This window comes from Nostoc sp. DSM 114161 (genome assembly GCF_052692665.1).
On the sequence record NZ_CP195141.1, the window covers coordinates 2,427,204 to 2,484,874 of the forward strand.

The window sequence follows — 57,671 nt, forward strand, 5'->3', positions numbered from 1 at the left end:
TATGTAGTATAAATGTAGTGAAGCGAAAGACAAGCTTCGCAAAGGTCAAAGTCATGTTCTACATACAACTCCAGGACAGGCGTTGGAATAAACCAAAGTCTCCAGATAACAAAGCTGCTGCTACTTGCAAACTATCGGAAGTAGAGGCAACAAACGAAAAAAGTTCTAACTTTGCACTCATTAAAACCACGGAATATATCAGGAATATACAACAGGTTTATAACCTAGAGTTTCCGTTGTTTTGCTAACAGTTTGTAACACAAAAAACTAATTTTTCTGAACCTTGAAAACTGAATAAGAAATGGGCAAGTTCACCAACAAAATATGTGCCTAAAAACCTAAAATTTTAGGCACAGATTCCCAAAAATCGGGGTGTAGCTCAATTGGCTAGAGCGTTCCGTTGTCTGCGGAAATGTTGCGGGTTCAAGTCCCGTCACCCTGGTTGAAGTCCCGTAGGCGAATAGTTGAAGCCGTCAGTATCTCAAACTGAAGATTGCGAGTGCAAATCTCGTCGGGACTCCCAAATGGCTGAGTAGCCAAGTGGTTGAAGGCATTGGTCTGCAAAACCGACATCGTGAGTTCAAATCTCACCTCAGCCTTATGGTGTCGCAGTGTAGCTTAACGGTAAAGCCCCCGGCTCATAACCGGGTTGATGCGGGTTCAAGTCCCGCCACTGCTACCAAATGCAGGGATGGTGTAACGGTAACACCTCGTGACTCCAAATCCGATGTTCTGGGTTCAAATCCTAGTCCCTGCGTGAGACAATTTTAGATTAAAAAATTTAATCCAAAATCTAAAATTCAGTAAATTATGCCCTCGTGGACGAATGGTTAAGTCAGTGCTCTTTCAAAGCACAGATGCGAGTTCAATTCTCGTCGAGGGAATCATCATGGGTCGATGGCCGAGTCTGGTTGAAGGCGACAGTCTGTAAAACTGTTCTATTTTGCGCGCAGGTTCAAATCCTGCTCGACCCACTGTGGAGAGGTGGCTGAGTGGTTAAAAGCGTCCTCCTGCTAAGAGGAAGCGGATAGTTAATATCCGTCGCAGGTTCAAATCCTGTCCTCTCCGCCTTGAGAGTGTGGTGTAACTGGATAACATCTCAGTCTACGAAACTGAAGACGTGAGGGTTCAAATCCCTCCACTCTCGTTACATAGGAGAGATGATGGAGTGGCTGATTCGAGTTGAATTAAACCAGTCCACTGGGTAATACCATCTCTCCTCCTTATCCCCCGGTAGCTCAGTTGGTAGTAGCGCCTGTCTGAAGAACAGGAGGTCGTCGGTTCGATTCCGACCTGGGGGGCTTCGTTGCCTCATAGCTCAATGGCAGAGCAAGCGGCTGTTAACCGCGCGGCTGTAGGTTCGAGTCCTACTGAGGCAGCCATTTCTCGAAGAAGAATTCAGAACTCAGGAGTCAGAATTCAGTATGAATTTCGTTGAAAACCAAACCAACCTTTCATAGGTAGAGTATTCACTAATTCTGAATTCAGAATTCTGACTCGTCTGTTATTTCCTTGCCGGGTGGACGAATTGGGAAGTCGCATCGCTCTGAACGATGAGGTTGCAGGTTCAAACCCTGCCCTGGCAATAAAGCCCTGTGGTGTAATTGGCAACATAGCGCCCTTTGAAGGCGAAGATTCCAGGTTCGAGTCCTGGTGGGGCTGCCAAACTTGCTCTTGTAGCCCAACTGGAAGAGGCTGCCGTCTCAAAAACGGTAAGTTGTGGGTTCGATTCCCACCAAGAGTACCAAAATTTGCTCCTGTAGCCCAATTGGAAGAGGTGGCAGACTTAAAATCTGTTTCGTTGTGGGTTCGACTCCCACCAGGAGTACCAACGGGGTGTAGCGCAGCTTGGTAGCGCGTCTGCTTTGGGAGCAGAATGTCGCAGGTACCCTTCGGGAAGCAAGCTACAAATCCTGTCACCCCGATATGCCCTTGTGACGGAACTGGCATACGTGCTGGAATCAGAGTCCAGATTTTACAGGTTCAAATCCTGTCAGGGGTACTAAGCTCTCGTGGCGGAACGGAAGACGCACTCGACCGAGGATCTAGTTTTTTGCAGGTTCAAATCCTGTCGAGAGTACCAAAATATCTGGGTGTGGCGCAGTTGGGAGCGCGGGAGTTTTGGGAACTCCAGGTCGTAGGTTCAATCCCTACCACTCAGACTTCGCCCTTGTAGCCCAACGGAAGAGGCGCTTCGCTTAGAACGAAGAGGTTGCTGGTTCAAATCCAGTCAAGGGTATTGACTTCTTGCAAAAACTCTTTTGCAAGAGGGGGAAAGGGAAAAGGTTTCTTATTACTCCTTTCCCCTTTGCCCCTTACCCTTTTCCCACTTCTGCAAGAAGTCTATTGGTCAATATGCGGGGATGGAGCAACGGTGGCTCATCAGGCTCATAACCTGAACATCGGCAGGTTCGACTCCTGCCCCCGTCACCAAATTTTAGATTTTAGATTTTAAATTTTGGATTGTTGATTCAAACCTGAAAATCTAAAAAGGTGTGAGAGCAAGTTTGCTTTATTTGTGGAACAGATCCTTTCATTCCAAATCTACAATTCTTTACTCAAACTCATATTTAAAGCTATGGTGTCAATCTAAAATCCAAAACTTGTACTGAGCGAAGTCGAAGTATCCAAAATCCAAAATTCTTAGTGCTGGTGTAGCTCAATTGGCAGAGCAACTGACTTGTAATCAGTAGGTTGCAGGTTCAACTCCTGTTACCAGCTTGATGCGGGTGTGATGTAACGGCAGCATGAGACGTTTCCACCGTCTTCGTGCGAGTTCAAATCTCGCCGTCCGCTCTGAACTTGCGGGTGTGATGTAATCGGTAGCATCTGAGTACGCCATACTCAGTGCGTGGGTTCAAGTCCCTCCACTCGCTTGCGTAGTCCTGTAGCTCAATTGGTAGAGTGTCTTCCTTACAAGAAGAACGTTGCGGGTTCAATTCCTGCCAGGACTACCAAATCTTGGGAGTGTAGCTCAATGGAATAGAGCATCGAGTTTCTACCTCGAAAGCTGTGGGTTCGAGTCCTACCACTCCCGCCTGACACAAGTCAAAAGTTAAAAGTCAAAAGAATGAATTTAATTATTCCTCTTTCTTTTTACTTATTACTTTTTTGATGGGGTCATAGCTCAGTTGGCTAGAGCGCCTGCCTTGCAAGCAGGAGGTCATGGGTTCAAGTCCCATTGATTCCACTTATGGTGTCTGAAGCCAAAGTGGTCGAGGCGCTGGTTTGTGGAACCAGTAACAGCGGGTTCGAGTCCCGTCAGACACCCCTGAATGGAAGATGCTGCTGAATGGACGGCAACCAAGCTTGAACCTTGGAGTACGGGCAACTGTAGGGGTTCGATTCCTCCATCTTCCTCTGTACGATAAAACATAAGGAGGCTATACTTGTTTGTTGATTCTCAGCACACAGTATTAGATACTGGGGAAACAACAATTAAGAAAAATTTAAGTGGACAACAAAACTTGGCTGGGTAGTTTGGGAGAAAGCAAGGTAGCAGCAGAGCTAAGTAGGCATCGCTTTCACGTTTTTACTCAAACAACAGGTAAGGCACCTTTTGATTTAGTAGCCTACAAAGATGGTTACTTGTACAGAGTTAATGTGAAAACTACCCAAAGACTAAGCAAGTGGGGATCGTGGGAAGTAAAGATTGCCAGTGTACGCTCTAATCGCACAGGAAATCGCATAGTTCCTTTTGATTTTGCATCTTGTGATGTTCTTGCTGTATATGTAGAGCCTCTTGACAAAGTATGCTTTCTACATTCTTCTGAAGTTGCTGGGAAAAATTATATTGCTTTGAGAGAAAAAACAGTACATCAATCTAAACTTCTTTCTATATCAGAGTTAACTAACCCACAACGCATCTGCCACTCTAACAAGGACATAGCTAAGGACTTAATAGAGGCTAATGAATTAACCGTAGAATTTAGTAATTCGGTTGAGGATACATCAACGAAAGTGTTACTCAATAGGCAGCGAACTGATAAAGATTCTGGTGCGACTTTAATAGGAAAAGACAGAGTTTTCCTTAAATCTAGAAAAGTTGAGCGTCCCTCTAAGGAAGACCTACAAAAGATGATTTGGGAAACTTCTGTTCTTGAGGTGAGTCAGAAGTTTGGAGTATCTGATGTTGCAATTGCTAAGTGGTGCAAAAAATACGGTATTCCTAGACCTCCAAGGGGTTACTGGGCTAAAAAAAATCAATCTAAAAATTTCACAGTCTAGATTCAGCAATCTTTTCCACCTGAAGCCGAAAAGCGAGGCGCTGTGCTGATAACACAGAAATAGGAGGGGCAGTACCTCCCTGGTGGATTTATATCTAAGTTTAGTGTTACAAGGTTTGCGATGTAATACGATCCCACTTGCTCATTTCTTGATTCAAATTAACTAGGGTGGTTGGCATACCGGCTGTGCAGCGGGCTTTTAACCCGCAGAAATAGGTTCGACCCCTATACCACCCATTTATGAATAGCAACTTGCGATCGCCAGTTGAGCATGTTGCAATAGTACATCTTTATCCAAAGCCTGCACGGGATATTGCGGTGTTACTGCTAGTAGTTTCTCAATTCTTTCTCTAGCTGCTTCCACAACTGATTCATGTAAGCTACCGTTACTTAAAGAATCGCCAAAATCTTCAGCAATTCGATAAGTTCTTTCAATAGATGACGAATTAATATTCCGCGAAACAATAAACAGGTCGCAGCCTGCATTAAATGACCGCGCCACAGTACCAGCTTGAGTAAACATATCTGAAATTGCTTTCATATCTAAGTCGTCAGAAACAACGACTCCCTTAAAGCCAAGTTCTTTCCTAAGTATGTTTTTGAGAATAGGGTGAGAAAGCGTTCCTGGTACATGCGGATCTATCTTGGGAAATAAGATATGGACAGTCATAACTAAAGGAATCTGTACTTCTATGAGAGTTTTGAAAGGTATAAGTTCTCGAAGTCGCAGGTCTTCTAAGGTTAAATCGAGTGTTGGCAGTTCGATGTGAGAATCTTGGCTAGTATCTCCATGTCCGGGGAAATGCTTGGCGCATCCGATAATTCCTGAATCTCGGAGTCCAAGGTAGTAGTCACGGGCACCTTGAGCAGCAGTTTCAGGAGTGCGACCAAAGGCACGAGACCCAATTACAGGATTATTGGGATGGGAGAAAATATCTGCTACAGGGGCCCAAGATAAATTTATGCCAAGAGATTTTAGCTCAATAGCTGTTGCTTTTGCTACTTCGTAGGCGTGCGATCGCAACAACAATGCGTGAGGAAATCGCGTAATCGGTAATGGCGTGCGAATAACACGACCTCCTTCATGATCCAAAGTGACAAACATTGAATTACGTTCAGTATATTCTCGTATTTGTTTGTTCAGATCCTTGAATTTTTCTAGCCACACCTCATACGGAGTGCCATCCAGAAAATTTTTAGCAAAAAATATCACCCCAATAGGCTTTAATTCACTGAGTGCGCGTTTATCTTCATCACTTAACGTAGTGCCAGAAATACCTAGAATCAGGTGGTGCCCAAAGCAATTTAGCTCCTGCGATCGTGCCATAATCCTTTACCTATAGTTGTGTAGCAAACAATATAAACCCTAATCCTATACTTTTATCGAAGTGGGGAACGCCAAAGGAGACAAGAGGTAAGGAGAATAACTTCTTACTCCTCAGCCAACGGCCAACACCGCCTAAACGCCCCGAAGAAAGCTAACAGCACTCGAAATGCCCAATTCCCAATTTTCTTTAAACTTTCAGCAACTCTTGTAAAAAACGTGACTTTAAGAAACAGTTAAATATATTCTTAAGTAAATATATTTATTGAATTTTAATAATTAAGATACCAATTACATGGTATTACTTACGTAGTTCTAAAAGAGTTTTTCAGCAAAAGCATTTTTGTGTAGACCCAAGAGTGCTTGCTACAGGCATTGCATACTGTTGTCTTCATATCGGGAGATTTATGTCAATAAGTCTATTTAATAACTGTCTCGATAGAATTACTTCCAAAATTTATAATATTTGTTACGAAAATTACAAAGGATTGACTAAAAATCCTAGATGGCTTTTGATGCGTAAGATTGCTAGATTTAAAATTGGACGAGCTATTATGATTTATTTCTTAAAACGCTCAGCTAAATTATATTTTCATGAAAGCAATTCTTGTTTTCCAGATGTAAATGTAGATGACGTTGTTAAACATCTAAAAGCTGAAGGCATATATTCGGGAATTCAACTGCCTGAAAATATTGTTCAAGAAATAGTGGAATTTGCCTATTCAACACCTTGCTATGGTAACCGAAAAACAGATATGGGTTTCTTTTACCATAACAAGGAACAAGCGCAAACTAAGTCAGAAAAAAACTTTATAATTGGCAGTTATTTTAATACGGGTTTGCTTTGCCCTGCTATAAGAAAGCTCCAAAACGATCCAAAATTATTGGCAATAGCGGCTGCGTTTTTAGATGCTAAACCTATACATCAAGGGAATTTGATGTGGTGGAGTTTTTCAGGCAACGCAACATATCTCGAACAAAGTCAAGCTGCTCAGTTGTTTCACTACGACCTTGACGATTATCGTTTTCTGAAGTTTTTCTTTTATTTAACTGATGTAGACGATCGCAGCGGGCCTCATGTTTGTGTTCGTGGTAGCCATAAGAATAAAAAATGGTCGCACCTCTGGCTACGCAAACGAGAAACAGATGAAGATATCATCAATTATTATGGTTCTGAATCTTTAGTAAAAATTTGTGGCAAAGCTGGTTTTGGATTTGTGGAAGATCCGCTTTGTTTCCATAAAGGAATTACTCCTACTCATCAAGATCGTTTGATATTACAACTAGAATTTGCCAGAACTGACTATGGGATGCAGCACGATTTAAGAGCAGTTGCTCTACTCAAATGTATTTGATTTTGATTGTGCGATCGCAACTAACCTCTAATTTCAGGTGCTAATACTTTTTCATTTAATTTCAAATTACATACATGCAAGTCAATTAAAACAGTTAAAATACTTAATTAAAAACAAAAAGAGTATTTATTATTACATTATTGCAATATTTAGCGATGGGCCAAATATTTATTGACAAGGGTTCCACCAGTACTGCGTTTGCCCTGATGAATGAATGAAACACTTTCTTTCCCCACTCCCTACTCACCACTCCCCACGTTTCTTAAGAAGAAGTACACGAATTATCTAAAGAAATCAACTGCTTAGAGACAACAGTTAATAACTAGTTTTTTTAGTCATAGGTAATGACTTTTGTTTCTCGACATCTGGTAGTCTAAATCTAGATAAAATCAAGGCAGCAAAGCCATTGTCAACAATGGTTGCCTAGATGCGTGTGTATCAGGCAAAATTCCCCTTTAAACAAGTTTTTTGGGAAAGCGATCTCACAACGGCTACTAAATGTAACGGATTGCAACGTATAATGAAAACGGCAAAACCATTAAGAAATATTGAAGGGCAGTAGGGTTAAATGCGAGTAGCGATCGCGGGTGCTGGTCTAGCAGGACTTTCCTGCGCGAAATATCTAAAAGACGCAGGTCATACTCCCGTTGTCTTGGAAAGCCGGGACGTACTGGGTGGTCTTGTTGCGGCTTGGAAAGACTCTGATGGCGACTGGTATGAAACCGGGTTACACGCCTTCTTTGGGGCATATCCGAATATGCTCCAATTGCTCAAGGAGTTGGGCATCGAAGACAGACTCCAGTGGAAAGAGCATACACTGATTTTCAATCAACCAGATAAGCCTGGGACATTCTCGCGTTTTGATGTTCCAGATATTCCCTCTCCATTCAACGTGATTGCGTCGATTCTTCGCAACAAAGACATGTTGACATGGGAGCAGAAAATCCGATTTGCGGTTGGCCTACTTCCAGCAGTGGTTCGGGGTCAAAAGTATGTCGAAGACATGGACAAATACAGTTTCCTAGAGTGGTTGGAAAGGCAAGGTGTTGATGAGCGAGTAACCAGTGACGTTTTTATCGCTGCATGTAAAGCCCTCACCTTTATCAACCCCGATGAAGTTTCTGCAACGATTCTCTTAACTGCGCTCAATCGCTTTCTGCAAGAACGATATGGCTCCAAGATTGCATTTTTAGATGGTTCCCCCACAGAACGTCTATGCAACCCTATCGTGGATTACATCACAGAAGGTGGCGGTCAAGTACGGTTAAATGCTCCATTGAAAGAGATTTTACTCAACCCCGATAACACAGTCAAAGGATTTTTGATTCGGGGGTTAAATGGGGCAGAAGATGAAATTATCACGGCTGATGCTTACGTATCTGCCATCTCAGTAGACCCCTTGAAAGCGATCTTGCCTGGCCCTTGGAAGCAAATACAGTTTTTCCAGAAGCTAGAAGGCTTAGAAGGAGTGCCAGTGATCAACTTACATCTGTGGTTTGACCGGAAACTTACACAAATCGATCACTTGCTCTTTTCGCGATCGCCACTCCTAAGCGTTTATGCTGATATGAGCAATACCTGCCGTGAATACGCCAACCCTGACCGCTCAATGCTGGAATTAGTTCTAGCACCGGCAAAAGATTGGATAGCCAAATCCGATGAGGAGATTGTGGCCGCCACAATTGCCGAGTTAGAAAAACTCTTCCCCGACCACTTTGGGGGAGACAACCCAGCAAAACTGCTCAAATCTCATGTGGTGAAAACGCCGCGTTCAGTTTACAAAGCGACCCCCGGTCGCCAACAGTACCGTCCTGCACAAGTCACGCCGATTGCTAACTTCTATCTCGCCGGAAGTTACACCATGCAACGCTACTTAGGCAGTATGGAAGGTGCCGTACTTTCTGGTAAGCTGACAGCACAGGCGATTTCTGAGGCCTTCCCGGTAGCAAAATCCTCAAACCTGCAAACGCTCACTCGACCGCCTGCAACGAATGCTGCAACTGCCTGAATCCAAAGCCCGCATGAAAACGCTGGTCTCTGTGGACGAGTCCTACGAACTTTGTCGTCATCTCATAGCCAAATACTCCACGACTTTTTACCTCAGTACTTTGCTTCTGAGCAAGGAAAAGCGTCCTGCTATTTGGGCTATCTATGCTTGGTGCCGCCGTTTAGATGAACTGGTCGATGGCCCTGCATCTGCCATTACCACGCCAGAAACCCTAGACCTATGGGAGCAGCAGCTAGAATCGATATTTGCTGGACACCCATTGGATAATTTCGACGTAGCTTTGGTAGATACAGTCGAACGGTTCCCGATGGATATCGAGCCTTTTCGGGATATGATTGCCGGTCAACGTATGGACTTATACCGAAGTCGCTATGAAACCTTCGAGGAGTTATATCTTTACTGTTATCGTGTTGCCGGCACTGTAGGCTTGATGTCCACAGCAATCATGGGATTGGATACTGGCAAAAATACAGCTCCGTGGAACTGCGAACAACAGCCACATAATCCTACCGAAGAAGAAATTGCCTTGGGAATTGCCAAGCAACTCACCAACATCTTGCGAGATGTAGGCGAGGATGCACGACGCGGACGAATTTATATTCCTTTAGAAGATTTGGCAAGATTCAACTATAGCGAACGGGACTTGTTCGAGGGTATAGTTGACGATCGCTGGCGTTCCTTGATGCGCTTTCAAATTGCTCGCGCACGACAGTTTTATCGCAAGGCAGAAAAAGGAATTTCCTACCTAGCTGCTGATGGTCGTTGGCCTGTGTGGGCGGCTCTGATGCACTACAGTGGGATTTTAAGCGTCATCGAACGAAACGATTATAATGCCTTTACAAAACGCGCCTACGTGCCTCAGTGGCGGAAGTTGCGTTCTTTGCCAGTAGCGTGGATGCGATCGCAAGTCCTGTGAGATTAGTCATTGGTCATTGGTCATTAGTCATTAGTCATTAGTTAAACAAGAAGAACGAATAACAAAATTAGTCATTAGTCATTGGTCATCAGTTAAACAAGAAGGACGAATGACAAATGACAAATGACAAATAACAAATGACAAATGACTATTGACTCTCCCCAATATATCTGCTAACATCATTATTCGTGACCGTGGAGAGGTGGCTGAGTGGTCGAAAGCGGCAGATTGCTAATCTGTTGTACGGCAGGCAACTCCGTACCGAGGGTTCGAATCCCTCCCTCTCCGTTTTTCAGACTTTAAGCTACATATCAGACTACATTTCGGACTACATTGTGTGTAGAAAATGTGTGTAGAAAAATATTTATACAAAGAGTAAGGACTTTTACTCCTTCAGAGGGATGTTATGATTTATCCTTTGGAGTCCTGATAAAGTCAAGCTAACTTCTAAATCTAGTTTGAACACTACTTTTAGGCTCCTAAATATTTTGAGGAGTGAAAGTAACTTATGCAAAGAATTTGTACAGCCTTAACCTTGAGTATAATTAGCATCGCAAGTGGGTTCCTGTTAGCTGCTTGTGAAGACGGTGGTGGAACTACCCCCACAGCTAGCGGACTGAAAATAGGTTCTCTATTGCCCACAACAGGTGATTTAGCATCTATTGGGCAGCAGATGGCAGTGAGCGTTCCCTTACTAGTGGAAACCGTCAACGCTTGCGGTGGTGTAAACGGCCAACCTGTTACCCTTGTTGCTGTAGACGACCAAACAGACCCAAAAGCCGGTGCTGCTGGTATGACTAAACTAGCATCAGTAGATAAAGTTGCAGGTGTCGTTGGCTCTTTTGCTAGCAGTGTTTCCACAGCCGCCGTTTCAATTGCTGCTCAAAATCAAGTGATGTTGATTTCGCCAGGTAGCACCAGCCCTGTATTTACAGAAAAGGCACAAAAAGGCGACTTCAAAGGTTTTTGGGCGCGTACAGTTCCGCCTGATAGCTACCAAGGGCCAGCTTTAGCCCAACTCGCCACTAAAAAAGGTTTCAAGCGAGTATCCACCGTCGTAATTAATAACGACTATGGTGTCGGCTTTGAAAAGGCATTTGTTCAAGCTTTTGAAAAACTGGGCGGAACCGTAGTTAACAAAAAAAATCCTGTGCGTTACGACCCCAAAGCAACCACCTTTGAAACTGAAGCTACCGCTGCTTTTGCAGGGAAACCGGATGCAGTCTTGGGAGTTTTTTACGTAGAAACAGGTAGCTTGCTACTGAAGTCAGCATATCAGCAAGGTCTGAGCAAAGGCGTACAGGTAATGCTCACAGATGGGATGAAATCAGACGAATTCCCCGGTCAAGTCGGCAAAGGTAGCGACGGGAAATTCATTGCATCTGGAACCATCGGCACAGTACCTGGTTCTGATGGTAAAGCATTAGAAGCTTTCAAAAAACTCTGGCAACAGAAAAGAGGGGGTTCGCCAGGAGAATTCGCTCCCCAGTCTTGGGATGCTGCTGCTTTATTAGTATTGGCGGCCCAAGCTGCTAAAGAAAATACCGGCCCTGGTATAGCCAAGCATATCCGTGAAGTTGCTGACGGGCCTGGTACAGAGGTTACCGATGTCTGCGAGGGATTGAAGTTGTTGCAAAAGGGTCAAGACATTAACTATCAAGGAGCCAGTGGCAATGTAGATGTTGACGCTAACGGTGATGTTATCGGCGTTTACGATGTCTGGTCAGTAGGGGACGACGGCAAAATTAAGGTAATTGATAAAGTTACCCCTAAGTAGAAAGTTAGGAGTTAGGAGTTAGGAGTTATAAGTGAGGAGTTAGGAGTTAAGGAGTACTAACTTCTAACGTCAGAGTTGAGAAGTCAGAGCTTAGGAGTCAGAAGAATTCAAGAATTAGAAAAATTTGCGATCGATGAATACACCAATCATAGTAAGCTTGTCATCATTTCTAACTCCTAACTCCTAACTCCTACCTCCTAACTCTTAACTTTTAAAAGCCATTGAAGTTGTAACCAACACCTAATAACAAGCCCACATCAGTTTGGTCAAAAAATCCGGCATTCACAGACGCTGTTGCTGTAAATTGAGAATTCAGAGGCACATCAATGCCAGCAGATAGTAAAAAGGCAAATTCAGAATCATCACCAGTTTTCCAAGCTGCACCTGCTCCTACATAAGGTGCAAAGGCTAACGGTTCCCTAAAAGGATCTGTTGATTGGAAGGTGAAATCATAGGTGACGGGAAGTAATATTGTGGTATTGTCACCAAATATCGCGGCTGGGCGAACTGAAATAGTATTTGTTAAGCCGACTTTGCTGATTACCGCAAAGTTGCCATCCCCTAAAGCTGAACTGTCACCACTCAAACCAATGTTGGCACCAACCCCAACATAGCTGCTACCGCCACGGGTAGTTGTACCTAGATCGATATCTGATTGTGCAACTCTAGGGGCAGATGGTTGAGAATTTGGTTGCCCAGGCTCAGAATTCAGCGTTGCAGATGAGGTTGGCACTGTCCCTGGAATGGGCGTGAGGGTTTCCTCTGTTCCACCACTAGAAAACTGCTGAATCGTAGTTACATTTGCTACTGTTGATGGTTCAGTTGTTTCTGTAGCCTCTAATTCAGTACTTAATTCATTACCAGACACTACAGCTGCCGGAGCCTCTGCCTCTGTCAATGGCTGAGTGCTTACCGTATCTGTTGTCTGGGCAACGGCAGATAAGCCACTACTCAGGATTGTAAGAGCAGCTATACTTGGTAACCAAAAAACACCTTTACGAAGAAAACTTGTATTCACGTTCACTCACTCCTAAAACAATTATTGTCGCGAAAAATAAAGGGTTTTGTTGATTCGAGCCAACAAATTCGGACAATACTCAAAATTTAACATCAAAAAATCACTTTTACATCCTGGTTTTGATGGATTTATTTACTTAACAAGAAGTAGCAAATAATTAATTACTACATCATAAATATCCGGAATTTAACAGATGACAAAAATTATCCAGAGTTTACTGACTATTATATTTTTTGTGCTTGAGAGGAAAGCTTATACTGATAAAGGAAGCAATCATCAATTTAGATAAAAGCTTAGCCTAGCCCAACAACCAAGGTTATCAGTGTTTAATTGGACGAGTAAATTGGCATTTCTGCTGTCGCTGGAAACGTGGTTATTACAACTCCAACTACTCCTGTAATGCGGTTTATTTTAGCGTTCAGATTCAAGAGAAAAACTGTAAACTATCAACAATTAGCTATCAATTATCACTGATGAGCGATCGCAGAGAGTTTCAGTCTGCCACAACTATTCCTTAGCTGATTTGATTTAGGCTTTAAATCCGTAACTTCAACTTCAGAGCGATATTCCCTAATCCAATCTAAAAATTTCCTTATAATAAAAAAGCAAATATGAACTTATATTACGAACCTTGCAAAAATATTTAGAAATTGTCTTGAAGCCAAACATGGTTTTAAGGTAGAACCTATAGGAGAGACTTGAGGCAAATGTGATGAGCGGAAATAATATTCAAAACTATCGCTATGTCTGTACCCTGACCTTTGGTGATATCTACGGTCAAATAATTGTTTGGTTAATTACAATTACCCTAAGTTTGGCATCAGCCTTGGCACTGATGGGTGCTAAGAAGCCGGTATACGCTTTAGCAACAGTAGGTCTCGTCGTTCTGCTATCGCTGCCTTTCTTGCTGTTTGCGTTTGTGACTACATTGTTAAATCATATTGAACTAGTTCCTGTAGAACCTGGAACCAAAACAGAACCCATACCAGGTAATGTGTCTCAGCAACAACCCGTACAACTAACTACTTAATAAGTTAAGAGTTAAGAATTAAGAGTTAGGAGTCACAGTGCCTAGCTGTTAACTCTTAATTTTTAACTTTTTTCTTAACAATAGGGAGTAGGGAGTTAGGAAGAGGTTATTTTTCATCACCTCGTTGTGTGATTTATAACCTGACCGCGTAACTTCAAAATTTGTAATAACATCCCTGTCTATGGGCAGGGAATTTTTTTTGTAGAGATGCATACTTAACAAAGCTAGACTTACGCACTGAAGCCTGAAACCTCGATCCCCCCTAGCCCCCCGATAAATTGCTACGGTATACACACAAGTCTTCTAGATTTGCCTCGCATACTTTTGATCCCTCCAACCTCCCTTTTTAAGGGGGGCAAAAACCTCTCAAAGTCCTCCTTCTTAAGAAGGATAATGACTGATCTACGAGGATTTTGGCTTCCTACAAAGATGTGTGTACACTGTAGCCTTAAAAAGGGGGGAATTTCTAAAGCCACGCCACTTGCTCCAAGTCGGGAAACCCGCCCACCGCAGTGGCTCCCCTTTTTAAAAGGGTTAGGGGATCTTAGTGCGTAAGTCATGAAACCCTGGAAAATCGCACAACCAAATATCAAAAAGGTTTCTTCTCCTACTCCCTTTTTTAAGACAGTTTAATCACTTGAAAAACGCTTTCTTCGATCGGATTTCTACAATAGAACAGCAGTGGTTTGCAGTCGGGGGCTAAATAATGCTGGAACATGATGTGATTATTGTTGGCGGTGGATTGGCAGGATGTCGCGCTGCTGTGGAAATTACCCGCACCGACCCTAGTTTAAATGTTGCTGTGGTTGCCAAAACCCATCCCATTCGTTCCCACTCGGTGGCAGCCCAAGGTGGTATGGCTGCATCACTAAAAAATGTCGATTCGGAAGATAGCTGGGAAGCACATGCTTTTGATACTGTCAAGGGTTCTGACTATTTAGCAGATCAAGATGCTGTGGCAATTCTCGCCCAGGAAGCGCCAGATGTGGTGATTGACTTGGAACACATGGGCGTTTTATTCTCGCGCTTAGCCGATGGCCGAATTGCCCAAAGAGCTTTTGGCGGACATTCCCATAACCGTACTTGTTACGCGGCAGACAAGACTGGTCACGCAATTTTGCATGAATTGGTTAACAACCTGCGCCGTTATGGGGTGCAAGTTTATCAAGAGTGGTATGTGATGCGTCTCATTTTGGAAGAGGGGCAGGCTAAGGGTGTGGTGATGTTCCATCTGTTGGATGGACATGTTGAGGTTGTGCGGGCAAAAGCAGTAATGTTTGCTACAGGGGGCTATGGTCGGGTTTATAACACCACCTCCAACGATTACGCTTCTTCGGGCGATGGTTTAGCTATGACTGCGATCGCCGGTTTGCCCCTAGAAGATATGGAATTTGTCCAATTCCATCCCACTGGCTTGTATCCAGTAGGGGTGCTGATTTCCGAAGCAGTACGCGGCGAAGGGGCGTATTTGATTAATAGCCAAGGCGATCGCTTTATGGCTAACTACGCGCCTAGTCGCATGGAACTGGCTCCTCGCGATATTACCTCGCGGGCGATCGCTTATGAAATCCGCGCCGGTCGTGGTATTCATACCGATGGTAGCGCTGGTGGCCCCTTTGTGTATCTCGATCTGCGACATATGGGCAAAGAAAAAATTATGAGTCGCGTTCCCTTCTGTTGGGAAGAAGCCCATCGACTAGTGGGTGTTGACGCTGTAACTCAACCTATGCCAGTGCGCCCGACGATTCATTATTGTATGGGCGGTATCCCAGTGAACACTGAAGGTCAAGTCCGCAGTAGTGGTGATGGTTTAGTTGAAGGGTTTTATGCTGCTGGGGAAACTGCTTGTGTTTCTGTACACGGAGCAAATCGCTTAGGTAGTAATTCGTTATTAGAGTGTGTAGTTTATGGCAAACGCACTGGAGCAGCGATCGCTCAATTTGTGCAAAAACGTAAATTGCCCTCTGTGGATGAGCAACGCTACCTCAACGAAGCCAAGCAACAAATCCAAGCTTTGCTAGAACAACCAGGACAGTACCGCATTAACCAAGTTCGTCAAGCCTTCCAAGATTGTATGACTGAGTATTGCGGTGTTTTCCGCACTGAAGCATTAATGACTGAAGGGTTACAAAAACTAGAAGAAATCCAACAGCGATATCCCCAAATTTATTTAGATGACAAAGGAAGTTGCTGGAATACAGAACTTGTAGAAGCCTTAGAACTGCGAAGTCTGATGGTAGTGGGACAGACCATTTTGGCATCAGCTTTAAATCGCCAAGAAAGCCGTGGCGCACACTTCCGGGAAGATTATTCCCAGCGAGATGATGCTAACTTTCTCAAACATACGATGGGTTACTATTCAGCAGCGGGAATTGATATTCAATATCGACCTGTAGCAATTACTATGTTTGAGCCAAAAGAGCGGAAGTATTAGCAAAGGGTGAAGTATGAAGGTTGAAAGGTCTTATTCTTCATACTTTCCTTGAAAAGCTAGAGAGTTTTTGATAATGACAAAAATTATCTAATTTCCTAAAGAATTATAAATAGGTCAAGATATCTAACAAATTCTCCAAAGCTAGGAACACTATTGGCAAGTTGCATATATAAAAACTCATAATCTAGATTGGAAACAATTGTATTAACCTGATTCCTTTGCTTTTTATAAGCTCTAGCTACAAGCTTATAAATCAAGTCCATATCATTAGCAGGATGAGGTCTTGTTTCCATATCATCAGTTTGAGGGTTAAATCCAAAAGTTACTTTAATTCTTTCTGGAGTCAGGCTTAAATCTATTTTCATGAAATGGTTCCATTCTGCTAAAAACCATGACTCTATTTCCATAACAGCAAGAACTATATGAATAGGAATTGACCCTTTTGGTAAGAATAAGTTCAAACTACTTTGTAGTTTTAGTTTTTCAGTTATGGGTATTGGATAAACATCTCTTAATCCTATTACTCTTTCAAAGCCAGATCCAATTAAAGAATTATACTGTTCCCTCATGTCTGAAACAACGCTGTTATCACTAGATGAGTTATAAACTAAGACATAAAATTTTGTTTGAGAAGTAATATTATCGCTCATTATTAAGGTAGTAATTCGAGTTCCTAGTTTACCGCTTATAGATTGCTCCTCTATTGCGATGTTATTCTTTCCAGCAATCTCTTCAAGCAATTTTCTTACAAAAATCTGTTCTGTTTGCCCCTCCACAAAAATAGCTAGTTTTTTCACCGAACTGTCTGCTCCTCATTACCAAATCCTTCTACATAGAATTGAGTGGCAAAAAAGTCGAAATTATTTAGACCAGTGAATTTAAAATCTTCAAATATTTGCTTGGAATTATGTATGTTGTGAAGTTTTGCTAATCCTGGTTTTCTTTCAATCACTGACCAATATTCTAAAGGAACACCATTCATGATAAAGCGGTCATTGGTAGTCATAACTAGCTGAACTAATCCAGTCTGCGCTTTACTGATAAGTAACTCAATCATTGCTGACGCTCTTTCAAAGTCTAGTCCCTCTCCGATATCATCTATCAATATACAACTAGGCTTTTTAGCTAAAAGTAAGTAGTTTATTTGAATGATTAGAGATAAGGCTCTAAACATACCTTGAGATATGAGTCCTTGTTCAGTTTTTTGTTTCAGATCGCTTTCCTGAACATAAAGACATTGTATATATTGTAATGATACTTCATCCTCATCATCAGAAAAGAAAACTGATGGAGTTTGAGTACCGATTTCAGATATGTTGTAACCTATAGATAACATATCTGATTTAATACTTTCAATAAAAGCAGGACTTACTTCAGCTTTTCCTAAATTGAATATATCAATTACGTTATCTGCATCTCTTAAGTCTATCTTTTTTCTTTTTTTAATAGGGTGATTGATTGCAAGATTCTTTCTACCTAAGTCTGTTCCAAATTGGTAGTAATTTAATAAACTTGCCCAATTGTAAATTTCATCAAAAACAGGATGTTGGATAGAGTCTCTGCGCTGGAAAGCGGCAACTTCATCAATTGGAGTCTGAAAGTCAATATATTCTTGTAGTTTTTCAGCCCAAACCGTACCTTCACCTGATTCATTTCGTTCAAGGTAATTCTTAGAACCAATAGTGAAACTTTCTTTAACTACCTGACCTTTATCAACTTTCAATATGTAGACTTTTTTGTTATCTTCGCTATGAGAATCGAAAGTTAATTTCCACTCTCTCGACATACGAACAAGTCTTAGACTATCTTCACCAGATAGTAAACCTGATATCAGGTTGATAGTTCTCAGTATTTTCGATTTACCAGAGGCATTTTTACCAACAATTAAGTTGACATTACCTAACTGGCAACCATCTAAACACCACTCACTTGCCAAACCTCTATCCTGACAATATTCCACTAAATCTAATTTCATTGGTTTTGAATTTATTTACAATTTTGACTGATTATGGTGAATTAGCACGATGTGTACTGAGTACAGTTCATTAGCAAGGGTCATACTAAATTTTAATGCTATTCATCACGGAAGCAATATTTCTTTGTCAACTACTTTCTAATTTGTATTAGCTCATCCAAGTTTTTGCCTACGACCAAAACTTGAAAACCCTTTATATTCAAGCTGGTTTGAACGACGAGATTGCAGTCATAATTAATCAAAATGGCAATTGAAACTTTGTTCTATGATGCAGAACCTCAACCAAATGACCAATACCGAACTCAAACAGTATATTTCAGAACATAGAAATGATGAAGAAGCATTTAGGGCTGCATTACAAGTTTTGATGAGTCGTTGTGACTCTGCTACACAACAACCCTATCCTTTCGATCTAGACAATCCTGAGAGCGAGGTACAAGCTCTGCTTTTAGAAAAACTTAATCGAAGTGAGTGAGAAGCGATCGCCAACTATAACACCTAAACCATCAGAGGTGGTAACCCAGTGATGTAAAATCCTGGAGATAGTAAAAGGCGATCAATAGAGTTTCAAGAGAATGGCACAGGATAGGAAAACGGTTGTAATTACAGGTGCCTCTTCGGGGGTTGGCTTGTACGCTGCAAAAGCTCTTGCCCAGAGAGGTTGGTACGTGGTGTTGGCATGTCGGGATTTAGCAAAGGCACAACAAGCTGCCCAAGCCGTGGGAATCCCTTACAACAGTTATACCAGCATACATATTGACCTTGGCTCCTTGGAAAGCGTTCGACAGTTTGTGAAAAACTTCCGCGCAAGTGGCAACTCCCTCGATGCTTTGGTTTGCAACGCGGCAATTTATATGCCTTTAATAAAAGAACCATTACGAAGCCCAGAAGGTTACGAGTTAACCGTCACTACCAATCATCTTGGGCATTTCCTTTTGTGCAATCTCTTGCTAGAGGATTTACAAAAGTCTTCTTCACAGCCAAGACTGGTGATTTTGGGAACTGTCACCCACAACCCAGACGAAATCGGTGGAAAGATTCCTCCGCGTCCAGACTTGGGTAATTTCGAGGGCTTTGCAGCAGGATTTAAAGACCGAATTTCGATGATTGACGGCAAGAAATTTGAACCCGTTAAAGCTTACAAAGACAGCAAGGTTTGTAACGTGTTGACCATGAGAGAACTGCATCGGCGCTACCACGAGTCAACCAATATTGTCTTCAGTTCTCTCTATCCGGGATGTGTTGCAGAAACGCCACTATTCCGCAACCACTATCCGCTGTTTCAGAAACTTTTCCCATTATTCCAAAAGTACATCACTGGGGGATATGTGTCTCAGGATTTAGCAGGAGAGCGGGTTGCTGCTGTTGTTGCCGATCCTGAATATAGTCAATCCGGTGTTTATTGGAGCTGGGGAAATCGTCAGAAAAAAGATGGCAAGTCATTTGTTCAAAAAGTTTCTCCTCAAGCCCGCGATGATGAAAAAGGCGAGCGGATGTGGGAACTCAGCGCCAAGTTGGTTGGACTTGAATCGCCAAATGTGGTTTTGCGTTAACCTTGTGTACGATCGATTCATCAATTCAGTTTTTTGAATGAATTGACATGATGCATAAGTCAACAATGGTTGAGGTGATTATTCAGTCATCTCAACTATTGTTTATATTTTTATTGGATTTGATCTTCTTATGTGATACCAATTCAAATAATGTTTGCGACACATCAATTATCCGTAAGGGCACAACAATGTTGTGCCCCTACCCATTTGTCGCATTCTTTTTTCAAATTGGTATGAGCTTTAATCCTGGCATAATCTTCAATAAAATAAAGAAGTTTACACAATAGATTTCACTCATAAATTATCAATAGCAGAGTCGAATAAATACAGAAATTTCTATAAAAACCTAATTCTGCTTTCGGCAGTATTTCTGTTTTTATGTTTGTCGAAAAAACGCGTTTGCACAACAATATTCTTTACCAATCTTTATAATTTTTCATCTATTCACCACCTGAATTTAAATTTCTGGCTACTCAATTTAATCGATAATTTCAGATAGAGACAAGCGCAGAAATTTCAGAAAATATGATGCTCAGTCTAGATATTTAGTGTTCTGGACTGCTTAATATATTAAACTAAATCACCTATATATAAAATTCAAGATATTTGCGGAGGCTGTTTAATTTCAAAAAAGCGAAGCTCAAGGCGTTATACGATCGCACTTTTACACACTCAGAAAAATAGCGATCGCACTTACAGCATCAACCAGAGTCTGATTTCGCTTGTAGATTGTGTCTCAAAAGGTTTAAGGAAAAATGGTTATGGCAGCACAAGAAGGATCTATTAACCTGATAAAAGATATAAATACCAGTGGAGTTTCCTCTAACCCGCAAAATCTGGCCAATGTCAACGGTACACTGTACTTTGTTGCGATCGACAACAGTGGTGGCTATGAACTGTGGAAGAGTGATGGTACTGAGGCTGGTACTGTAAGTGTTAAGGATATCTTCTCTGGCATAGCTAGTTCTTATCCGCAGAATCTGACCAATGTCAACGGCACGCTGTACTTCAGTGCCACCGACAGCAGTGGAGGCAATGAACTGTGGAAGAGTGATGGCACAGAGGCTGGTACTATCCGCGTCAAGGATATCTTCTCTGGCATAGGTAACTCTAACCCAGCATATCTGACGAATGTCAACGACACGCTATATTTCGTTGCCACCGATAGCAATGGAGGTCGCGAACTGTGGAAGAGTGATGGCACCGAGGCTGGTACTATCCGCGTCAAGGATATTTTCTCTGGCATAGGTAGCTCTAACCCTCAAAATCTGACGAACGTCAATGGCACGCTGTACTTCAGTGCCACTGACAGCAGTGGGGGCAATGAACTTTGGAAGAGCGATGGCACCGAGGCTGGTACTATCCGCGTCAAGGATATCTTCTCTGGCACAGGTAGTTCTTATCCGCAACATCTGACCGATGTCAACGGCACGCTGTACTTTGTTGCCTATGACAGCAGTGGTGGCTATGAACTTTGGAAGAGCGATGGCACCGAGGCTGGCACTGTCCGCGTCAAGGATATTTTCTCTGGCACAGGTAGTTCTAACCCCCAAAATCTAACCGATGTCAACGGCACACTGTATTTCACTGCCACTGAAAGTAGTGAGGCTAATGAACTGTGGAAGAGTGATGGCACCGAGGCTGGTACTGTCCGCGTCAAGAATATCTTCTCTGGCACAGGTAGTTCTACCCCGCAAAATCTGACCAATGTCAACGGCACGCTCTACTTTAGAGCCACCGACAGCAGTGGGGGGTGGGAACTATGGAAGAGTGATGGTACCGAAGCTAGTACTGTCCGCGTCAAGGATATCTTTTCCGGCACGGGTAGTTCCAGCCCCCAAAATCTGACCAATATCAACGGCACGCTGTACTTCAGTGCCACCGACAGCAGTGGCGGGAATGAACTGTGGAAGAGCGATGGCACCGAGGCTGGTACTGTCCGCGTTAAGGATATTTTTTCTGGCACAGGTAGTTCCAACCCAGCATATCTGACTAACGTCAACGGCACCCTGTACTTCAGAGCCACTGACAGCACAGGTGGCTATGAATTGTGGAAAAGTGATGGCACCGAAGCTGGTACTACCCGCCTCAAGGATATTAATACTACTACACTATCCTCTGAACCGTATTTTCTGACCAATGTCAATGACACGCTCTACTTTAGAGCTACCGACGGCAGTGGGGGAAATGAACTGTGGAAGAGTGATGGTACTGAAGCTGGTACTGTCTGCGTCAAAGATATCTTTTCTGGCACGGGTAGCTCTAACCCCCAAAATCTGACAAATGTCAACGGTACCCTATACTTCAGTGCTACCGACAGCAGTGGAGACAATGAACTGTGGAAGAGTGATGGCACCGAGGCTGGTACCGTCCGCGTCAAGGATATCTTCTCTGGCACGGGTAGCTCTAACCCGAATTTTCTGACCAATATCAACGATACACTCTACTTCGTTGCCACTGACACCAGTGGGGGCCGAGAACTGTGGAAGAGTGATGCCACCGAAGTTGGTACTGTCCTGATTAAGGATATCTTCTCTGGCACGGGTAGCTCTAACCCGAATTTTCTGACCAATGTCAACGGTACGCTGTACTTCGTTGCCTATGACAGCAGTGGGGGTCGGGAACTGTGGAAGAGTGATGGCACCGAGGCTGGTACTATCCGCATTAAGGATATTGTCTCTGGTACGGGTAGCTCTAATCCCCAAAATCTGACCAATGTCAACGGTACGCTATACTTCGTTGCCTATGACAGCAATGGAGATAATGAACTGTGGAAAAGTGATGGCACCGAGGCTGGTACCATCCGCGTCAAGGATATCTCCTCTGATATAGGTAGCTCTAACCCACAAAATCTGACAAATGTCAACGGTACGCTGTACTTCAGTGCCACCGACAGCAGTGGAGACAATGAACTGTGGAAGAGCGATGGCACCGAGGCTGGTACTATCCGCGTCAAGGATATCTTCTCTGATATAGGTAGCTCTAATCCACAAAATTTGACAAATGTCAACGGCACGCTATATTTCGTTGCTTATGACAACATTGCGGGGAATGAATTGTGGAAGAGTGATGGCACTGAGGCTGGTACTGTCCGCGTCAAAGATATCTTCTCTGGCATAGGTAGCTCTAACTTGCAAAATCTAACCAATGTCAACGGTACGCTGTACTTCAGTGCCACCGACGGTAGTGGTGGCACTGAACTGTGGAAGAGTGATGGTAGTGAAGCTGGTACTTTGTGCGTCAAGGATATCTTTACTGGCATAGGTAGCTCTTACCCTAACAACCTAACTTATATCAATGGCAAACTCTACTTTTTTGCTGATAACGGGAATACTGGACAAGAACTTTTTGTGCTTGACCTGAACGATACTCCCACTGACCTGAGTCTAAGTGCCACCAGTGTTGACGAGAATGTTCCTACCAACACACTAATTGGTAACTTTAGCACCACCGATCCTGATACAAACGACACCCACACCTATACTCTAGTTTCAGGTGCAGGCGACACCGATAACAGTGCCTTCACCATTGTTGGTAACGAGTTACGTATCAACGACTCCCCCGACTACGAAACCAAGAATAGCTACAACATCCGTTTACGCACCACAGATGGAGGTGGCTTATTCTACGAGAAAGCGATCGCCATCGCACTCAACAATATTAATGATGCCCCAACACTGGAAAATAGTATTGTCGACCAAACAGCAATTGAAGACACTACCTTCAATTTCACTCTCCCAGCAAACACCTTTACAGATGTTGATGCTGGAGATAACCTCACCTATAGTGCCACCCTGGAAAATGGCGACCCAATCCCCAGTTGGTTGACCTTTAACGACACCACTTTCAGCGGTACTCCCACAAATGACGACGTTGGCAGCCTCAACATCAAAGTTATCGCTAGCGATGAAACCACAACTGCCAGCGATGTTTTTGTACTGACAGTAGTCGATACTAGCGATGTTCTCGTCACTATTAACGACAGCATCAGCACAAAGGAATTGGATGCTGGTACAGAAAGCGACAGTCTCATTGCTGGTTTGGGCAATAGTACCTTGTTGAGCAGTCTAGGTAACGATGTACTCATCGGTGGAAGCGAACAAGATACCTTCAACCTGGCTCATATCTGCACTGGAGTTTATAACATTATTTCCATTTCCAAAGCAGAATTTGGATTGAGCCATCAGGATACAACACTAGATTCGAGCTTGTTTCGATTTGGCACTAGCTTCATCTACAATCGAGCTACGGGTAGCCTATTCTTCGATAAAGATGGAGTTGGTGGTACGGCACAAGTTCAAATCGCTCAATTCTCAAATCAAGTAATGCTTACTAATGCAAACATTACTGTAATTGCCTAACTGTTATCTGCTGCCTTGACTTGTATCTGGAATATAGGTATAATTGCAGTCACAACAGAAGGGGAGTAGCTGCTGGCAAAAAATAAAAGCCAGTACATCTGAATCAACATACTGGCGATGAGCCTGGTTCAGGTGACAAGTAATAAAATATTTGAAAGCGAGACCTTCACTAAGTTCACACCGAAAAGTGTAAGCTTGGTGAGGTTTTTGGCTCTCATCAAGCTTCACATGGGTCAACGATTCTTCAGGAGCTTGAGAGAGTGTTAACAGCTTTTACCGCAGGTTTGTTATTAATTACAGTTTCAGAACTAGGCGATAAAACATTTTTTATTGCCGTGATTTTGGCAATGCATCACTCGCGACGGCTGGTATTTGCAGGTGTGGTAGCTGCTTTAGCCGCGATGACAATTCTTTCGGTGCTATTTGGACAGGCAGCATCGTTATTGCCTAAAGTTTATATTCATTATGCTGAAATAACTTTGTTTATCGCCTTTGGTATCAAGCTGCTATACGACGCAAGTAAGATGCCTGGCTCTGCTTGTGACACTGAAATTGTAGAAGAGGCGGAAGCTGCGGTAAAACAGGCAGATTTGCAGCTACCAAAGCGAAAAAATTCCTTATCAATTTTAATAGAGGCCTTTACATTAACCTTTATGGCAGAGTGGGGCGATCGCACTCAAATTGCCACCATTGCTTTAGCAGCCGGAAATAATGCCATTGGAGTAACCACAGGTGCAATTTTGGGACATGCGATTTGTGCAGCGATCGCAGTTATCGGCGGCAAAATGATCGCTGGTCGCATTTCCGAACGTCAACTCACCTTGATTGGCGGATGCCTGTTTTTCATCTTTGGTATCGTCGCTGCCATTGAAGGAGTGTGAGGAGTGTGGGGAGATGGGGAGTGTGGGGAGATGGGGAGTGTGGGGAGTGTGGGAGGTGTGGGGAGTGTGGGGGGAAAGAGAATTTATGCCCCCCTCTCCTCCCACAGCTCCCACCCCTCCCTCTCCTCCCACACCTCCCACACCTCCCACACCTCTAATGCCCCCCGCTCCTTCCATACCCATCACTTAGGTTTATCCGCCGGAGGTGCCCCAGATGCAGCCGGATTGGGGGTGATAGGATCTGTTGCGGCTTTGTTGATTCCGTCTTTGTATTGAGCCGGTGCTAAAGCTGCGGCGCGATCGAATAAAGGTTTTGCTTGTGCGTTTTTGCCCTGTTGTTTCAGGAGCATCGCTTTTGCAACTACGGGGCGAAAATCCTTTGGATCTTTCTTTATTGCCTGGTCGTATACAGAGGCGGCTTGGGTGTAGCGTTTCTGGGAAGCGTGAACAGAACCCAACAGCACTTGTACAGCCACAGTGTCGATGCTTCCAGGTTGATTTGTATTTGCTTGGGCAGCATTAGAGAGAGTGTCTTGCAACAAGCCAATGGCTGCCTCTGGGCGTTGCTGGCTGAGCAACAGAGCCACCATTCCTTGCAAAGCCTTCAAATCGCCGGGTTTTGTGTCTAAAACCGAGCGATAGGCTTGGGCGGCTCCTTCGCGATCGCCTATTTGCTGTTTGGCTTGAGCCAGCAGTACTGCGTATTCTGATTGTTCGGGATTGAGTTTAGCTAGTTTTTCTAAAGGTTCAATAACGACTTGAATATCAGATGGTTTAACCTCACTTTTTTCTTTTTGACTGAGTAATTGTAGCCGCGCTTCTAATAAACCTTTGAGCGCAGTCTGATTTTCGGGTTCCCTTTGCAAAACCAGTTCATATCCCCGTACTTGGTCTTCGAGTTTTGATTTTTGGTCAGAGGAAGTCAAACTGCCTTTGGTATTAGCGGTATTCTGGCTAGAGGATGGTGTATTATTCAATGCTCCGAATAAAGGAATCACCGAAACACCTACAAAAGCGAGAACTGCCAACACCAAGATAACTTGAACTATCCAGCGATTGCGCGGTTGAGACACAGTTTTGTCTTTCTCCTAAATTCTAATGACATTATGATTTAGACAAATCATAAAGTTAAAAATTTTCAAAACTTTGCGGAATACCGCTCATTGTCTGTGAATTTTATAACAATTAACTATCCACACTGCTAAAGTAAGTGATGACTTTAGGAGGAGCCGTCAGAATTGTAGCTGTGATAAGCTTCCGAAACTACTGTCTAGAGCGCTAGATTAGACTTTTAGTGTTTACACACTAAATTTAACGCCTTTAGGATTGTGTAGAGTACTCTAGTGTGAGTTTGTGAAAAGTAAATATACTTTTTTTACTCCACACAAACGTTCTTTTCAGCTGCCTTTGTTAAATCCCACAATGGGATGTGTCTGTGCCGCAAGGAGTTTTTATGAATTCCGACCTGATGCCGTTGCCCGATTCCAATTCTTCTGCCTCTAACCAGGGAAAAAATACCATAGAGGTAGCCGCTAATGTTATTAATACACCAGCAAACCAGTCCTCTAAAGTTGAAAATTCGCCTGTTAACCCCAGTGAGATTGACTCAAATGGGAACTTAGCCAATCGACAGCAACCGATTCCGCCTCCCAGCGAGCCGATGCAATATCGAGCGATCGGTTTAGTCCGAGGTCGTTATTGTGCTAGCAGCGAACAATTTACCCAAGGTACGCTGCTGACCACAGATGGTGTTGAACTCAACGCCGTCCTTTTAGGGCGGATTATGAGCTTAGTCAAGAATCACTTAGACTTAGAGCAAGAACATTTGTGGGTAGTATATCCACGTACAAGACAAGAAAATGATACTTTGCATATTCAAATTGTAGGAGTTTGGGAGCCAGAAAACCTGGCTAAAAACTCAATAGATGAGGACGAGCTAGATTCGGAGCCACAAGAGGTAGAAACGCCTGATGATGCCTTCTCGGAAAACTCGGAACTCAATACAATTCCCGCGATACCCTCATCAGAAATTGCAGATGGTGGCTTTTCTGTTCGTGGTGAGGTAGTATACCAGTCTTTTGATGCTAAGAGCTTGGTAGTCAAAATTAAGCAAGCTCCACGCAAACCAACTGATAAACCCAAATATTTTAAGTTGAAATTGAGGGGCGTGCTAACCACCAAAGCAGTAGGGAAATTCTGGGACTTCCAAGCTAAGCGAGAAGCTGATGTTTTAGTGGTAGAAAAAGCCGAGGCGATCGCTGATTTGCCTAAAAAACGCAGGCCAGGAACTAAACCAGGCCCTCGTGGTGGTGGTAGGAAACCATTCCCCCCTAGACGCGGTAGCGAAACTCCCCGTCCCATCAAGAAAGCAAGTGCAGGCAGTGACGCTCCTGTAATTTCTAAACCTATACCCAAAACACCCACTCCTAAGCCAATTATTAAGCGGCCGAAACCACCGCAGGAGTGAGCAGGGGGAGCAGGGGAGATAGGGAGATGGGGAGATGGGGAAGTGTGGGGGGAAAGATTTCTTCCCCATCCTCCCACACCTCCCACCCCTCCCACACTTCCTGCTTGCCCAATGCCCAATGCTCAATGCCCAAGCTTAAAAATCCGTCCAACGATCTTGGGGTAGAAAGGAACGTTCCATTGGAATTGGAGAAACTGGTTCTGTAAGGGTAAACTTACCTGCTTCAATCCACTGTTTTAACTCTTGGGCAACTTGCCTGGAAAAAAATAAACTCGCTAAGGGGGCAGAGCGTACAGCTTTGCCCTCGATGGTTATCCGCCCAGATTTGAGTTGAGTGTAACTCACTAAACCAAAGGTAGGGCGCACGCGGCGCGGAATGGAAAAGTCTACGATTGGGGCTACTAGGTCTTGATCTTGGACGGCACAGCGTTCAACTACTTGTTCGTTTAATACGGGAAGTGGTACGCCAACGCCTAACATCAATGAAGGCCCGTAACTTTTGAAGTAACAACCCCGCACCCAATGAGCATTCATTTGCTTGGCATCGCCAATTAAAGCTAAAGTAGCCGCAGGGCCAATGGGTGTACGATTCGCTAAACGCTTTTGTAAGGGAAAGTGCTGAGTGCCTTCCCAGGCGACATAGCCAACACCACCGCCTAAAAAAATTCTTGTACCTATACCAATAAGTTGCAGTTCGGGGTCGTTGAGTAACGGGGAAATAGCACCGGGATTAGAGTAAACGGCATTTCCCAAACGCGGTTGTAAAGGCCCCAAGTAAGTGAAAAGTGGGCGATCGCCACCATTCACGCCAACAATAAAATTTTGATAAAGATTGCGCGGATTAAATAAATAAAACTGATTTATTGTTTGATTGGTAATTGTCGTTTCAAATGTCGCTCTGGGGTAACAATCTGTTACTTGCCCTTGCGCTCTGACGTGTATCTGTTTACCAGCGATCAAATCTTCGATGACATGACCGCCGCCGCGCTCTCGGACTTCTTCGCCATCCATTACTTCTACAGCACAGCTGGCACCCAAATATAAATCTACTGCCCCAAAGCCAGAATAAGCGGGAACGCCATCTAACCAACAACGGCGAATTTTGATCGGGGGGTCAGTATGTCCGAGGTTGATAATTGCACCACTTGATTCCATCGGCTCAAAAGTCCCAGTGGTAATGACATCAACTTCTTTGGCAGCTTTAGTAACACCGATTTCTATAACTCGTGCTTTTAATTCTTCGGTTGTCAACACTACCGCACGTTGGCGGCTAATTTTGTCGTTAATTTCTGCAATTGTTCGCATCTTATTGGTGCTAGCGCCTTTTATTGTCTCTTTTATAAATGACAAATGACATCAGTTCTTCTTGAAATAGTTAGAAAATTCAAGTTTTTTAAGGCGCAAGGCGACTAAAACCCATACAACAAGCCCACAGCGTCTTCCTAAATTCATAAAATGCCATTCGCAGCGATCGCACGTATGACTTTCACAACACCGTAACTATCACTACACCAAACACTTTTAAAGTAAAATGTAAAACTTAATAATATTCACTTTTGCTAAGTATACTTTCTTAGCTATTTTCCCAATACTCGTAAAATTAATACAACAAAAGTCTTGCGTTATCAATCAAATGTATGTATGGTTAGGATTGAGCACAGTTTACTACATTATAACCGTTAATGAACTGAGTAAGAGCAATGACTACTTCTGAATTAACTAATCTTGAGAATAAAAACCAAAATCAAATTTCTGATACATTTGAAAATTCATCCTCTGCACCAGAAGAAAAAAAATTATTTACCTTAAAGGTAATTGAGTATTTATTACTGGCAATTTTTGTCTCTTCTATTCTGTTTATTAGTTTTTACTCAACTGATAAAACAGTTGTCATTTATGGGACTATATCTCTCACTGTTTTGTTTTTTTTGCTATTAATCAATAGAGAAGTTTTTCAGAATTCTCAAAAGTCGGCTGACAAGTCCGAACTAGCCAGAAAAGCTGAACTTTATACTTACCTATTGGCTAATAATAATTCTTGGAATCAAAACACTCTGACTTTAGCTAGAAAAAAGGCTTTACAATACTGTCAAGACTTGATTGATGATTATAAAAGAGTTAAGGACGTATCAAGGAACCTTTACTATATTTTGCAAATAGCAACAGTAATTTTGTCAGGGGTCACACCAATTTTAGTTCTGGTAGATAAATTAGAATCAGGACAACCTTGGCTGAAATGGCTCCCCGTTCTTTGTCCGGCTCTTGCTTCTATACTTGCCAGTATAGTTACCTCTTTTCCTTTCCAAAAGAATTCCATTGCTGCTAACACAGCCGTTGAATTGTTAGAGGCTGAACAAGAGAAATTTATATTGGGAGTTACTCCGCCTTATCGTTGCTATGATGTGTCTGACGAAATTCAACAGCAACAAAAAGCAAGTCAGGCATTAGAATACTTTATTGTCCAAGTGAATAATATTCATCTCAACCAAGTACAGCAAGCGTCTGACACTCAATCAGAGAAAACAGAATCGCCTTCATCCAACGAGTCAAATAAAGAGTCAACTAATGAGGCAAGAAAGTGATGAGTTGCTCCTGGTAACAAGTCAGTTAGCTATTCTTTGTTGTGATTCTTGCCAATACAATTTATCGATCTAGCTCTAAAGGTTGAAATTCCCGATTTTTAAAAGTCGGGAATTTTCTTATGTACAAATTATTTTAGGACTTACGCATTGACAGAAAATACCAAATATGGATTAAAAAACCACATCTGTCGTAGGGGCACAGCACTGCTCATACGTGTCAACTTAACGTGAAACCCTGATGAAAACGTGGTGAGCGAGTTCTACTCACTTCTCATCAAGATCCGCGTTACCCCACCCCGGCTTTGCTGACGCAAAACCTCCCCTCCCCTTGCTAAGGGGAGGGGATTGAGGGGTGGGGTAAAATGCTTGTGGGATAAGCGTTTGAGCTTAAGTTGACACCAATGAGCACTGCTGTGCCCTTACAGCACGGGTCTAATGAATTGTTTGAAATTAAAATCCCCCAGGCAATGTCCATGCCTGGGGGTTGAGACCAAAAGTTTACAACTTTCAGTACTGTTTCACAATTTCTGCCGAGTTAATTTCCGGTTCCTGAAAATTTAATCTTTAAGTCGTGGTGTTTTACCCCTAAACTACCAGGTCAAATACTTGGAGACCCGGACGAGATTTGAACTCGTGTCCCACTGACATTAATTCACAGGGGTTGATGCAGAACGTGAATTTTTAAAGTGAGCTTGGAGCAATAGCCTAAGACTAAATATGATATTGATTGTGTCGAGGAGTGCCTTTACCTTTTGGCTATCCCTCGGTTTAATTGATTAAGTCGAGGGAGTAGGACTCGAACCTACAGATTTTCCTATAGACACTGAAACTAAATTTGCGCTCCAATGTTATTTTACCTAAATGTTGAGGGCGCAAACAAGTAGCCAAAGATTGAACGGGCAACTTGATTTTGTTGAGTAACTTCTAAGCTGTTGGCTTGTTCTCTAGCAAAAATTACCTCTTGCATCAGCTTATCTACTCGCCGCAGTAATTCATTCTGTCTAGCTTGGGAAATTGCCCCAGAAAATTTGACTGTTCGCCAGGTTCCTTCTGGTACATCTTCAGAAGATTCTTTGACCTGTGCAGGATGCTCTTTTGTCGCTTCATACAGCACCACCGGCTTAACTATTTTTTTAGTCTTGGTGGTGTATTTTGGTTCTGTAGCAAAGCATCTTGTTGTGGATCGTAAACCCAAGATTCGCTAGTATCCAAAACGGGGAGTGTTGAGATAAAGGTTTTGATATCAGCTAATTGCTTTTCTAAAAACAGCAAATAAGAAACTGGTACTTCTCGTAAAATTGTAGTTCCGTCTACTACTATATCTGCTTTGGCTTGGGCATTAGACCAATCTTGGGTGGCACATAAGTTAAATAATTCTGTAGAAGCTTGCTCAAATGAGGAAAGCAAATCCTCTGCTTTCATTTGTAGCGTTTGATTTTCTGGAGGATATACGAAGCCATCTTCTGCTACTGGTTGAAATGTCCGCGAAATTCCCTGAAACATCGTGCTTTTTTGAATCAGATGATAAACACTTGTTTTTGCTTTTGTGCTGTTAGCTTTAACTGTTTGTAATACTGCTATGACTTGATTAAGTTTCAATTTTCACCCTCCAATAAATGAATTAATTATAGGCAATAGATTTTTTAAGAATTATTTATGGCTGCTATATGTAAGCTGTTACGCAAATAAGATTGCACATCAACTGGTGAGGTTGTCCTAAGTCCAATTGGTAAACACAAATGACTAATGACTGTCTACACGGAGTTTGTGCAATATGTAGGCGCGTTAGCTTACCAATAACTATTCGTCTTTGGGAAAAGCATTATCAACTGGTTGTTCTCGATCGCTAGCTGGAGTTTCTGTTGACCAAGGATCGTCTACTTGAGGAAATTGAGAACTGATGACAAACTCAGTTTCTTGCAGATGGTGATTTCCCCATTCATCTAAAACATCTTTAATCAAAACTTCTTGTACCCAAATCTTAGCGACAACGGTTAAGGGTAGTGCGAGGAATAATCCTAAAAAGCCAAAAAAAGTGACGAAAAATAATTGAGAAATTAAGGTGACAGCTGGTAGCAATGAGACTTGATGTGCCATCACTACGGGTGTGATGAAATTACTCTCAACCTGTTGAATGATAAAGTAGAGAATCAAAACTGCGATCGCTTTCCAAGGTTCGTCTAACAAAGCGATCGCCATTGCTGGGACTACACTTAGTGTCGGGCCGAGGTTGGGAATTAAGTTCAAAAATCCTGCCAAAACCCCCAGAGCGAGTGCTGCTTTAATACCCAAAACAGATAAGCCAATTACGCTCATTAATCCCACTACACCCATAGCAATAACAGCACCTGTTACCCATCCCCCCAAAGAAATTTCGCACTTACTTAAAATCCCTTCCACCCGTCGCCGATAAAATGAGGGAAAAAGTCGCACAAAAACTTTACGATAAGCTATGGGATCGGCTAACAACATTCCTGTTAAAACTAGCACTAGTAAAACTTTGAGAACAACTTCCAAGGAACCAGAGACAAAAGCGAAGGAATTTCCTAATAATCTATTGACAAAGGGCTGTACTTGTTGAATTAGACTGTTGAGATCTGGAACGTAGGGAACCAACTCCTGGGGAATGCGGGTTCTGAGCGCGTCTAGCCAACTATTAAAGCGTCCAAACCCTTGGGGAACCCGATAGGTTAATTCTTGAAACTGCTGTGCAAAAGGCGGCACAATTAGCCAGAAAAAACCCACGATGATTGCAAAAAAGATAGCGACTGACAGCAGCACGGCGACTCCACGCTTCATACCTGAGCGTTGGAAGCGTTTCGCTAGCCGATTTAAGGTGGTAGCTAAAACAACTGCGGCAAACATCAGTAATAGTACTTCCCGAATTTGCCACAAAATGTATAAAGAAAGAACGATCGCAATTAAACCGATCCATTGACCCAAGTTCACAGGCTAACTCCCAGCAATTGGTGAGATGCAATTTTGTTGTAATTCAGCTAGGTTAGCTGATTTCGATCGCTTGTGCCTAGATAATCGAAGTTAACTTTGTTTGTATGCTTGGAATCGCCACAGTAGGGCGATCGCTACGATGGCGATCGGTAATAAAACTATAATTAAGGCATTAGTTGTTGTTGCCGAAATTGATAAATATGGAGCAACGTACTTTATTAACACCGATATCAAAGCCGAAAGTAGAAGTAATTTGAGAACAAATCCTAGCTGATTTTGCATAACAGTACGGGAATACACATTTTTCTGTTGGGTGTACGCGAATTTAAACTGCGCTATCTAGTTTCTAAAATAGAAACCAATAGATTAGCTGTAGCGCATCTAACACAGCACATCATTTTCTGTCGATTGTTGACGGTTAACGGTCAAGAAACTTCATGAGTAACTGAGCAATTTCAAAACGTAATAGCTGAGTAAATAGATAAAAGTTTTTTCTACATACATTTTTCGCCTATAACTGTCAATATTTCTAGCAGCTTAATTACTACTTAAGCATTTGTTGGATGAATCGATATAGCACCTTGAAATGTGTTTTTGTGCGAGATGACACAATTATCAATTTTCTCATCTTATGATTTACCTACCAGTTTCATTACTGCTATTTCTTTTGTTATTACTACTACTACCATTCATTTGGTTTGCTGTGGCAGTAGATGTGGTGGAAATCGCAGTAGCCAAGCTGGGATTTTCTCCCAACATTGCTTTTTTCTTGCTGGTGCTAGTAATTTTCACAAGCACTATCAATATACCCCTATACCGCCTAGTAGCCCCAGTTCATCTAGCAGATGATTTTGCGACGCTATGGTTAAAAGAATTTTGGGGTATTCCTTTAAGGAGAGTTGAGCGTTCTACCGTGGTAGCACTGAATGTCGGTGGTGGCTTAATTCCTGTGTTGTTGGCACTGTACCAATTTGCTCATACAAATGCTCTCTTCATTTTGGTTGTAACTGCGATCGTTACCGTCGTTAGCTATTATGCAGCGCGGGTGGTACCAGGAATAGGTATTCAAATGAATCCGTTATTGGCTCCCTTGACTGCTGCTTTGTCTGCAATGTTAATTGCTCCCCATGCTGCTCCCGTGGCCTTTGCTGGCGGCGTGCTGGGAACCTTAATTGGTGCTGATTTGCTACATCTAAAAGATATTCAATCTATGAGTGCAGGAGTACTCAGCATTGGCGGTGCTGGTGTATTTGATGGCATTGCTTTATGTGGATTATTTGCTCTGTTACTAAGCTGAAAAAGAGTCGTTAGTCATTTGTCCTTGGTCATTGGTAATTTGCAAAGGACAAATGACTAATGACCAAGGACAAATTTAAATTGAGGGTACATCAAAATGCCTGTTGAAACTAATAACAAAAGACCCATGAAACCGCCCAAAGCGCGACAATTTGGTGGCAGTTTCTTCATTTTATTAAGCCTGTTGTTACTGCTGAACTTTATTGTTCCCAGTTTTTTTATGTCGCGCTCGCCCCAGATTCCCTATAGCACATTTTTGGCTGAGGTGGAAGCGGGGAAGGTAGATCGAGCGATTGTCAGTGGCGATCGCATTGAATATACCATCAAAACTCAAACTCCCGATGGCAAAGTCACCGAACAAGTTTTCATCACTACGCCAGTAGGTATCGATCTAGATTTGCCGAAACTTCTCCGCGAGCATCATGTCCAGTTTGCAGCACCACCACCAAACCAAAATGCCTGGATTGGTACTTTACTTAGTTGGATTGCACCACCGTTAATTTTCTTTGGAATTTGGGGCTTTTTAATGAGTCGCCAAGGAGGCCCCGCTGCACTCACGGTAGGTAAAAGTAAAGCTAGGATTTATTCGGAAGGTAGCACTGGTGTTAAATTTACTGATGTGGCTGGTGTAGATGAAGCCAAGGCGGAATTAGAAGAGATTGTTGATTTTCTGAAAAACGCTGGTAAATACACCGCATTAGGGGCAAAGATTCCCAAAGGTGTGATGTTGGTAGGGCCTCCGGGTACTGGTAAAACATTACTAGCAAAAGCGATCGCGGGTGAAGCTGCTGTTCCTTTCTTCAGTATTTCTGGTTCCGAATTTATCGAACTGTTTGTTGGTGTCGGCGCTGCACGCGTCCGCGATTTGTTTGAACAAGCCAAAGAACAAGCTCCCTGTATTGTCTTTATCGACGAGTTAGACGCACTCGGTAAATCTCGCGGTGGCGCCGGGCCGATTATGGGGGGAAATGATGAACGCGAACAAACCCTTAACCAGTTACTCAGCGAGATGGATGGCTTTGATGCCAACACAGGCGTGATTATCATCGCCGCCACCAACCGTCCAGAAATTCTCGATCCGGCTTTACGCCGTCCTGGTCGATTTGACCGTCAAGTTGTGGTCGATCGCCCTGATAAAATTGGTCGAGAAGCAATTCTCAAAGTTCATGCTAGAAACGTCAAATTGGCTGATGATGTCGATTTGGGTATCATCGCCATCAGGACTCCTGGCTTTGCTGGGGCAGATTTAGCCAACCTTGTAAATGAAGCTGCACTCTTAGCCGCACGGAGAAATAGCCAAGCCGTGACGATGGCAGATTTCAACGAAGGCATCGAACGTCTGATTGCCGGCTTAGAAAAACGCTCCCGCGTCTTGAATGAGACTGAGAAAAAGACCGTAGCTTATCACGAAGTTGGTCACGCTATTATCGGTGCTTTGATGCCTGGTGCGGGTAGAGTCGAAAAAATCTCCGTCGTTCCTCGTGGTGTCGGTGCTTTGGGTTACACAATTCAAATGCCAGAAGAAGACCGTTTCTTGATGCTGGAAGATGAAATTCGCGGTCGTATTGCCACTCTTTTAGGTGGACGTTCCGCCGAAGAAATCGTTTTCGGCAAAGTCTCCACGGGTGCTGCTGACGACATTCAAAAAGCGACTGAGTTAGCCGAACGTGCCATTACACTTTACGGAATGAGCGATGAACTTGGCCCAGTGGCGTTTGAGAAAATTCAACAGCAGTTTCTCGAAGGTTATGGCAACCCACGCCGTGCTATTAGTCCCAAGGTGGCTGAAGAAATCGATCGCGAAGTGAAGCAAACTTTGGATAATGCTCACCATACCGCTTTGGCTATTTTGCAACATAACCGCGAGTTATTAGAGCGAACCGCAGAACAACTGTTGCAAAAAGAAATTTTGGAAGGTTTGGAATTGCGGGAATATATTAGTCAAGCAAAAGTGCCGACGGAAGTGGAAGAATGGTTGCGGACAGGTAAGGTATCGCAAGATAAGCCATTGTTGCAATCTATTCTAAATTAGAATTTGAGATTCAAAAGCGATCGCCCACTTTTAAAGCGATCGCTTTTTGTAATCAGTTCTATGTTTATTACAACAGAATTAATCTCAATTTTTTATACGATATATTGCAAGCTTAAATTTATCTAGTTATAATCATCATTTATTATTTGCTTACAATTAATCAAAACTCATTGTATAAAAAAATTCAGTTTTTAACAATGCTTTATACCTGAGTCAAAGACACTTCATTTTTCTTGAAACCTGCTGTAACTTGAAGTTCGCCTCAACTCCAACTCAGCCAAGCAAAAACCTGTTCTACAGTCAGTTCCAAATCGATACCCTCAATAATGGGTAATTTATCAGCACCCTCGTATAATTCCACTCGCTGTTCGGGAAATACTGTCAGAATACTTTCATCCTCTGGGTCTAGCAACCAACCAAGGTCAGTACCATTGCGCGAACAATGCAATAATTTACTCAAAACTTTTTTTAAGTTTTGCTCTGGGGAAAGAATTTCAATTGCCCAGTCGGGATGAATTTCAAAGCGATTAGCAATTTTGCCAGATGGAGTTTTGGGAATTCTATCCCAGCGAAACACAGACACATCAGGGACGATAGAAGCACCGCCAAAGGTACAGCGCAGTTCTGTAAAAGTGTAAGCAATTTTTTGGTTTTCAGTTACGTTATTAATGACATTACAAAATTTAGTCTGTAGCCGGCTATGTTCAGCTTGAGGCATAGGTTTTTGAATGATTTCCCCGTTGATAAAATCTGATGCTGGTTCAGTTTCCGGCAGTTTGAGGAAATCATCTAAACTAAGTTGGGGTTGACTGGCAATAGTCATAACCAAATAGCATATTATATTGCTTTAGCATAACCCAGCATCCCAGATAATTGTTTTTTCAGTGTTCTAAATCCAGATGTAGAGACGTTGCATTGCAACATCTCTACAAAGCAATATGCCTACGCAAGGGTAATTTTAGCAACATTAAACCCTTTTATTGTCTCCATCTCTCCATTGTCCTTATTGATTTTGTCCACGTGTTGAGGAGATTCATACCTAAATCCAACCAAGGCGAATAATTCGTTTGATGAAGTACAAACTAATCCGTCACAACCATTATTCAAAGCTTTACCTTGGGATTTCAATTTTTTTGATTGCTCCTGACCTATTTGAAACAAACTTATTTCGCCTACCTTATCAGTATCAATCCCGTAGAAACTTCCGTCAGGACACTCAGCTACAGCAGTCACCCGCTTTTGTTCGGGTATTTTGCTTCTATCTGTAATCTGACCTGTATTTAAATCAATAGTTACTATCCTAGAAGACCCCCTGCCTTTTTCTTTGATGACCAACCCAGCAAGTGAGCCATCTGTCAAGCGCAGTAATTGGTAAACATTTTCCTTGTTTTTCAGTCCTGAGATACTTACAGTTTCTAGAGAATTTAAATCAATTAAACGAACTTTTTTGTCCTTTTTCTTTCTTGCACAGATATTGCTTGCGGCTGCTATGAGTTTGCCATTTATGGACACAAAACCGCTCAACTGCTCGCAAGTCTCCAAAATCGGTGGAGTAGTTAGCACGGTCTTGATTTCCTGAGTGCTGACGTTAAAAGATTCTACAATGATTGGCTGTAGAGCAGATGGATCGTTGGTTTGGCTTGCATCACCGAGGTCGGTGGTATTTGAGTCTAGGTTGGTAGGAGTATTATTGTTGGCAATACCACTTCTGATGCCCAGAATCAGCGTACTTGTATTGGATTGTGCAAGGGTTTTGTCTAGAACAACCCCCACAGCAGCAACTGTGGTGCTTGCCAGCGCCAACTGACCAAATCGTCTGCGTGTTAACTTTAGTTCCATATGTAACTCCTAGAATTACTTGGCGTTTGCCATTGTTCTACGCTTGCCGTACTTCATCAATGGCTGATACTGCTTTGATTTTTGAATTGATTGCTGAACCCTATAGAGCATTAGCTATTAAGCTGGCGCTGGGGATTATTTTATTTGAATCCAACTTGCTACCGAGGGAACATTGTTGTTGTTAACAACAAACAACATATAGTAGCCAGGAACTGCAATATTGCGATTAGCTGTTATTTGGACGGTCAAAGAATTGCCGCTCCTAGATTTAATTGGGATATCTACTAATCGTTGTTCTGTATCCATGCTATGAGTAGGTGCCATTGGCTTAATCGCATGAACCCATTTGATGCTTGTTGCAGGTACGTTTGTAGAGATCGCGATCGTTGCGTTATAGGTTGCTGTGGCGGGAGCGCTAACAATTGTGGGTCTTGTCTGCGATATGTACGCTGGACTATAAATTTCTATCCGATTTTCATAAACACCACGTCTAGGATTTCCCCCTGCTACAGCTACTCTGCCATCTGGGAGCAACACCGCCACTGAATGATAGACGCGGCCATTAACAATTGGTGTCTCTACCGTCTTCCAGGTATTCGTTGCTGGATTGTATATTTCTGCTGGTAGTGTCGATTCTGTTATGTTCTCTTCTCCTTTGCTGCCATTACACACAAATACTGTGCGATCGGGCAATATTACAGCATTATGGTGCATCCTTGGATTATTGAGATACGATGCTGCTGTATAAGTGGGAGTAGTAGCATTGAAATTGATAATATTAACTCGGTTCGTTGTTGTAGTTCCACCCCCACCGATAATCATTACTTTTTGGTCTTGAGCTGGTGGGAGCAATACGCTAGCAGCTTGGTTCCCATTAGTTGGAGCTTGCAATCCAGACACTACCTGTTCGGCGATCGCTTGATTAAATTGTGAAGGTAAACTGAGAGTGCGTGGCGATACACCTCTGTTACCCCCCATCTGAGCGCCTGTATAAAAAATTTTGCCACTAGCCAACAGAATTAAGTGGGAATAGTAAGCTAAATTACTAGTCTGTTGTGTAAAAATGTTCCAACCAGTAAAAGCGCTAAAAATTTCCGGGTTGCGAGTAGTAATGCCATTTACATCTAAACCTGAGAGAGCGAAAATTTGACCGTTACCTAACGTTAATACGGTAGGATACCAGCGCCCTCTATTCATTGATGCCACTTTTGTCCAACTGCCATTGCCGTTATTGGCAGTAAAATTAAATAGAAAGCAATCGCTACTACCATAGAATGGATCGTATTGTAATGTTCCACCTGCAACAAACAGTTGCCCGTCAGGTCGGAATGAGTGACCGCAACAGAAAACGTCAATAGGATCTCCATTACTATCTCGTGGAATCGTGGGAGTGGTGAAAGTTCCGGTCTTAGGGTCCCAAAGCCTGACTCCGTTCGGGGAATTGTCGTATGCTGCTTGGCTGGAATTGTTACCAGAACCACCAAAGAACAATACTTTACCCGTTCTTCCCACAGCAGCATGAACAGGATTAATCGGAATTTGAGAGGATAGTTGCCAAGGCATTTTGTTGATTCCTCTGGTTAAAAAACTACAATTTTTAGTTGTCTTTCACGAACTACGTACAGCAACAACGCATCATCAGGTTTCTTACTGCCTTTTGGTACGGGACAGCGTAAAACCTTTAACTTGGGAACACCTAAAAACTTTTAAGATTTTTAAGTCTATTTAAATAGACTTAAAAATTGTGAAATCAAACTGATGTTAAGCAAATTAAAAATTAGAGAACAGCCTTTACTTTTCTCATAAATTTTTGCTAAAAGCATCTGATTTATTTCTCAAATTAATTAAATCTTTTTCTGCCAATATTTTGTATCAAGTTAACAATAGTTTTTATCTTTATTTTGCTTGTAAAAAACAAAAATTTTTCTTGACATTCCTTGGAAATGTGTAGATGCAAAGCGATTTACCGGACATTGCTTTCCCCGGAAGCTTCTGTTAATTTCAGAAAAAAAGAATCGAATTCAGACTCTGAAGCTTTGATTTTACAAAGGTTTGAGGTTTTTTTCTAACATTAATTAAAATTTTTAGCCAAAATGTAAAAGACAAAGTTTCAAAAGCCTTTAAGCGATTAGATTCTCTAACTTTAACAAAACAAGAGTATAGCGTTTCCTAAGCTAATGAGGTAGACCAAAATTTTTTTACCCAGCTTAGCGGTTTTAAAAGCCTACCTTAACAGATTGGGAACCGATATAAATTGAAATTTATTCGCTCAAATGTGTAACAAGTAGTATTGTAGCATCGTTTCCTCTCATAATTGCGATCTCTAGACATTAATTCCAACTTTATCAATCACAATTTTTATTCTTTCGTTAAAGTATTAAGTAGATTGGTGTTAAAAATTTTTGTTATGAGAAGGCAGGAGGCAGAGGGCAGAAAGCAGAAGCGAAGAGGTTTTTAGACAACTTTATTTTTTGTTACGTACTTTAGTTTATTTGCGCTGTTTTATTTAATATTGCTTATATTTGCTGCGCTATTACCAAATAGTGGTATAGTCTGCACTTAATATTTATACTTAACTTCATACTGGCGATCGCTTCATTTATATGTCTGAGCCTTAACAACTGGATAAAGAAATGTCTATGTTGACTCGCAAACCGCATACTAGAGGCAGAATCTAGTTTAAATACTAATTGGCATTAGTCCGATTTTATAGCGGTTGGCAATTGCTTGGAGTAGAGAAAATTCGCAGGGTAGCACAACTGTGCTACCCTACATAATTTGTGGCTTATTGATACTATTGTCAATTAACTTGATGGCGATGTCTACGACGATCTACGCTTACGCACTTCCATCGTCTTTAATTAAGTCATCAGCGATCGCTCAGGCTACCCAAATAAAGCTAACTACGTCTTATGGCTATTTATTATTTGTTCTTGCTGATTTGTAAGAGTTTCGAGTTTATTTACATTTTGTAATATAGTTTGATTTATTGCCGCTAACTTACTTAGCATAAAAGGCAATTATTTAGTTTAGTATAGCCCCTGTAATTTTTTCTATAGAGGGAATTTAATTGCTCAAATCGCCTCCGTAGCGATCGCACTTCGGCGGAACTAGCAACTTAGGTTAATAAGAGTTTGTCAAATCTAGTACTTTGAAAAACGTCACAATCAGTTATTATATGAGCGTATGTGTAAGTTCAGCGAATGCTACCTGATTTACTGCTCCCCTCGAACATTCATCAAACTATTGCTGGATCAGAGAGGAATATGCAATATTTATTTGCAATTTTGTTAAATCTGTTTTCAGCTGAACTCATCGCTCTTTGTTGAAAATTACCCGATCTCACATGACTATTTACGTTGGAAATCTCTCCTACCGCGCTACTGAAGCAGACTTAAGAGCAGTGTTTGCAGACTACGGCGAGGTCAAAAGAGTTGTCTTGCCTACTGACCGCGAAACAGGACGACTGCGGGGCTTTGCTTTTGTTGATATGAATGAAGATGCTCAAGAGGACGCAGCCATCACAGAATTAGATGGTGCAGAATGGATGGGCCGTCAACTGAGAGTTAACAAAGCTAAACCACGAGAAGATAACCCACGAGGTAACTGGTCGAAAAAACAAGATTTTTAATAACGACGAGTTTCTAGTATAGCAAAGTATTTCTTAGTCATGCAAAACTAAGTAGCTAAAATTAACTAGAAACAATTAAGCAAGAAACAACTTCATAGAACTACGTCCGACCAGTCGCGATTGGTTAAAAAAGATCGCGACTAGTCGGTTCTTCTCCCGCAAAAGATAGTATAGCTACCTCGATCTAAATGGAAACATGGAATCCCTAACCTCTCGTATGCAGGCGATACAATCGCCGATTATTCCAGTGGTTGGGGAACTAATTAAAAATTCTCCTGGAACAATTTCTTTAGGACAAGGTGTTGTTTATTACAGCCCTCCACCGGAAGCAATAGAGTTTTTGCCAAAATTCCTCGCCGAAGAGAATAATCATTTATATAAATCAGTGGAAGGAATTCTGCCATTGGTGACAGCGCTGGCAGGAAAATTACAAGCATTTAATGGTATTGAAATCAACGGGGAAAACTGCATCGTGGTGACAGCGGGAAGCAATATGGGATTTATGAATGCCATTCTTGCTATTACCAACCCAGGCGATGAAATTATTTTAAATACACCCTACTATTTCAATCATGAAATGGCGATCGCAATGGCTGGTTGTCGTTCAATATTAGTAGCAACGGATGAAAATTATCAACTGCGAACAGAAGCGATCGCTCAAGCAATTACACCCAAAACACGCGCTGTAGTCACCATTTCACCGAATAATCCCACTGGGGTTGTTTATAGTGAAGCCACGCTGCGGCAAGTAAATGAAATCTGTAAAACTCGCGGCATTTATCACATTAGTGATGAAGCCTATGAATACTTTACATACGATGGGGTAAAACATATTTCACCTGGTGCATTTGGTGGTAGTAGCAAATACACCATTTCTCTTTATAGCCTTTCCAAAGCCTATGGTTTTGCAAGTTGGCGTATTGGCTACATGGTGATTCCTCAACATTTACTTGTCGCGGTTAAAAAAGTCCAAGACACAATTTTAATTTGTCCCCCAGTAATTTCTCAATATGCAGCATTAGGAGCATTACAAGCAAAAGAAGAGTATTTGAAGGAAAATATTGGAGCAATTTCTCAAGTACGACAATTAGTCCTAACATCCCTTAACCGCCTCCAAGGTTTATGTACCATTACACCTGCGAATGGCGCTTTTTACTTTTTCCTTAAAGTTCATACTCAAATAGATGCTTTTGAATTAGTTAAAAGACTCATTCAAGAATATAAAGTAGCAGTTATTCCAGGTACAACCTTTGGCATAGATAATCAATGTTATCTACGCGTTGCTTATGGGGCGCTGCAACAAGAGACGGCAAAAGAAGGTATAGAAAGATTAGTTGAAGGGTTGCAAAATATAATTAGGAGTTGATATTAAATTTATTAGCATATTAAAATTTGTTAGCCGACTATCAATAAAATCCAAAATTTAAAATTGAACCAATGCCAATTATTAATAAATTAATTGAAATTGAAACAGAACCAAAAATTAATATTCATAATATAACACCACAAATTCAAGAATTGATTGCTTCAACATCAATTAAGAATGGACAAGCTTTAGTATTCTCTCGACACACTACAACAGCTTTAGCCATCAACGAAAATGAAGTCAGATTGTTAGAAGATATAAAAGTGTTCTTGCGAAAATTAGCGCCGGAAACAGACAGCTATTTGCATAATGATTTGCACTTAAGAGATGTTCCAGAAGATGAACCGATTAATGCTCACTCTCATTTAATGGCAATGATGCTCGCGACTAGTGAGATAATACCTATTGTTGATGGTAAATTAGCTTTAGGAACTTGGCAATCTGTGTTGTTTTTTGAATTAGATGGGCCGCGTACAAGAACAGTATTTGTGCAAATTTCTGGTGAATAAGAGAGACAAGATCCCCGACTTATTTAAGAAGTCGGGGATCTGAATGATTGCTATATACTGGCAAAATAGCTTAAGTGTAAAAGATTACCGAATAACCTTTATTTCTCAGAATTATGAGTTTTATTGTATTAAAAATCAAATTAGTTATACCAATTTTGAATTTTAAATTTGGAATTAAAAGTCTTTAGAGAAGTCTGTTCTACTAATTTCCAAGATCCTAATTAATGTCAATTTGGTATTTAGTGATGAAAAATAACGATAACTTTTTTTTGCGTAACATTTGGTACTATGCCCTGCCTAGCAATCATTTGAAGCCAGGTAAGATGGTCAGCCGCGTTTTCTTAGGAGAACCGGTGCTGTTAATTCGCGACAAAGATGGTAAAGTGGCTGCAATGCAAGACATTTGTCCGCATCGTGGTGTCCCCTTGAGCTGTGGTAGATTCGACGGACAAGAAGTGGAATGTTGCTATCACGGTTGGCGCTTTAACTCTGGTGGGGGTTGTACTGCGATACCGTCTCTTGTGGAAGAACAGCAGATGGATTTAAGTCGGTTCGACGTGCAGTCTTATCCAATCAGGGAAGCCCAAGGAAATATTTGGATCTATATACGCGATCGCGATAATCCTCAGCCTCCTGATTCTGAGATGGAAATTCCTACGATACCAGGATTTGAAGAGCGATCGCCCCAATTTATAGAGATTATGCGCTTCCCCTGTTTTGTGGATCACGCAGTAGTAGGTCTGATGGACCCCGCCCATTCACCTTATGTTCATCGTGCTTGGTGGTGGCGAAACGAACAATTGCATGAAGAAGTCAAGCAATTTGATGCTTCGCCCCACGGCTTCACAATGCGGCGACACCGATTACCAGCCAACGGGGGTCGATTGTACTGGCTGATTGGTGGAGGCGTACCGGAAACAGAGATTTCTTTTCGTTTACCTGGAGTCAGAGTCGAAGAAACCACAATTGGCAAACATCGAGTTGTGAATTTAACCACAGTTACACCCATTTCTGACACAGAAACCGAGGTAACTTTTTCTCTTTACTGGACACTTCCTTGGGTGGGATTTTTCCAACCGCTGCTGCATGTTTTGGCGCGGACTTTCCTCGGTCAAGACCGCAGTGTGGTGGAAAAACAGCAAATTGGACTCAAATATAATCCTGTGCTGCGATTAATTAAAGACTCAGATGTGCAGGCGCAATGGTATTACCAGTTGAAGCGAGAATATGCTCGTTCAATCGCAGAAGGACGGGAATTTGTCAACCCTGTTAAAGGTCAGATACTTCGTTGGCGTGCCTGATTATTGAAGGCAGGGGAGCGGGGGAGCAGGGGAGCGGGGGAGCAGGGGAGCAGGGGAGCGGGGGAGCAGGGGAGCAGGGGAGCAGGGGAGCAGGGGGCAGGGGGCAGGGGGAAAGAATTAGATGACTAATCATTTGTGTTCAGTGGCTCCAAGTCAGGAGGGGTGCTAGTTTGTTGTGACTTGTTCCTTCTGCCCTGGAGCCTCCTGCTTTCTTCAATAGACCTCTTGCAAAAGTCCTTCTTTGCGTTCTCTCTCTGCGCCCACCGAAGTTCAGATCGGCGGAAGCCGCCGCTCTGACTTCTCTCTGCGCCTCTGCGTGAGATAAAAAATTATTTATGCAAGAGGTCTAATTTTTGGAGTCGCCTTAGCGATTAATCCAAGCTAAATTCAGCAAATTCTGTTTGCCCGAATAGCATATTTCGGTCTACCGCTGACAAGATTTTATTATGAGCGCGTTGGTTATTTAAACACCGACAAACTAACTGCGCGACATCTTGGCGATTGATGCTACCAATGATGCGGGGATCTTCAGTTAAGACACCATTACCCGTTGCTGGTTCTGACTTCAGTCCACCAGGACGGATGATGGTGTAGGTGAGTCCGCTGGCAATTAAGTGTTGTTCGGCTTTATCTTTCTCGGCTAAAACTGTTCCTAGTGCTGCTAAAGCTTGGGGAGATAAAGCACTTACACTATCGCCTGCACCAATGGAAGACACAAGAATAAAATTTTGAACTCCAGCTTTCACTGCTGCGTCGATTAGATTTTTATTACCGGGGTAATCTGGTCTTTGTGTGTCTGCTGGTAAACCGCCAATTGTACTGATAACAGTGTCAATCCGTTCATCTGCTTGTATTGCACGTTCCACATCGTCAAGATTCAACGCATCTCCCTGAACTACTTGAATGCCAATTTTTTCCAATTCACTAGCAACCGTTAGTGTTCTCAGGAGTGCCTTTACCTTTAGCTGTTGTGTCCTCAAGCATTGGGCAATTTCTCGACCAACACCGCGACTTGCGCCAGCCAGAAAAATGTAAGATGCACTTGTCATAATCAGCTTAACTATTTATGTCCAAAGGATTTTATCAAAAGTTAGGCACTGATTAATAATTGCTTGACCATTAGTCCCCATCTAAGCACTAAAGTGCTTACTACGAACTTTTTTTAACCTGGGTTCATTAGAGTTGCTAGACTACTAGAACTGTTTCCCTAGAGACAGTATCTTGTTTTCTTTGTCCGTTAGAATTAATTGATATCATCTAAATTGTATGTAGCTCGGCTACATCTGTTCATAAAATATCTAGGTGCTATACAGATGCTTATGCTTGTGTTCTATTAGACTACTAAAATTAGTGAATTTTTAATTAACTAAAGATTATAAACTTGAGTAATTCCATTGGTATAGCTTACCTTAGGTATGCAATAGTGTGCGCCAAAACATGCAGATGGATTGGATTAGCTTGCTCAAAGCTCAACAAACTGATTTCCTTCAACGTGTGAAAAAACCCAAAACTTACGATTTGTCTTTGCTCGAAAGTCAAGTCAAAGGTTGCCACACAGAAATTATGGCATTTTGGGGCGAGGCATTGGCGAAACTCCAAGAGCTTTCCCGCGAACAAGCAGAAGTTCTCGCCAAAAATCCGCCGCCCATGCCTCCTGAATATCCCGAACCTCCCGATTGGACGATACCTTTTCCCAAATATTTTCAGCAACAAGCCCAAGATTATCTTTTACGGGAAAAAATTGTCGATCGCATAATTACCGAACGTCTAGGCAAGTTACTCAAAAAAATCCCACACGACACTTTAGAAAACATCACTTTAGATGATGAGGGAAATTTATCTGGTCAAAGCAAATTTATTTATGTACTCAAAGACAATCCCCAACTCAGCGTTCAAGTTTACGTTGCTGATGGCGAAAGTTTTAATGGTATTAAGAAAGACAAAATTAGATGGTCGGTGACTCAAGAAGATTTGAAAAGTCACCAAGTTTTAATTTTTCTGTGTTTGTTTTATCCATCTACAGGTAAATTAGGTTACGAAAAACAGAGCATTATCACAGGCTTTTTACCTACAAATCAACTGGAATTTGCCGAACCAAAACTACACGTTACTCCGAGCAATTTGTTATATGCCGGCGGATTGAGTTGGTATTTAGAATCACTTATTGGCAAAAAAGACACATCGCCAATAATTCATGAAAGGACAATAGAAACAATCCAAACTCTACCACCAGACCATTCTTTAAAAAAGGTAGTAGGTGACTGGGAATGCTGGCAGACTTTACAAGGGCATACCAGAGGAATTAATTGCTTGGCCTTTAGTTCGGGCTGTAATAACGGTAACGCCTTACCCATATTGGCAAGTGGTAGCCGTGGTGAAACCAAGCTATGGGATTTAAGCAAAGGCGAATTAATAGATACATTGTCGGAGTATCCTTGGGTGATATCTGGGCTAGTGGATGAAGTGAATTCCCTAGCTTTTAGTTCCGATGGACAGACTTTAGTCAGCTGCGGTGCAGACTCGACAATTAAAATTTGGCATGTGGGCGCTCTAGACTTAATAGATATCCTGCACAAACATCATGGAGTAGTGCGGTGTGCTGCTTTCACCCCCGATGGCAGAATGTTAGCCACCGGCGGAGATGACAGAAAAATTCTGTTTTGGGATTTGATTCACCGTCAGGTAGCGATCGCTCTTTCTTTAGATGATACAGCTGCTCATTCCTTGGTTTTGAGTCCAGACGGGCAAACTGTGGTCACAGGTAGCTATCGCAAAATCAAAGTTTGGCGCATTTCACCCCTGACGGGGATCAAAAGTTTAAAAGATACAGAACCACTGCATACCCTCATGGGTCATTCTCACATCGTTTGTTCCTTAGCAATCAGTCGAGATGGTAAACTAGTTGTCAGTGGTAGCTGGGATCAAACGATTAAAATTTGGGAATTGGAGAGTGGAAAATTACTTCATACCCTCAAAGGACATAGAGATAGAGTGTATGCGATCGCTTTGAGTCCCGACGAACAAATTATCGCCAGCGGTAGTGCGGATAAAACCATCAAATTATGGCACGTGCAAACCGGCGAATTGTTGGCTACATTTACAGGTCATGGAAATATAGTTACAGCATTAGCCTTCACAGCTTCCGGTGAAATGTTAGTCAGTGGAAGTTTAGATAAAACAATTAAAATTTGGCAAAGGAGTTAGGAGTTATAGATGTCTCTTGGTCATCCTGAAGCATCTGCATCAGAATGTTTGAGGCTTCCGTTGCGTCGTATGGCGACCAAACTGGACACTCTGACGCAGAAAAGATGACTTGTAGTTCAGCGTCTGGGATTTGTGCGGCTAGGAGTTTGAAGAGTGATAATTTATCTAATTGGTTCAGATTATTCACCAAAGGAATTAACTCAGCCAGAGACATGGTTTAAACTCCCAGATATACGATATGTCAATATCAACTACTGCGACTAAAAAATACAGCCGCTACGACAATCAAACTCAAAAGAGCTAAAGGAACCCACAGATTAGGAACATCTGACAAACTCATATTTACAGCGGATTTCAAGTTAATGAAGTATGCTATCTAACTCTAGTAGCTAGACTTTGAGCCTATTCTAATTCTGAATTCTGAATTCTCTTGTAATTACAAATTATTCTAAACCGATGCCTCCTTGGGCGAATTCTTCAACAGTTTTTTGTGATAATTCATGAGTAGCGATCGCTTGCAACATTGTTAAAGGTAAAGTTAAATGATGCGCCCCGGCTTGCAATGAAGCAGCTGCTTCTTGGGGAGATTTTATACTAGCTGCTAATATTTCCACGTCGCTACCTTTAAGTACGCTAGCCATTTCTCTAACTAAAGCAATACCATCGCCTAACAACCGAGTCGCGCGATTTACATAAGCTATAGCAATTTTCGCTCCGGCTTCTCGTGCTACTGCTGCTTGTGCTGCACTATAAATTGCTGTCACCGAACAGGTAATTTCTGAAGACAAATTTGCTACCACTTCAAACCCTAAAGGTGTAGCGGGAATCTTCAAAATTGTTTGCGAACCAATAATCTCGAAAGCTTTTCTACCTTCAGCTAACATTCCCGCTTTATCATCTGCCATAAGTTGATAGTATAACGGGCCATTTGTCAAGGTAACTAATTTTTGGAGTGTGGTTTCTGGTGGACTGTCACTTTGAGCTAAAAGCGTGGGATTAGTGGTAATGCCCTTTACCCAACCCCAATGCTTGACGATTTCAGCTTCAGATGCGATCGCCGAGTCTAGATATAATGCCATAATTTCCCTGAATCATTGTCAAAATTAATTCACCAGATGTGTAATTGAGACTTTCCAATATCACAAAATATTCTGCACTATTTCCTAGCCCCTAGCAAGAAATTATGAATGATAATATTCAACAGTTAATAAAGGCTAGCATTTATAAATCCTTACCTTCTCATGAGGAAAAGATAATTTTAGAATATTTGAAATCAATACCTGAAGTTGAAGCATACGAAATTCTCAAGTTAATGGTCGATGAAAAAAGCCAAATTACTATTGCAATGGCAAAGAAGGTTTTACATACAAGAGATTATGTAACGCAGTTATTTAATTATGGAATTGTAAAATCTAATGCTCAATCTATTAAACTTTGGTTAGAATTTGCAATTCCGAAGCTGGGATTTAAATCAGTAGTAAGATTGATTGAAGAGTTGAATGACGATACCAATAGGTTACTAGAAAAAGCAGTATACTGGCTTCCCTTGTTTGTCTCCAAGAATGAAACAAGGTCTTGGAATTTACTGGAGAAGTTAAGAGAAAAGCCAAACTGTAAGCCAATCTAAACTATTTTTACAATTGAGAATTGAGAATTTTGAATTCTTGACCAGCTTTCAAGGGATAATTCCTTTGATACGGCAACCTGCACGGAGAACCGGATATGACATCTCCAGAAACGGTTACATGGCTACAAGAGCGCACCACTTTAGGAAGTCTCTCACCTGAAGTGTTAAATGCGATCGCTCAAGTCATTGAAGAACAAGTTGTACCAGCACAAGTAAATCTTGTGGAGGAAGGTACTACTCCAGAAGCACTTTACATCCTCAAAGATGGTCAACTTGAATGCGACAATACCGATCATAAGAACTCAGCTTTAGTTCGTGGCTTCCTTCCCGGAGCAGTCATTCACCTCCAAGAGTTGGTATTGGATGAGTTAGCCACCTTCACAATTGTTACCCTTACAGAATGTCACTTGTGGGTTGTACCTGCTACTAAATTTCGGGAATTAGTCGCCCAATACCCGGAAATTGCTCAGGGTTTTTCCCGTCAATTGGCTCAAGAATTAGCTCAAGTCACCTCTGCACTTGGCTACGAACAAGAACGTTCCATTGCTTTGCGACCATATTTAGTTACCAAAGCGCAACGGGGAATTGTCGGTACAAGCCGCTATGCTATACGTTTGCGGGAGCAAATTCGAGAAGCCGCTAATGACCGCAAGTCAGTGGATATTTTCGGCGAACCTGGGTTAGAAAAAGACAATATCGCAGCCTTAATTCACTTTGGTTCCCCCAAAAGACGAGAACCAATTATTAAACTGAATTGTGGTATTCTGCAAACGAGCGGTGCAGATTTATTTGGTCGCGTTGGCGGTAAACCAGGACTGTTGGAATGGCTGGGAGAAGGTACGCTAGTTCTCAACAACATCCAAGAATTACCCGAAGAGTTATTACCTGCTGTGACGCAGTTGCTCAAAACTGGTAGTTATACTCCCGTCACTCGTCCGGGAGAACCAGAGACTGAACCTCGTCCTAGTAAAGCACGGATTCTTATCGTTTCCGAAAAAACTCTGCCAACAATCGATCGCTCCGTTGGTCATATTATTAAAGTACCGCCGCTACGGTTGCGGAAAACTGATATTCAAGCGCAGGTAGAATATTATGTCAGTCTCTACGTTCGTTCTAGAGGCGTTCCCAAACCGCACATCACCCCAGAAGCTTTACGCCGCCTCCAGTCTTACGATTTCCCCGGTAATCTCAAAGAATTAAAAAATTTAGTAGAAAGAGCGATCGTCCAAGCTGAAAATGCTACTGAATTAACAGAAGAAATCTTTTGGCCAGCCGAAACAAAGAAAAAGCGATTTCGAGTCAATCTTTTAAATATTTATCCCGATTTACGTAAATTTTTACGGAGTCCTTGGTGGCCGGATCGGATTAATTATGGTTTTACTGCAACTGCTTTTGCAATTATTGTTGCGGTATTATTTATCGGCCCGCAAACCCGCGATCGCAATTTTGTTTTAAATTTATTTTGGGCTTGGTGGTGGCCTTTTTTCCTATTTCTCTTTCCCTTTTTAGGACGTATCTGGTGTTCTGTTTGTCCCTTCATGATTTACGGAGAAATTACCCAAAAGCTTTCTTTATGGTTGTGGCCGCGAAAACTTAAACGCTGGCCTCGACAGCAAGGTGAAAAATGGGGCGGATGGTTTCTCTTTGGACTATTTACCCTAATTTTCTTATGGGAAGAACTCTGGCATCTAGAAAACACAGCCTACCTTAGTGCTTGTTTATTATTATTAATTACCGCCGGAGCAATGATTTTTTCGGCAATTTTTGAACGGCGATTCTGGTGCAGATATCTTTGCCCTATAGGTGGGATGAATGGTTTATTTGCTAAACTGTCAATGACAGAACTACGGGCACAACAAGGCATTTGTTCTGCAAGTTGTACCACTTACCAATGCTACAAAGGAGGGCCGCAAAAAGGTGAGGGAATGGAAACAAATGGATGTCCTTTGTATTCTCACCCAGCACAGTTAGAAGATAATAGAGATTGCGTTTTATGCATGACTTGTCTTAAAGCCTGTCCCCATCGTTCCGTAGAATTTAACTTGCGCCCTCCTGGTATTGAATTGTGGACAACCCATGTACCCCGCACTTATGAAGTGGCATTGTTGTTTTTGTTATTAGGTGGAGTCTATCTACACCGTTTGCCAGAGTTGCAATCTTGGTTGGGTTTACAGTTAGATTTAACTGTGTTTTGGCAACATTTAGGATTGTCACTGCTAGTGTTAATTATCCCAGCAGCTTTTGTCTTCGCAGCTTATGGCTTGCTGAAACTGTTCAACTTTAACCGCAAACCAAAATCATTTGTAGAGCTTGCCTATGGATATTTACCATTGGTTTTGGGAGGTAACTTCGCTCATTATCTGCGTTTGGGCTTGAGTGAAGGCGGACGAATTTTACCTGTGAGTTTTGCTACCCTTGGTTTGAATGGCGAACAACTGCCAATGTTAGTTGCTCATCCGGCTGTGATTAGTTTTTTGCAAGGTGCAACTTTAATATTTTCAGTGTTGTTGACGATATTATTAACGCAAAAAATTGCCAAACAATCTTTGAGTTCGCTTCTTTGGCAACATTTAGCAGCGATCGCTTTAGGTGTTAGTATGTGGGCAATTATTGTGTTGTAAAAACAATACAAATTTGTTAGACTTTTGCCTGGTTTAATGATATGGGTTTTGCTACTCTAATGTATTAAACCAGGCTTCTAAATCGGCGATCGCTTGAAAATCCAACAAAGCTTCGCCAAGATTTTCTAATTGTTCTAGGTCGAGAGTTTCAATTCGCTCTAGCACCTGTTGAGGTAATTCTCCCACACGCCGAGTAAGTTGACGGAGAATCAGCAATTGTCCTTCTACTTTTCGTCCTTCTTCTCGTCCTCGTTGTTCTCCTCGCTGCTCCCCTTCTTTGAGAATTTCTTGATAAATAACTGACTCGCGCATCATACCCTCCCGAAACATTTGTCGAATCAAGTCCTGATTGTATTTTAAGCCCGCTAAGATTTGGGTGTAAGCGGAAATTTCTGGTCGTTGTGTTGGCTCAAGTTGATTCACTTTCGCTACAACTTGTTGCAACAAAGCTTGGGGTTGGTTAGTTGCGGTCAGTGGTGCTAAAGGTAACAAAGCCGGGTCATTGAGGAAAGGTTCGGGATTTTCTGACCACATACAAATCACACGATATTCATGAACAGTACTTTCAACTCTAAAGGCAGTTTCAATTACTGTTTCTGGTGCAGGCGGAAGTAATAAAACGATAACTTGCGTTATTGGTAAGCGATACAAACGATATAAGCGTACCCAATAATCTAGCATCCGCAACGGTAGTGGCGGCGTAGACTCTAGTTTGGTTTGAAATTCCAGGTGAAGTATGCGTCCTTCTAGTTGTAAGAATGTCACATAATCTGCGCGAATCGGTTCAATGCTCAATTCGGTTTTCAGGACTTTGACACAAGTTTGCTCTGTTCCTAAAACCCAACTAGCAAAACGTTCTGGATATTTTTCTGACAGCAGTTTGCAGAGATTATCAAAGGACATTGACGATCGCCAACAATTGAATGAGGTATTGTTATTATCTCGTGCAGTGGTTTGAGTAGACGATCGCACCAACATAAAAAGTAATGAATATTTCAACTTAAGCTAGTATTCTCAGTGAAAATCCTACTATATCTACCAAATTTAAAGTTGCTCAAGTACACAACCTCAGCCTTCTAAACAGGCATCAAGGTGTTTTACTTTTGAATTTTAATTCTTGAATTCACTAATTTTAGTATCTGTTAATTAAGCTACATTACCTAAACTTATATTTTATTTAGTATGCAAAGCATTTGTAGATCAAATAATTAAAAATACGAACTATTTGATAATCTATATGTTATGCTGACATTAAACAAGCTAAAAATAGCAGAAGCATTAACAGGTCTTTCTTACGAAACGAGATATGTGAGAGGAGTTGGCTGTCTCACCTGAAAGTGCTAATCGTTCAGTTGCAATTTTTTGTCATTCATTAAGACAAAAAGTAAAAGCTAGTCATATCAACCTGCACATTTTACTGTAACTTTCGCTTTGGCGAGTGGGGAGTGTGGAGAGTTTTAGGGACAGAGGATAAGTCGCAGTAAGTCTTTCCCATGTTCCATATTCTACTCTGCGTTATCTGTGCACTCTCATAGTCACAATATCTGATACGTCATTTTGTATTCATCTCCAGCGCGAGGAAAGACATGAAAAACAATCAAGTCACAATCAACGAACTACTCAACGAGACAGCCTGCAAACATAACCGAAAAAAATCGGACGACAAGAAAAAACTATCTTGCAAAAACTTACCGCAACCAGGTGCAACCCAAGGTAATTGTCCTTTTGATGGGGCGATGGTTTCTGTGGGAGCAATTACTGATGCTGTTCATTTAGTACATGGCCCGGTTGCCTGCACTCATAACCCTTGGGCAACTCATGGTAGTCTTTCATCAGGCTCTCAACTATACCAAACTGCTTTTACTACTGATTTTGGTGAGAGTAATGTCGTTTTTGGTGGTGAAAAGAAATTGTACAAAGCAATTCTTGAAACTGCTCAAAGGTATAATCCTCCAGCTATTTTTGTCTATGCTACTTGTGTCACTGCTTTGATTGGTGATGATATTGATAGTGTCTGTAAACTGGCCTCAGATAAAATTGGGATTCCAGTTATTTATGTCGATTCTCCTGGATTCCTTGGTAGTAAGAATTTGGGTAACCGCATCGGCAATGAAACTTTATTGAACTATGTCATCGGTACGGCAGAACCAGAATTTACTACACCATTCGATATTAATCTTGTTGGTGACTATAACGTTGCAGGTGAAACCTGGAATGTTTTACCACTGTTCCAAAAATTAGGAATTCGCGTTCTTTCAAAAATTACAGGTGATGCTCGTTATCAAGAAGTTTGCTATGCTCATCGTGCCAAATTAAATGTAGTGCTTTGCTCAAATGTAGCAATACAAATGGCACAAAAAATGCAAGAACGTTACGGAATTCCCTATATAGAAGAATCTTTCTATGGTGTAGAAAGCCTAAATCAATGCTTGCGAAATATTGCAGCAAAATTAGGCGAATTTGTTGAGGATAATTTCACTGCACGCAAACTTCAAGAACGTGCAGAACAGTTGATTGCAGAAGAAACCGCAGACTTAGATATTGCCTTAGCTCCCTATCGTTCTCAATTGAAAGGCAAGCGGATTGTTCTTTCTACTGGTGGTGTAAAAACTTGGTCACTTATTTTAGCGGCCAAAGACTTAGGAATGGAAGTTATTGCTACCACTGAAGGAAAGACTTCAGAAGAAGAAAAAGCCAAAATTAGACAATTCATCGGTCAAGATGGCATTGTTTTGTCCCAAGGAACTCCCCAAGTATTGCTGCAAGTACTCAATGATACAAAAGCTGATGTGTTGATTGCTGGGGCTGGGAATCAATACACAGCATTAAAAGCACAAATTCCTTTTTTGGATATTAACCACGAACGCCATCATGCCTACGCTGGTTATACGGGACTGGTAGAACTGGCACGGGAATTGCATGAAGCCTTGTATAGTCCCGTGTGGGAACAAGTTAGAAAACCTGCTCCTTGGGATGAAAAAATGGGTAATGGGGCATAGGGCATTGGGCATAGGGCATTGGGCATTTGTCTTTCCTGGTTGCTGTAGCCACTTCCCCTGCTTTAATTACCCTTCATCCTTTTAAAATGAGCGAACGGGTAGTTATTAGCGATCGCTCTTGGAACTATGACAAATTTTATCCAACCACCAAGGTTACGTATTGGTGAAGAAACTGAAGAAGAACGACACGCCACTTGGCTAGAACTTTTTTACGATTTGGTGTTTGTAGTTGCAGTTTCCCAACTCGCTCACAATCTCAAAGAGGATATCTCACTTTCTGGATTATTTGGGTTTGTTGTTTTATTTATACCTGTTTGGTGGTCGTGGATTGGCACTACATATTACGCTAACCGCTTTGATAGCGATGATGTTGAACATCGGCTGCTGATTGCTATACAAATGCTGACAGCAGCAGCAATGGCTGTGAATATCCACCACGGTTTAGGCGAAAGTTCCTCTGGTTTTGCTGTTTCCTATGCTCTCGGTCGGGCTGTGCTGGTAATAGAATACGTCCGTGCGGGAATACACATCCCTTCTGCACGACCTTTGACGACTCGCTACGCAATTGGTTTTGCGATCGCTGCTTTGCTTTGGTTAATTTCGGCATTTATACCCATTCCTTGGCGATTCGCGCTCTGGACATTGGGAATTATCATTGACTTTACCACACCCTTAACAGCACGCAAGTTTCAACTAAGATTACTCCCTCACGCTTCGCATTTACCAGAACGTTTCGGACTGTTTACGATTATTGTTTTGGGTGAAGCAATTATCGCGGTGGTCAATGGTGTTTCTGAGCAGAAATGGCATACTTCAACTGTAATCTCCGCCGTGTTTGGTTTAATTATTGCTTTTAGCTGGTGGTGGGTCTATTTTGATAATCTGGGCGGTAAACCGATTGAAATCGCACGGACGCATGGAAAAGTTGGTGTTGTCAATCTCTGGCTGTACACTCATTTACCGCTAGTGATTGGGATTGCTGCGGCTGGAGTGGGAGTAGAAGAAATCTTGTTAAGTAAACAAACTGTAGCCTTACCTGATTCCCAGCGATGGCTCATCTGCGGTTCAGTAGCATTATGCTCGTTATCTGTCGGTATTCTCCATCGATTTGGGGTGATCCGTCTTTGCAAAATCCGTTCTAAGTATCGGCTTGGAGGTGCAGCGGTGTTGATAGCGATCGCCTTCTTTGGCAAAGGTTTGTTACCGATCGCAGTCATCGCCCTTGTAGCCTTAGTTTCTGCTCTGCAAGTCGTTCAGGATTTGTACCAAAGTCGCCCCACTACCCGCTTAGCTGACCCAGAAATCTAACTTTTAATGCACCCTTGGGGCTTTACAGCTGTCATTGGTGTCAACTTAAGCTTAAATGCTTGTCCCACAATCGTTTTACCCCACCCCCAACCCCTCCCCTTACCAAGGGGAGGGGCGGTTTTGCGTCAGCAAAGCCGGGGTGGGGTAACGCGGATCTTGATGGTAAGTGAGATAGCTGAATATCACATTTTACAAGGGTTTGACGTTAAGTTGACACCAATGCACAGCAGCTGTGCGTCCCTACGAAGTTTCCACCTACTCAAAAATTTAAATTAATTTTTAAAATACATCTATCTTAAGTAGTATTTTAAATAAAAAATCAATAAATATTTATATAGTTGTCTAAAGATTATGTAAGTTCAGCACTAAATCCTGATGCTGTAACCTTTGAAGCTCAATTTATTACAGTCTATCCGAAGTGGCACAACCAAAGGGAGAATGTCAAGATTAGGAGATGTACCTTTGGGTGGTGAAGTCAAGTAGCTGAAATATTTATTAATATTATTAATAGGTGAGTTTAAATTCAGCCTCAAGAATCACAAAAAGTTCTTCTAGGCGTGTATTTCTCACTAATCACTAGATTCTCCATCAAGGGAGCGAAAATCGTGAAAGACCAAAAACCATCAGAGTCTAAAGAATTCGTAGGAAATCTCAAGAATGGGATTTGGCTGTTTGGGTTGTCATCTTGGGTATTTGGGATTACAGATCGCAGTATTGCTTCATTTGCAGATGGCTATCTGTCGGCTTTGGATTTGACGCAACTATTCACAGCGGCTACGTTCTTTGTGGCATGGCTATTTTTAAAGCCGACACCTAAAATTTAAAATTGGCGCAGGCATTGAGTCACTTATCAAACTAGTCTTGCAAAGATTCAGGAAATTATTTAGAGAAGACTTTTAATTGTCGTAGGAGGTGCTATGTAGAATGCATCAATTTTCTGCATTCTAAATAATCGGGGTCATTCGTTAAAATCTCAAAATTATCTTAAAGCCTGTTGTATGAGGGTTAACAAACTTTTTACTTGCTGGGTATAGATTGATTTTAACATGATAGGTTAGAAATTTTTTGGCAACATTTTTCAT

The 57,671-nt window shown here is 42.0% G+C and carries 42 protein-coding genes, 30 tRNA genes and 1 pseudogene; 57 read left to right on the forward strand and 16 right to left on the reverse strand.

Annotated elements, in window-relative coordinates; genetic code table 11:
* The first annotated feature begins 368 nt into the window (after positions 1 to 368).
* The 30 genes from NSTC745_RS10375 (at position 369) to NSTC745_RS10520 (ending at position 4,463) form a co-directional block, all read left to right on the forward strand.
* A tRNA-Asp gene (locus NSTC745_RS10375) sits at positions 369 to 442 on the forward strand.
* Positions 443 to 446: 4 nt separating this feature from the next.
* A tRNA-Glu gene (locus NSTC745_RS10380) sits at positions 447 to 523 on the forward strand.
* Positions 524 to 526: 3 nt separating this feature from the next.
* Positions 527 to 599 (forward strand) — tRNA-Cys (locus NSTC745_RS10385).
* Positions 600 to 607: 8 nt separating this feature from the next.
* Positions 608 to 682, forward strand: a tRNA-Ile gene (locus tag NSTC745_RS10390).
* Positions 683 to 685: 3 nt separating this feature from the next.
* Positions 686 to 757 (forward strand) — tRNA-Trp (locus tag NSTC745_RS10395).
* Between the two features lie 56 nt (positions 758 to 813).
* Positions 814 to 884: transfer RNA gene (locus NSTC745_RS10400), tRNA-Glu, on the forward strand.
* Positions 885 to 891: 7 nt separating this feature from the next.
* A tRNA-Tyr gene (locus NSTC745_RS10405) sits at positions 892 to 974 on the forward strand.
* 4 nt (positions 975 to 978) lie between these two features.
* Positions 979 to 1,068: transfer RNA gene (locus NSTC745_RS10410), tRNA-Ser, on the forward strand.
* A 4-nt stretch (positions 1,069 to 1,072) separates the two neighbouring features.
* Positions 1,073 to 1,147 (forward strand) — tRNA-Arg (locus NSTC745_RS10415).
* Between the two features lie 80 nt (positions 1,148 to 1,227).
* Positions 1,228 to 1,301, forward strand: a tRNA-Phe gene (locus NSTC745_RS10420).
* A 6-nt stretch (positions 1,302 to 1,307) separates the two neighbouring features.
* Positions 1,308 to 1,382, forward strand: a tRNA-Asn gene (locus NSTC745_RS10425).
* 131 nt (positions 1,383 to 1,513) lie between these two features.
* Positions 1,514 to 1,586: transfer RNA gene (locus NSTC745_RS10430), tRNA-Gln, on the forward strand.
* A gap of 3 nt (positions 1,587 to 1,589) precedes the next feature.
* Positions 1,590 to 1,665, forward strand: a tRNA-Gln gene (locus NSTC745_RS10435).
* Between the two features lie 5 nt (positions 1,666 to 1,670).
* Positions 1,671 to 1,747 (forward strand) — tRNA-Leu (locus tag NSTC745_RS10440).
* Positions 1,748 to 1,753: 6 nt separating this feature from the next.
* Positions 1,754 to 1,831, forward strand: a tRNA-Leu gene (locus tag NSTC745_RS10445).
* 1 nt (position 1,832) lies between these two features.
* A tRNA-Pro gene (locus NSTC745_RS10450) sits at positions 1,833 to 1,925 on the forward strand.
* Positions 1,926 to 1,928: 3 nt separating this feature from the next.
* Positions 1,929 to 2,002, forward strand: a tRNA-Leu gene (locus tag NSTC745_RS10455).
* 4 nt (positions 2,003 to 2,006) lie between these two features.
* A tRNA-Leu gene (locus tag NSTC745_RS10460) sits at positions 2,007 to 2,083 on the forward strand.
* 6 nt (positions 2,084 to 2,089) lie between these two features.
* Positions 2,090 to 2,162: transfer RNA gene (locus NSTC745_RS10465), tRNA-Pro, on the forward strand.
* A gap of 4 nt (positions 2,163 to 2,166) precedes the next feature.
* Positions 2,167 to 2,239 (forward strand) — tRNA-Leu (locus NSTC745_RS10470).
* A gap of 117 nt (positions 2,240 to 2,356) precedes the next feature.
* Positions 2,357 to 2,433: transfer RNA gene (locus tag NSTC745_RS10475), tRNA-Met, on the forward strand.
* A 215-nt stretch (positions 2,434 to 2,648) separates the two neighbouring features.
* Positions 2,649 to 2,721 (forward strand) — tRNA-Thr (locus tag NSTC745_RS10480).
* Positions 2,722 to 2,725: 4 nt separating this feature from the next.
* Positions 2,726 to 2,796: transfer RNA gene (locus NSTC745_RS10485), tRNA-Gly, on the forward strand.
* A gap of 8 nt (positions 2,797 to 2,804) precedes the next feature.
* Positions 2,805 to 2,876, forward strand: a tRNA-Gly gene (locus tag NSTC745_RS10490).
* A gap of 5 nt (positions 2,877 to 2,881) precedes the next feature.
* Positions 2,882 to 2,957, forward strand: a tRNA-Val gene (locus tag NSTC745_RS10495).
* Positions 2,958 to 2,963: 6 nt separating this feature from the next.
* Positions 2,964 to 3,037, forward strand: a tRNA-Arg gene (locus tag NSTC745_RS10500).
* Between the two features lie 79 nt (positions 3,038 to 3,116).
* Positions 3,117 to 3,190, forward strand: a tRNA-Ala gene (locus tag NSTC745_RS10505).
* A 6-nt stretch (positions 3,191 to 3,196) separates the two neighbouring features.
* A tRNA-His gene (locus NSTC745_RS10510) sits at positions 3,197 to 3,270 on the forward strand.
* 210 nt (positions 3,271 to 3,480) lie between these two features.
* Positions 3,481 to 4,227 (forward strand): group I intron-associated PD-(D/E)XK endonuclease, encoded by a 747-nt coding sequence (locus NSTC745_RS10515; RefSeq protein WP_445637082.1) that lies wholly within the window; start codon positions 3,481 to 3,483, stop codon positions 4,225 to 4,227.
* A gap of 165 nt (positions 4,228 to 4,392) precedes the next feature.
* A tRNA-Lys gene (locus NSTC745_RS10520) sits at positions 4,393 to 4,463 on the forward strand.
* A 1-nt stretch (position 4,464) separates the two neighbouring features.
* On the opposite strand, the gene nagZ is transcribed toward NSTC745_RS10520, so the two are convergent.
* The gene (gene nagZ, locus NSTC745_RS10525) at positions 4,465 to 5,553 is read right to left on the reverse strand and encodes a beta-N-acetylhexosaminidase (RefSeq protein WP_445637083.1); all 1,089 of its coding nucleotides are present in this window, start codon (positions 5,551 to 5,553) and stop codon (positions 4,465 to 4,467) included.
* A 404-nt stretch (positions 5,554 to 5,957) separates the two neighbouring features.
* Between nagZ and NSTC745_RS10530 the strand changes: the two genes are divergently transcribed.
* From NSTC745_RS10530 to NSTC745_RS10550, 5 genes are all read left to right on the forward strand, one after another.
* Positions 5,958 to 6,905, forward strand: a complete 948-nt coding sequence (locus NSTC745_RS10530; RefSeq protein ID WP_445637084.1) for a phytanoyl-CoA dioxygenase family protein — start codon at positions 5,958 to 5,960, stop codon at positions 6,903 to 6,905.
* Between the two features lie 568 nt (positions 6,906 to 7,473).
* The gene (gene pds, locus NSTC745_RS10535) at positions 7,474 to 8,913 is read left to right on the forward strand and encodes a 15-cis-phytoene desaturase (protein ID WP_445637085.1); all 1,440 of its coding nucleotides are present in this window, start codon (positions 7,474 to 7,476) and stop codon (positions 8,911 to 8,913) included.
* Entirely contained in the window at positions 8,897 to 9,829 is a 933-nt protein-coding gene (crtB, locus tag NSTC745_RS10540) for a 15-cis-phytoene synthase CrtB (protein ID WP_445637086.1), read from the forward strand. Before pds ends, crtB begins: the two co-directional genes overlap by 17 nt.
* A gap of 196 nt (positions 9,830 to 10,025) precedes the next feature.
* Positions 10,026 to 10,117: transfer RNA gene (locus NSTC745_RS10545), tRNA-Ser, on the forward strand.
* Between the two features lie 220 nt (positions 10,118 to 10,337).
* The gene (locus NSTC745_RS10550) at positions 10,338 to 11,606 is read left to right on the forward strand and encodes an ABC transporter substrate-binding protein (protein WP_445637087.1); all 1,269 of its coding nucleotides are present in this window, start codon (positions 10,338 to 10,340) and stop codon (positions 11,604 to 11,606) included.
* 211 nt (positions 11,607 to 11,817) lie between these two features.
* Here the strand turns inward: NSTC745_RS10550 and NSTC745_RS10555 are convergent, their stop codons facing one another.
* Positions 11,818 to 12,624, reverse strand: coding sequence for a hypothetical protein (locus NSTC745_RS10555; protein ID WP_445637088.1), 807 nt, complete (start codon positions 12,622 to 12,624; stop codon positions 11,818 to 11,820).
* Positions 12,625 to 13,336: 712 nt separating this feature from the next.
* Here NSTC745_RS10555 and NSTC745_RS10560 point away from each other — a divergent pair.
* Together NSTC745_RS10560 and NSTC745_RS10565 are read left to right on the forward strand one after the other, a co-directional pair.
* Positions 13,337 to 13,654, forward strand: a complete 318-nt coding sequence (locus NSTC745_RS10560; RefSeq protein ID WP_445637089.1) for a hypothetical protein — start codon at positions 13,337 to 13,339, stop codon at positions 13,652 to 13,654.
* 706 nt (positions 13,655 to 14,360) lie between these two features.
* Positions 14,361 to 16,088 (forward strand): succinate dehydrogenase/fumarate reductase flavoprotein subunit, encoded by a 1,728-nt coding sequence (locus NSTC745_RS10565; RefSeq protein WP_445637090.1) that lies wholly within the window; start codon positions 14,361 to 14,363, stop codon positions 16,086 to 16,088.
* A 95-nt stretch (positions 16,089 to 16,183) separates the two neighbouring features.
* Here NSTC745_RS10565 and NSTC745_RS10570 read toward each other — a convergent pair whose 3' ends face one another.
* Both NSTC745_RS10570 and NSTC745_RS10575 read right to left on the reverse strand, forming a co-directional pair.
* Positions 16,184 to 16,885 carry a DUF4276 family protein gene (locus NSTC745_RS10570; RefSeq protein WP_445637091.1) on the reverse strand — a complete coding sequence of 234 codons (702 nt, stop codon included), beginning with the start codon at positions 16,883 to 16,885 and terminating at the stop codon, positions 16,184 to 16,186.
* Positions 16,882 to 18,063: an ATP-binding protein gene (locus NSTC745_RS10575; RefSeq protein ID WP_445637092.1), complete on the reverse strand. Its 1,182-nt coding sequence runs from the start codon at positions 18,061 to 18,063 to the stop codon at positions 16,882 to 16,884. Before NSTC745_RS10575 ends, NSTC745_RS10570 begins: the two co-directional genes overlap by 4 nt.
* A gap of 155 nt (positions 18,064 to 18,218) precedes the next feature.
* On the opposite strand from NSTC745_RS10575, the gene NSTC745_RS10580 reads away from it, so the two are divergent.
* The 5 genes from NSTC745_RS10580 (at position 18,219) to NSTC745_RS10600 (ending at position 24,858) form a co-directional block, all read left to right on the forward strand.
* Positions 18,219 to 18,317, forward strand: coding sequence for a DUF6888 family protein (locus tag NSTC745_RS10580; RefSeq protein ID WP_445638571.1), 99 nt, complete (start codon positions 18,219 to 18,221; stop codon positions 18,315 to 18,317).
* 11 nt (positions 18,318 to 18,328) lie between these two features.
* A complete protein-coding gene (locus tag NSTC745_RS10585; RefSeq protein WP_445637093.1) occupies positions 18,329 to 18,538 on the forward strand; it encodes a DUF6887 family protein in 210 nt (69 codons plus the stop codon).
* Between the two features lie 100 nt (positions 18,539 to 18,638).
* Positions 18,639 to 19,616, forward strand: a complete 978-nt coding sequence (locus NSTC745_RS10590) for a protochlorophyllide reductase (RefSeq protein ID WP_445637094.1) — start codon at positions 18,639 to 18,641, stop codon at positions 19,614 to 19,616.
* 761 nt (positions 19,617 to 20,377) lie between these two features.
* On the forward strand, positions 20,378 to 23,977 hold the full coding sequence (locus NSTC745_RS10595; RefSeq protein ID WP_445637095.1) for an ELWxxDGT repeat protein: 3,600 nt from the start codon (positions 20,378 to 20,380) through the stop codon (positions 23,975 to 23,977).
* 260 nt (positions 23,978 to 24,237) lie between these two features.
* The gene (locus tag NSTC745_RS10600) at positions 24,238 to 24,858 is read left to right on the forward strand and encodes a TMEM165/GDT1 family protein (RefSeq protein WP_445637096.1); all 621 of its coding nucleotides are present in this window, start codon (positions 24,238 to 24,240) and stop codon (positions 24,856 to 24,858) included.
* A 182-nt stretch (positions 24,859 to 25,040) separates the two neighbouring features.
* On the opposite strand, the gene NSTC745_RS10605 is transcribed toward NSTC745_RS10600, so the two are convergent.
* Positions 25,041 to 25,931: a tetratricopeptide repeat protein gene (locus NSTC745_RS10605; protein WP_445637097.1), complete on the reverse strand. Its 891-nt coding sequence runs from the start codon at positions 25,929 to 25,931 to the stop codon at positions 25,041 to 25,043.
* Between the two features lie 380 nt (positions 25,932 to 26,311).
* Here NSTC745_RS10605 and NSTC745_RS10610 point away from each other — a divergent pair, with 380 nt between their 5' ends.
* Positions 26,312 to 27,325 carry a hypothetical protein gene (locus tag NSTC745_RS10610; protein ID WP_445637098.1) on the forward strand — a complete coding sequence of 338 codons (1,014 nt, stop codon included), beginning with the start codon at positions 26,312 to 26,314 and terminating at the stop codon, positions 27,323 to 27,325.
* Between the two features lie 135 nt (positions 27,326 to 27,460).
* Here NSTC745_RS10610 and NSTC745_RS10615 read toward each other — a convergent pair whose 3' ends face one another.
* Positions 27,461 to 28,630: a homocysteine biosynthesis protein gene (locus tag NSTC745_RS10615; protein WP_445637099.1), complete on the reverse strand. Its 1,170-nt coding sequence runs from the start codon at positions 28,628 to 28,630 to the stop codon at positions 27,461 to 27,463.
* Positions 28,631 to 29,025: 395 nt separating this feature from the next.
* On the opposite strand from NSTC745_RS10615, the gene NSTC745_RS10620 reads away from it, so the two are divergent.
* On the forward strand, positions 29,026 to 29,907 hold the full coding sequence (locus NSTC745_RS10620) for a DUF4231 domain-containing protein (RefSeq protein WP_445637100.1): 882 nt from the start codon (positions 29,026 to 29,028) through the stop codon (positions 29,905 to 29,907).
* An 853-nt stretch (positions 29,908 to 30,760) separates the two neighbouring features.
* Here the strand turns inward: NSTC745_RS10620 and NSTC745_RS10625 are convergent.
* The 3 genes and pseudogenes from NSTC745_RS10625 to NSTC745_RS10635 form a co-directional block, all read right to left on the reverse strand.
* Positions 30,761 to 31,506: pseudogene (locus NSTC745_RS10625) on the reverse strand (DUF7873 family protein).
* Positions 31,507 to 31,707: 201 nt separating this feature from the next.
* Complete coding sequence (locus tag NSTC745_RS10630) at positions 31,708 to 32,856, reverse strand: AI-2E family transporter (RefSeq protein ID WP_445637101.1); 1,149 nt, start codon at positions 32,854 to 32,856, stop codon at positions 31,708 to 31,710.
* Positions 32,857 to 32,946: 90 nt separating this feature from the next.
* Positions 32,947 to 33,138 (reverse strand): hypothetical protein, encoded by a 192-nt coding sequence (locus NSTC745_RS10635; protein ID WP_096535495.1) that lies wholly within the window; start codon positions 33,136 to 33,138, stop codon positions 32,947 to 32,949.
* Between the two features lie 349 nt (positions 33,139 to 33,487).
* Between NSTC745_RS10635 and NSTC745_RS10640 the strand changes: the two genes are divergently transcribed.
* Together NSTC745_RS10640 and ftsH are read left to right on the forward strand one after the other, a co-directional pair.
* On the forward strand, positions 33,488 to 34,153 hold the full coding sequence (locus tag NSTC745_RS10640) for a DUF1614 domain-containing protein (RefSeq protein ID WP_445637102.1): 666 nt from the start codon (positions 33,488 to 33,490) through the stop codon (positions 34,151 to 34,153).
* Between the two features lie 96 nt (positions 34,154 to 34,249).
* On the forward strand, positions 34,250 to 36,184 hold the full coding sequence (gene ftsH, locus NSTC745_RS10645) for an ATP-dependent zinc metalloprotease FtsH (RefSeq protein ID WP_445637103.1): 1,935 nt from the start codon (positions 34,250 to 34,252) through the stop codon (positions 36,182 to 36,184).
* 262 nt (positions 36,185 to 36,446) lie between these two features.
* On the opposite strand, the gene NSTC745_RS10650 is transcribed toward ftsH, so the two are convergent.
* The 3 genes from NSTC745_RS10650 to NSTC745_RS10660 all read right to left on the reverse strand — a co-directional run bounded on the left by NSTC745_RS10650 (position 36,447) and on the right by NSTC745_RS10660 (position 39,586).
* Positions 36,447 to 37,007, reverse strand: a complete 561-nt coding sequence (locus tag NSTC745_RS10650; RefSeq protein WP_445637104.1) for a Uma2 family endonuclease — start codon at positions 37,005 to 37,007, stop codon at positions 36,447 to 36,449.
* A gap of 119 nt (positions 37,008 to 37,126) precedes the next feature.
* On the reverse strand, positions 37,127 to 38,023 hold the full coding sequence (locus tag NSTC745_RS10655; RefSeq protein ID WP_445637105.1) for a hypothetical protein: 897 nt from the start codon (positions 38,021 to 38,023) through the stop codon (positions 37,127 to 37,129).
* A gap of 135 nt (positions 38,024 to 38,158) precedes the next feature.
* A complete protein-coding gene (locus tag NSTC745_RS10660) occupies positions 38,159 to 39,586 on the reverse strand; it encodes a galactose oxidase-like domain-containing protein (protein WP_445637106.1) in 1,428 nt (475 codons plus the stop codon).
* A gap of 1,255 nt (positions 39,587 to 40,841) precedes the next feature.
* Between NSTC745_RS10660 and NSTC745_RS10665 the strand changes: the two genes are divergently transcribed.
* The 5 genes from NSTC745_RS10665 to NSTC745_RS10685 all read left to right on the forward strand — a co-directional run bounded on the left by NSTC745_RS10665 (position 40,842) and on the right by NSTC745_RS10685 (position 44,830).
* Positions 40,842 to 40,970, forward strand: coding sequence for a hypothetical protein (locus NSTC745_RS10665; RefSeq protein WP_445637107.1), 129 nt, complete (start codon positions 40,842 to 40,844; stop codon positions 40,968 to 40,970).
* A gap of 399 nt (positions 40,971 to 41,369) precedes the next feature.
* Positions 41,370 to 41,654, forward strand: a complete 285-nt coding sequence (locus NSTC745_RS10670) for an RNA recognition motif domain-containing protein (RefSeq protein ID WP_445637108.1) — start codon at positions 41,370 to 41,372, stop codon at positions 41,652 to 41,654.
* 196 nt (positions 41,655 to 41,850) lie between these two features.
* On the forward strand, positions 41,851 to 43,020 hold the full coding sequence (locus NSTC745_RS10675; RefSeq protein WP_445637109.1) for a pyridoxal phosphate-dependent aminotransferase: 1,170 nt from the start codon (positions 41,851 to 41,853) through the stop codon (positions 43,018 to 43,020).
* A gap of 71 nt (positions 43,021 to 43,091) precedes the next feature.
* Entirely contained in the window at positions 43,092 to 43,529 is a 438-nt protein-coding gene (locus NSTC745_RS10680; RefSeq protein WP_445637110.1) for a secondary thiamine-phosphate synthase enzyme YjbQ, read from the forward strand.
* A 245-nt stretch (positions 43,530 to 43,774) separates the two neighbouring features.
* A complete protein-coding gene (locus tag NSTC745_RS10685; RefSeq protein WP_445638572.1) occupies positions 43,775 to 44,830 on the forward strand; it encodes a Rieske 2Fe-2S domain-containing protein in 1,056 nt (351 codons plus the stop codon).
* Positions 44,831 to 45,201: 371 nt separating this feature from the next.
* On the opposite strand, the gene NSTC745_RS10690 is transcribed toward NSTC745_RS10685, so the two are convergent.
* Positions 45,202 to 45,879, reverse strand: coding sequence for an SDR family oxidoreductase (locus NSTC745_RS10690; RefSeq protein WP_445637111.1), 678 nt, complete (start codon positions 45,877 to 45,879; stop codon positions 45,202 to 45,204).
* Between the two features lie 388 nt (positions 45,880 to 46,267).
* On the opposite strand from NSTC745_RS10690, the gene NSTC745_RS10695 reads away from it, so the two are divergent.
* On the forward strand, positions 46,268 to 48,034 hold the full coding sequence (locus tag NSTC745_RS10695) for a WD40 repeat domain-containing protein (RefSeq protein ID WP_445638573.1): 1,767 nt from the start codon (positions 46,268 to 46,270) through the stop codon (positions 48,032 to 48,034).
* Here the strand turns inward: NSTC745_RS10695 and NSTC745_RS10700 are convergent.
* Together NSTC745_RS10700 and NSTC745_RS10705 are read right to left on the reverse strand one after the other, a co-directional pair.
* Positions 48,012 to 48,248, reverse strand: a complete 237-nt coding sequence (locus tag NSTC745_RS10700; protein WP_445637112.1) for a hypothetical protein — start codon at positions 48,246 to 48,248, stop codon at positions 48,012 to 48,014. The genes NSTC745_RS10695 and NSTC745_RS10700 overlap by 23 nt on opposite strands.
* Positions 48,249 to 48,477: 229 nt before the next feature.
* Complete coding sequence (locus NSTC745_RS10705) at positions 48,478 to 49,113, reverse strand: transaldolase family protein (RefSeq protein ID WP_445637113.1); 636 nt, start codon at positions 49,111 to 49,113, stop codon at positions 48,478 to 48,480.
* 104 nt (positions 49,114 to 49,217) lie between these two features.
* Between NSTC745_RS10705 and NSTC745_RS10710 the strand changes: the two genes are divergently transcribed.
* Complete coding sequence (locus NSTC745_RS10710) at positions 49,218 to 49,661, forward strand: hypothetical protein (RefSeq protein WP_445637114.1); 444 nt, start codon at positions 49,218 to 49,220, stop codon at positions 49,659 to 49,661.
* A 95-nt stretch (positions 49,662 to 49,756) separates the two neighbouring features.
* Complete coding sequence (locus NSTC745_RS10715; protein WP_445637115.1) at positions 49,757 to 52,282, forward strand: cyclic nucleotide-binding domain-containing protein; 2,526 nt, start codon at positions 49,757 to 49,759, stop codon at positions 52,280 to 52,282.
* A 51-nt stretch (positions 52,283 to 52,333) separates the two neighbouring features.
* On the opposite strand, the gene NSTC745_RS10720 is transcribed toward NSTC745_RS10715, so the two are convergent.
* Positions 52,334 to 53,185, reverse strand: a complete 852-nt coding sequence (locus NSTC745_RS10720; protein WP_445638574.1) for an Rpn family recombination-promoting nuclease/putative transposase — start codon at positions 53,183 to 53,185, stop codon at positions 52,334 to 52,336.
* A 683-nt stretch (positions 53,186 to 53,868) separates the two neighbouring features.
* Here NSTC745_RS10720 and nifE point away from each other — a divergent pair.
* The 3 genes from nifE (at position 53,869) to NSTC745_RS10735 (ending at position 57,413) form a co-directional block, all read left to right on the forward strand.
* On the forward strand, positions 53,869 to 55,281 hold the full coding sequence (gene nifE, locus NSTC745_RS10725) for a nitrogenase iron-molybdenum cofactor biosynthesis protein NifE (protein WP_445637116.1): 1,413 nt from the start codon (positions 53,869 to 53,871) through the stop codon (positions 55,279 to 55,281).
* Between the two features lie 126 nt (positions 55,282 to 55,407).
* Entirely contained in the window at positions 55,408 to 56,589 is a 1,182-nt protein-coding gene (locus NSTC745_RS10730) for a low temperature requirement protein A (RefSeq protein WP_445637117.1), read from the forward strand.
* Between the two features lie 605 nt (positions 56,590 to 57,194).
* Positions 57,195 to 57,413, forward strand: a complete 219-nt coding sequence (locus tag NSTC745_RS10735; RefSeq protein ID WP_445637118.1) for a hypothetical protein — start codon at positions 57,195 to 57,197, stop codon at positions 57,411 to 57,413.
* Positions 57,414 to 57,671 lie beyond the last annotated feature (258 nt).

Bases quoted from the DNA above. Each gene is read 5' to 3' on its own strand.
- NSTC745_RS10565 (WP_445637090.1), top strand. From the start codon at position 14,361: ATGCTGGAACATGATGTGATTATTGTTGGCGGTGGATTGGCAGGATGT.
- NSTC745_RS10715 (WP_445637115.1), top strand. From the start codon at position 49,757: ATGACATCTCCAGAAACGGTTACATGGCTACAAGAGCGCACCACTTTA.
- NSTC745_RS10650 (WP_445637104.1), bottom strand. From the start codon at position 37,007: ATGACTATTGCCAGTCAACCCCAACTTAGTTTAGATGATTTCCTCAAA.
- NSTC745_RS10640 (WP_445637102.1), top strand. From the start codon at position 33,488: ATGATTTACCTACCAGTTTCATTACTGCTATTTCTTTTGTTATTACTA.
- NSTC745_RS10700 (WP_445637112.1), bottom strand. From the start codon at position 48,248: ATGTCTCTGGCTGAGTTAATTCCTTTGGTGAATAATCTGAACCAATTA.
- crtB (WP_445637086.1), top strand. From the start codon at position 8,897: ATGCTGCAACTGCCTGAATCCAAAGCCCGCATGAAAACGCTGGTCTCT.
- NSTC745_RS10615 (WP_445637099.1), bottom strand. From the start codon at position 28,630: ATGCGAACAATTGCAGAAATTAACGACAAAATTAGCCGCCAACGTGCG.
- NSTC745_RS10705 (WP_445637113.1), bottom strand. From the start codon at position 49,113: ATGGCATTATATCTAGACTCGGCGATCGCATCTGAAGCTGAAATCGTC.
- NSTC745_RS10720 (WP_445638574.1), bottom strand. From the start codon at position 53,185: ATGTCCTTTGATAATCTCTGCAAACTGCTGTCAGAAAAATATCCAGAA.
- NSTC745_RS10685 (WP_445638572.1), top strand. From the start codon at position 43,775: ATGAAAAATAACGATAACTTTTTTTTGCGTAACATTTGGTACTATGCC.
- NSTC745_RS10550 (WP_445637087.1), top strand. From the start codon at position 10,338: ATGCAAAGAATTTGTACAGCCTTAACCTTGAGTATAATTAGCATCGCA.
- NSTC745_RS10590 (WP_445637094.1), top strand. From the start codon at position 18,639: ATGGCACAGGATAGGAAAACGGTTGTAATTACAGGTGCCTCTTCGGGG.
- NSTC745_RS10690 (WP_445637111.1), bottom strand. From the start codon at position 45,879: ATGACAAGTGCATCTTACATTTTTCTGGCTGGCGCAAGTCGCGGTGTT.
- NSTC745_RS10530 (WP_445637084.1), top strand. From the start codon at position 5,958: ATGTCAATAAGTCTATTTAATAACTGTCTCGATAGAATTACTTCCAAA.
- NSTC745_RS10695 (WP_445638573.1), top strand. From the start codon at position 46,268: ATGCAGATGGATTGGATTAGCTTGCTCAAAGCTCAACAAACTGATTTC.
- NSTC745_RS10595 (WP_445637095.1), top strand. From the start codon at position 20,378: ATGGCAGCACAAGAAGGATCTATTAACCTGATAAAAGATATAAATACC.
- NSTC745_RS10585 (WP_445637093.1), top strand. From the start codon at position 18,329: ATGATGCAGAACCTCAACCAAATGACCAATACCGAACTCAAACAGTAT.
- NSTC745_RS10680 (WP_445637110.1), top strand. From the start codon at position 43,092: ATGCCAATTATTAATAAATTAATTGAAATTGAAACAGAACCAAAAATT.
- NSTC745_RS10675 (WP_445637109.1), top strand. From the start codon at position 41,851: ATGGAATCCCTAACCTCTCGTATGCAGGCGATACAATCGCCGATTATT.
- NSTC745_RS10655 (WP_445637105.1), bottom strand. From the start codon at position 38,023: ATGGAACTAAAGTTAACACGCAGACGATTTGGTCAGTTGGCGCTGGCA.
- ftsH (WP_445637103.1), top strand. From the start codon at position 34,250: ATGCCTGTTGAAACTAATAACAAAAGACCCATGAAACCGCCCAAAGCG.
- NSTC745_RS10560 (WP_445637089.1), top strand. From the start codon at position 13,337: ATGAGCGGAAATAATATTCAAAACTATCGCTATGTCTGTACCCTGACC.
- NSTC745_RS10575 (WP_445637092.1), bottom strand. From the start codon at position 18,063: ATGAAATTAGATTTAGTGGAATATTGTCAGGATAGAGGTTTGGCAAGT.
- NSTC745_RS10710 (WP_445637114.1), top strand. From the start codon at position 49,218: ATGAATGATAATATTCAACAGTTAATAAAGGCTAGCATTTATAAATCC.
- NSTC745_RS10670 (WP_445637108.1), top strand. From the start codon at position 41,370: ATGACTATTTACGTTGGAAATCTCTCCTACCGCGCTACTGAAGCAGAC.
- NSTC745_RS10610 (WP_445637098.1), top strand. From the start codon at position 26,312: ATGAATTCCGACCTGATGCCGTTGCCCGATTCCAATTCTTCTGCCTCT.
- nagZ (WP_445637083.1), bottom strand. From the start codon at position 5,553: ATGGCACGATCGCAGGAGCTAAATTGCTTTGGGCACCACCTGATTCTA.
- pds (WP_445637085.1), top strand. From the start codon at position 7,474: ATGCGAGTAGCGATCGCGGGTGCTGGTCTAGCAGGACTTTCCTGCGCG.
- nifE (WP_445637116.1), top strand. From the start codon at position 53,869: ATGAAAAACAATCAAGTCACAATCAACGAACTACTCAACGAGACAGCC.
- NSTC745_RS10730 (WP_445637117.1), top strand. From the start codon at position 55,408: ATGACAAATTTTATCCAACCACCAAGGTTACGTATTGGTGAAGAAACT.
- NSTC745_RS10660 (WP_445637106.1), bottom strand. From the start codon at position 39,586: ATGCCTTGGCAACTATCCTCTCAAATTCCGATTAATCCTGTTCATGCT.
- NSTC745_RS10665 (WP_445637107.1), top strand. From the start codon at position 40,842: ATGTCTACGACGATCTACGCTTACGCACTTCCATCGTCTTTAATTAAG.
- NSTC745_RS10635 (WP_096535495.1), bottom strand. From the start codon at position 33,138: ATGCAAAATCAGCTAGGATTTGTTCTCAAATTACTTCTACTTTCGGCT.
- NSTC745_RS10620 (WP_445637100.1), top strand. From the start codon at position 29,026: ATGACTACTTCTGAATTAACTAATCTTGAGAATAAAAACCAAAATCAA.